48 protein-coding genes, 1 tRNA gene and 3 pseudogenes (2 of these 52 only partly in view) are annotated in these 55,678 nt (G+C 68.3%); 30 read left to right on the top strand and 22 right to left on the bottom strand.

Annotation, left to right across the window (positions count from 1 at the left end; genetic code table 11):
* From ACFPFG_RS13370 to modA, 7 genes are all read right to left on the bottom strand, one after another.
* A protein-coding gene (locus ACFPFG_RS13370) for a hypothetical protein (RefSeq protein ID WP_380106977.1) crosses the window boundary here: on the bottom strand, positions 1–418 show its start. The gene continues 1,871 nt to the left of window position 1, outside the view; only the first 418 of its 2,289 coding nucleotides appear in the window; its start codon is at positions 416–418; the stop codon falls past the left edge of the window.
* A gap of 203 nt (positions 419–621) precedes the next feature.
* Positions 622–1,950 (bottom strand): tRNA (N6-isopentenyl adenosine(37)-C2)-methylthiotransferase MiaB, encoded by a 1,329-nt coding sequence (gene miaB / locus ACFPFG_RS13365; protein WP_183018407.1) that lies wholly within the window; start codon positions 1,948–1,950, stop codon positions 622–624.
* A gap of 153 nt (positions 1,951–2,103) precedes the next feature.
* Positions 2,104–2,502 (bottom strand): hypothetical protein, encoded by a 399-nt coding sequence (locus tag ACFPFG_RS13360; protein WP_183018408.1) that lies wholly within the window; start codon positions 2,500–2,502, stop codon positions 2,104–2,106.
* Between the two features lie 73 nt (positions 2,503–2,575).
* Entirely contained in the window at positions 2,576–3,502 is a 927-nt protein-coding gene (gene fdhD / locus ACFPFG_RS13355; RefSeq protein ID WP_380106974.1) for a formate dehydrogenase accessory sulfurtransferase FdhD, read from the bottom strand.
* A 52-nt stretch (positions 3,503–3,554) separates the two neighbouring features.
* Positions 3,555–4,685 (bottom strand): molybdenum ABC transporter ATP-binding protein, encoded by a 1,131-nt coding sequence (gene modC, locus ACFPFG_RS13350; protein WP_380106972.1) that lies wholly within the window; start codon positions 4,683–4,685, stop codon positions 3,555–3,557.
* Positions 4,682–5,362, bottom strand: a complete 681-nt coding sequence (gene modB / locus ACFPFG_RS13345) for a molybdate ABC transporter permease subunit (protein ID WP_013804076.1) — start codon at positions 5,360–5,362, stop codon at positions 4,682–4,684. Before modB ends, modC begins: the two co-directional genes overlap by 4 nt.
* A gap of 151 nt (positions 5,363–5,513) precedes the next feature.
* Positions 5,514–6,275, bottom strand: a complete 762-nt coding sequence (gene modA, locus ACFPFG_RS13340; RefSeq protein WP_197957341.1) for a molybdate ABC transporter substrate-binding protein — start codon at positions 6,273–6,275, stop codon at positions 5,514–5,516.
* Between the two features lie 103 nt (positions 6,276–6,378).
* On the opposite strand from modA, the gene ACFPFG_RS13335 reads away from it, so the two are divergent.
* The 3 genes from ACFPFG_RS13335 to ACFPFG_RS13325 all read left to right on the top strand — a co-directional run bounded on the left by ACFPFG_RS13335 (position 6,379) and on the right by ACFPFG_RS13325 (position 8,175).
* Complete coding sequence (locus ACFPFG_RS13335; RefSeq protein ID WP_197957340.1) at positions 6,379–7,206, top strand: TOBE domain-containing protein; 828 nt, start codon at positions 6,379–6,381, stop codon at positions 7,204–7,206.
* 181 nt (positions 7,207–7,387) lie between these two features.
* Positions 7,388–7,663, top strand: a complete 276-nt coding sequence (locus ACFPFG_RS13330) for a hypothetical protein (RefSeq protein WP_197957339.1) — start codon at positions 7,388–7,390, stop codon at positions 7,661–7,663.
* Between the two features lie 101 nt (positions 7,664–7,764).
* Positions 7,765–8,175 (top strand): hypothetical protein, encoded by a 411-nt coding sequence (locus ACFPFG_RS13325; RefSeq protein WP_183018413.1) that lies wholly within the window; start codon positions 7,765–7,767, stop codon positions 8,173–8,175.
* Between the two features lie 94 nt (positions 8,176–8,269).
* Here ACFPFG_RS13325 and ACFPFG_RS13320 read toward each other — a convergent pair whose 3' ends face one another.
* Positions 8,270–9,427, bottom strand: coding sequence for an MFS transporter (locus ACFPFG_RS13320; RefSeq protein WP_259649132.1), 1,158 nt, complete (start codon positions 9,425–9,427; stop codon positions 8,270–8,272).
* Between the two features lie 727 nt (positions 9,428–10,154).
* Here ACFPFG_RS13320 and ACFPFG_RS13315 point away from each other — a divergent pair.
* From ACFPFG_RS13315 to ACFPFG_RS13300, 4 genes are all read left to right on the top strand, one after another.
* Positions 10,155–11,351 carry an imelysin family protein gene (locus ACFPFG_RS13315; protein WP_183018414.1) on the top strand — a complete coding sequence of 399 codons (1,197 nt, stop codon included), beginning with the start codon at positions 10,155–10,157 and terminating at the stop codon, positions 11,349–11,351.
* 104 nt (positions 11,352–11,455) lie between these two features.
* Entirely contained in the window at positions 11,456–12,967 is a 1,512-nt protein-coding gene (locus tag ACFPFG_RS13310; RefSeq protein ID WP_374621319.1) for a di-heme oxidoreductase family protein, read from the top strand.
* The gene (locus ACFPFG_RS13305) at positions 12,967–14,043 is read left to right on the top strand and encodes an imelysin family protein (RefSeq protein WP_380106967.1); all 1,077 of its coding nucleotides are present in this window, start codon (positions 12,967–12,969) and stop codon (positions 14,041–14,043) included. The genes ACFPFG_RS13310 and ACFPFG_RS13305 overlap by 1 nt, the downstream gene beginning before the upstream one ends.
* Positions 14,027–15,229: a DUF1513 domain-containing protein gene (locus ACFPFG_RS13300; RefSeq protein WP_197957335.1), complete on the top strand. Its 1,203-nt coding sequence runs from the start codon at positions 14,027–14,029 to the stop codon at positions 15,227–15,229. Before ACFPFG_RS13305 ends, ACFPFG_RS13300 begins: the two co-directional genes overlap by 17 nt.
* Before the next feature lie 94 nt (positions 15,230–15,323).
* Here ACFPFG_RS13300 and ACFPFG_RS13295 read toward each other — a convergent pair.
* The 5 genes from ACFPFG_RS13295 to ACFPFG_RS13275 form a co-directional block, all read right to left on the bottom strand.
* Positions 15,324–15,400, bottom strand: a tRNA-Met gene (locus tag ACFPFG_RS13295).
* Positions 15,401–15,529: 129 nt separating this feature from the next.
* Positions 15,530–16,309 carry an enoyl-CoA hydratase gene (locus tag ACFPFG_RS13290; RefSeq protein WP_183018418.1) on the bottom strand — a complete coding sequence of 260 codons (780 nt, stop codon included), beginning with the start codon at positions 16,307–16,309 and terminating at the stop codon, positions 15,530–15,532.
* A 74-nt stretch (positions 16,310–16,383) separates the two neighbouring features.
* The gene (locus tag ACFPFG_RS13285; protein WP_380106964.1) at positions 16,384–18,309 is read right to left on the bottom strand and encodes a M61 family metallopeptidase; all 1,926 of its coding nucleotides are present in this window, start codon (positions 18,307–18,309) and stop codon (positions 16,384–16,386) included.
* Positions 18,310–18,439: 130 nt separating this feature from the next.
* Positions 18,440–19,156 carry a DsbC family protein gene (locus ACFPFG_RS13280; protein ID WP_034390564.1) on the bottom strand — a complete coding sequence of 239 codons (717 nt, stop codon included), beginning with the start codon at positions 19,154–19,156 and terminating at the stop codon, positions 18,440–18,442.
* A 146-nt stretch (positions 19,157–19,302) separates the two neighbouring features.
* Complete coding sequence (locus tag ACFPFG_RS13275; RefSeq protein WP_172642969.1) at positions 19,303–20,448, bottom strand: FAD-dependent monooxygenase; 1,146 nt, start codon at positions 20,446–20,448, stop codon at positions 19,303–19,305.
* Between the two features lie 174 nt (positions 20,449–20,622).
* Between ACFPFG_RS13275 and ACFPFG_RS13270 the strand changes: the two genes are divergently transcribed.
* The 8 genes and pseudogenes from ACFPFG_RS13270 to ACFPFG_RS13235 all read left to right on the top strand — a co-directional run bounded on the left by ACFPFG_RS13270 (position 20,623) and on the right by ACFPFG_RS13235 (position 29,143).
* Positions 20,623–21,489: an MOSC domain-containing protein gene (locus ACFPFG_RS13270; RefSeq protein WP_183018420.1), complete on the top strand. Its 867-nt coding sequence runs from the start codon at positions 20,623–20,625 to the stop codon at positions 21,487–21,489.
* A 69-nt stretch (positions 21,490–21,558) separates the two neighbouring features.
* Complete coding sequence (gene ychF / locus ACFPFG_RS13265) at positions 21,559–22,653, top strand: redox-regulated ATPase YchF (protein WP_183018421.1); 1,095 nt, start codon at positions 21,559–21,561, stop codon at positions 22,651–22,653.
* Positions 22,654–22,810: 157 nt separating this feature from the next.
* On the top strand, positions 22,811–23,353 hold the full coding sequence (locus tag ACFPFG_RS13260; protein WP_380106960.1) for a CbrC family protein: 543 nt from the start codon (positions 22,811–22,813) through the stop codon (positions 23,351–23,353).
* A 5-nt stretch (positions 23,354–23,358) separates the two neighbouring features.
* Positions 23,359–24,237, top strand: a complete 879-nt coding sequence (locus ACFPFG_RS13255) for an SMI1/KNR4 family protein (protein WP_380106958.1) — start codon at positions 23,359–23,361, stop codon at positions 24,235–24,237.
* Positions 24,238–24,669: 432 nt separating this feature from the next.
* Positions 24,670–25,819, top strand: a pseudogene (locus tag ACFPFG_RS13250) (PDDEXK nuclease domain-containing protein).
* 198 nt (positions 25,820–26,017) lie between these two features.
* The gene (locus tag ACFPFG_RS13245) at positions 26,018–26,968 is read left to right on the top strand and encodes an NUDIX hydrolase (protein WP_197957324.1); all 951 of its coding nucleotides are present in this window, start codon (positions 26,018–26,020) and stop codon (positions 26,966–26,968) included.
* A 124-nt stretch (positions 26,969–27,092) separates the two neighbouring features.
* A complete protein-coding gene (nadC, locus tag ACFPFG_RS13240; protein WP_012203471.1) occupies positions 27,093–27,974 on the top strand; it encodes a carboxylating nicotinate-nucleotide diphosphorylase in 882 nt (293 codons plus the stop codon).
* A gap of 164 nt (positions 27,975–28,138) precedes the next feature.
* Positions 28,139–29,143, top strand: coding sequence for a tripartite tricarboxylate transporter substrate-binding protein (locus ACFPFG_RS13235; protein WP_380106956.1), 1,005 nt, complete (start codon positions 28,139–28,141; stop codon positions 29,141–29,143).
* 38 nt (positions 29,144–29,181) lie between these two features.
* Here the strand turns inward: ACFPFG_RS13235 and ACFPFG_RS13230 are convergent, their stop codons facing one another.
* Complete coding sequence (locus ACFPFG_RS13230) at positions 29,182–29,964, bottom strand: 3-hydroxybutyrate dehydrogenase (RefSeq protein WP_012203473.1); 783 nt, start codon at positions 29,962–29,964, stop codon at positions 29,182–29,184.
* Between the two features lie 178 nt (positions 29,965–30,142).
* Positions 30,143–31,072, bottom strand: coding sequence for a LysR family transcriptional regulator (locus ACFPFG_RS13225; protein ID WP_183019070.1), 930 nt, complete (start codon positions 31,070–31,072; stop codon positions 30,143–30,145).
* A 130-nt stretch (positions 31,073–31,202) separates the two neighbouring features.
* Between ACFPFG_RS13225 and mdlC the strand changes: the two genes are divergently transcribed.
* From mdlC to ACFPFG_RS13185, 8 genes and pseudogenes are all read left to right on the top strand, one after another.
* Complete coding sequence (gene mdlC, locus ACFPFG_RS13220) at positions 31,203–32,849, top strand: benzoylformate decarboxylase (RefSeq protein ID WP_380106953.1); 1,647 nt, start codon at positions 31,203–31,205, stop codon at positions 32,847–32,849.
* A 28-nt stretch (positions 32,850–32,877) separates the two neighbouring features.
* A pseudogene (locus ACFPFG_RS13215) lies at positions 32,878–33,039 on the top strand (2-dehydropantoate 2-reductase N-terminal domain-containing protein); the annotation flags it as partial.
* Positions 33,040–33,231: 192 nt separating this feature from the next.
* Entirely contained in the window at positions 33,232–34,230 is a 999-nt protein-coding gene (locus ACFPFG_RS13210; protein ID WP_380106951.1) for a Bug family tripartite tricarboxylate transporter substrate binding protein, read from the top strand.
* Positions 34,231–34,662: 432 nt separating this feature from the next.
* Positions 34,663–35,862, top strand: a complete 1,200-nt coding sequence (locus ACFPFG_RS13205; protein WP_380106949.1) for an efflux RND transporter periplasmic adaptor subunit — start codon at positions 34,663–34,665, stop codon at positions 35,860–35,862.
* Positions 35,859–39,032: an efflux RND transporter permease subunit gene (locus tag ACFPFG_RS13200; RefSeq protein ID WP_380106947.1), complete on the top strand. Its 3,174-nt coding sequence runs from the start codon at positions 35,859–35,861 to the stop codon at positions 39,030–39,032. The genes ACFPFG_RS13205 and ACFPFG_RS13200 overlap by 4 nt, the downstream gene beginning before the upstream one ends.
* 11 nt (positions 39,033–39,043) lie before the next feature.
* The gene (locus ACFPFG_RS13195) at positions 39,044–40,423 is read left to right on the top strand and encodes a TolC family protein (RefSeq protein ID WP_380106945.1); all 1,380 of its coding nucleotides are present in this window, start codon (positions 39,044–39,046) and stop codon (positions 40,421–40,423) included.
* A 203-nt stretch (positions 40,424–40,626) separates the two neighbouring features.
* A complete protein-coding gene (locus ACFPFG_RS13190; protein WP_096915262.1) occupies positions 40,627–41,727 on the top strand; it encodes a sensor histidine kinase in 1,101 nt (366 codons plus the stop codon).
* Positions 41,720–42,358, top strand: coding sequence for a response regulator transcription factor (locus ACFPFG_RS13185; protein WP_380106943.1), 639 nt, complete (start codon positions 41,720–41,722; stop codon positions 42,356–42,358). Before ACFPFG_RS13190 ends, ACFPFG_RS13185 begins: the two co-directional genes overlap by 8 nt.
* Positions 42,359–42,408: 50 nt before the next feature.
* Here the strand turns inward: ACFPFG_RS13185 and ACFPFG_RS13180 are convergent, their stop codons facing one another.
* The 5 genes and pseudogenes from ACFPFG_RS13180 to ACFPFG_RS13160 all read right to left on the bottom strand — a co-directional run bounded on the left by ACFPFG_RS13180 (position 42,409) and on the right by ACFPFG_RS13160 (position 47,785).
* Positions 42,409–44,094, bottom strand: a complete 1,686-nt coding sequence (locus ACFPFG_RS13180; protein ID WP_380106941.1) for an MFS transporter — start codon at positions 44,092–44,094, stop codon at positions 42,409–42,411.
* 11 nt (positions 44,095–44,105) lie between these two features.
* Positions 44,106–46,004: an amidohydrolase gene (locus ACFPFG_RS13175; RefSeq protein ID WP_197957462.1), complete on the bottom strand. Its 1,899-nt coding sequence runs from the start codon at positions 46,002–46,004 to the stop codon at positions 44,106–44,108.
* A 205-nt stretch (positions 46,005–46,209) separates the two neighbouring features.
* Positions 46,210–46,299, bottom strand: a pseudogene (locus ACFPFG_RS13170) (XapX domain-containing protein); the annotation flags it as partial.
* A 15-nt stretch (positions 46,300–46,314) separates the two neighbouring features.
* Positions 46,315–47,013, bottom strand: a complete 699-nt coding sequence (locus tag ACFPFG_RS13165; protein WP_380106939.1) for a hydrolase — start codon at positions 47,011–47,013, stop codon at positions 46,315–46,317.
* Between the two features lie 67 nt (positions 47,014–47,080).
* The gene (locus tag ACFPFG_RS13160) at positions 47,081–47,785 is read right to left on the bottom strand and encodes a pirin family protein (RefSeq protein WP_012203489.1); all 705 of its coding nucleotides are present in this window, start codon (positions 47,783–47,785) and stop codon (positions 47,081–47,083) included.
* 102 nt (positions 47,786–47,887) lie between these two features.
* On the opposite strand from ACFPFG_RS13160, the gene ACFPFG_RS13155 reads away from it, so the two are divergent.
* A complete protein-coding gene (locus tag ACFPFG_RS13155) occupies positions 47,888–48,811 on the top strand; it encodes a LysR family transcriptional regulator (protein ID WP_183019080.1) in 924 nt (307 codons plus the stop codon).
* Positions 48,812–48,850: 39 nt separating this feature from the next.
* On the opposite strand, the gene ACFPFG_RS13150 is transcribed toward ACFPFG_RS13155, so the two are convergent.
* Positions 48,851–49,375, bottom strand: coding sequence for a YqaA family protein (locus tag ACFPFG_RS13150; protein ID WP_013804040.1), 525 nt, complete (start codon positions 49,373–49,375; stop codon positions 48,851–48,853).
* 369 nt (positions 49,376–49,744) lie between these two features.
* On the opposite strand from ACFPFG_RS13150, the gene ACFPFG_RS13145 reads away from it, so the two are divergent.
* The 6 genes from ACFPFG_RS13145 (at position 49,745) to ACFPFG_RS13120 (ending at position 54,549) form a co-directional block, all read left to right on the top strand.
* On the top strand, positions 49,745–50,365 hold the full coding sequence (locus ACFPFG_RS13145) for a hypothetical protein (RefSeq protein WP_380106936.1): 621 nt from the start codon (positions 49,745–49,747) through the stop codon (positions 50,363–50,365).
* 143 nt (positions 50,366–50,508) lie between these two features.
* Positions 50,509–51,579, top strand: a complete 1,071-nt coding sequence (gene dusB / locus ACFPFG_RS13140; RefSeq protein ID WP_183019083.1) for a tRNA dihydrouridine synthase DusB — start codon at positions 50,509–50,511, stop codon at positions 51,577–51,579.
* A complete protein-coding gene (locus tag ACFPFG_RS13135; protein ID WP_016447943.1) occupies positions 51,576–51,809 on the top strand; it encodes a Fis family transcriptional regulator in 234 nt (77 codons plus the stop codon). The genes dusB and ACFPFG_RS13135 overlap by 4 nt, the downstream gene beginning before the upstream one ends.
* Positions 51,810–51,854: 45 nt before the next feature.
* Positions 51,855–53,453: a bifunctional phosphoribosylaminoimidazolecarboxamide formyltransferase/IMP cyclohydrolase gene (gene purH / locus ACFPFG_RS13130; protein WP_197957316.1), complete on the top strand. Its 1,599-nt coding sequence runs from the start codon at positions 51,855–51,857 to the stop codon at positions 53,451–53,453.
* A complete protein-coding gene (locus tag ACFPFG_RS13125; protein WP_197957315.1) occupies positions 53,453–53,947 on the top strand; it encodes a c-type cytochrome in 495 nt (164 codons plus the stop codon). The genes purH and ACFPFG_RS13125 overlap by 1 nt, the downstream gene beginning before the upstream one ends.
* A 2-nt stretch (positions 53,948–53,949) precedes the next feature.
* Positions 53,950–54,549, top strand: coding sequence for a DNA-3-methyladenine glycosylase I (locus ACFPFG_RS13120; RefSeq protein ID WP_183019086.1), 600 nt, complete (start codon positions 53,950–53,952; stop codon positions 54,547–54,549).
* 50 nt (positions 54,550–54,599) lie between these two features.
* Here ACFPFG_RS13120 and hemL read toward each other — a convergent pair whose 3' ends face one another.
* Positions 54,600–55,678, bottom strand: the 3' portion of a protein-coding gene (hemL, locus tag ACFPFG_RS13115; RefSeq protein ID WP_013804032.1) for a glutamate-1-semialdehyde 2,1-aminomutase. Its footprint extends 220 nt past the window's final position; only the last 1,079 of its 1,299 coding nucleotides appear in the window; the start codon falls outside the window, past its right edge; its stop codon occupies positions 54,600–54,602.

Genomic DNA, 55,678 nt, shown 5'->3' with positions numbered 1-55,678 from the left:
CATGCGGCAGCCGGCCCATGAGATCGGCAGCGGGCGCGAGCAGGGCCACGCCGCCTTCACGGTCAAAGCGCAGCCGGCTCTGGATGTCGCTGAGCGCCAGGCTGGCCGTGGCCAGCAGGTGGTGGTCGCCCTGCAAGGGCTGCAGCGTGGCAGCGCGGTGTTCGCGCAGCAGGGCGTTGGCGGTTTCGGGCCGTTCCAGGTCCAGCCACAGATCGTGCAGACGCTCCAGCTCGCTCACTGTGGCCGGGGCGAAACGCTGCTGCGAGAGCAACTCCATGACGGCCGCCTGGCGTTCGGCCGGGGCGATGGGACTGGCATCCTCCTCCTGCTGCAGCAGTTCGTGCGCCTGGTCCATGAAGGCATGCAGGGCTTCGCCCTCAAGGACGGCCTGGGAGGTGGCGGGCTGGGAGGTGTTCATGGAATCGATAGCAAGCAAGCGAAGCTGGAAAAGCCATGCAGGCCGACGGACCTCAGGGCGGCGACCCCGCGATGCTAGCGGTCCAGCCGGCACCATGCCAGAGTGGCCGGGCTGTTTTCACGTCCTGTTACATGCAAAAAAGCCCGGCATTGCCGGGCTTTGGTGACGCAGGAGGTCGCTGGGCCGCCGGGGCCGGGTTGCGGTCAGTGGCGCACCACGACTTCGCCGCGCAGCGTGAAGGTGCGGGCCTCGGTGACCTTCACATCGATCATCTGGCCGATCAGGCGTTCGTTGCCCGGGAAGTTGACCACGCGGTTGCACTCGGTGCGGCCCATGAGTTCGCTGCCATCGCGCTTGGACAGGCCTTCCACCAGCAGGCGCTGCACCGTGCCCACGCGCTCGTCGCTGATGTCCTTGATGTTGTTGTTGATCACGGCCTGCAGCTCCTGCAGGCGGCGCAGCTTGACCTCGTGCGGCGTGTCGTCGTGCAGGTTGGCGGCCGGCGTGCCGGGGCGCGGGCTGAAGATGAAGCTGAAGCTGTTGTCGAAGCGCACGTCGTGGATGAGCTTCATCATCTTCTGGAAGTCTTCCTCGGTCTCGCCGGGGAAGCCCACGATGAAGTCGCTGCTCATGGCCATCTCGGGCCGGATGGCGCGCAGCTTGCGGATGGTGCTCTTGTATTCCATGGCCGTGTAGCCGCGCTTCATGGCCATGAGGATCCTGTCGCTGCCGTGCTGCACGGGCAGGTGCAGGTGGCTGACCAGCTTGGGCAGCCTGGCGTAGGCCTCGATCAGGCGCGGCGTGAACTCGTTGGGATGGCTGGTGGTGTAGCGGATGCGTTCGATGCCGGGGATCTCGGACACGTACTCCAGCAGCAGGGCAAAGTCGGCGATCTCGGCCGTGTCTCCCATCTTGCCCAGGTAGGCGTTGACGTTCTGGCCCAGCAGCGTGACTTCCTTCACGCCCTGGTCGGCCAGGCCGGCGACCTCGATCAGCACGTCCTCGAACGGGCGGCTGACTTCCTCGCCGCGCGTATAGGGCACGACGCAGTAGCTGCAGTACTTGGAGCAGCCTTCCATGATGGAGACGAAGGCCGAGGAGCCTTCCACGCGCGCGGGCGGCAGGTGGTCGAATTTCTCGATCTCGGGAAAGCTGATATCGACCTGGGGCTTGTGCCTGGCGGCGCGTGCATTGAGCAGCTCGGGCAGGCGGTGCAGGGTCTGCGGGCCGAAGACCACGTCCACATAGGGCGCGCGCTTGATGATTTCCTCGCCCTCCTGGCTGGCCACGCAGCCGCCCACGCCGATGAGCACGCCGCGTTCCTTCAGGTGCTTGTAGCGGCCCAGGTCGCTGAACACCTTCTCCTGCGCCTTCTCGCGCACCGAGCAGGTGTTGAACAGGATCAGGTCGGCCTGCTCCGGGTCGTCGGTGGACTCGTAGCCCTGGGCCGCGCCCAGCACATCGGCCATCTTGTCCGAGTCGTACTCGTTCATCTGGCAGCCGAAGGTTTTGATAAAGACTTTCTTGGACATGGTGGGGTTCCGTCAGGCAGCCACCGCACTGCAAGCAGTGGTCTGCGAAAAATGAAGAGGGCCGGGCCAGGGCGCAAGCAACGCTCCAGGCGCCGGCAGTGCGGCCTGCAAGGCGCAGGCCGGGTGCGTCGGATGCCTGCCGTGCGCTCGGCCTCAGTTGAGGATGCGCTGCAGCATCGACTTGGGCTTGTAGTGCTTGTCGGCCTCGGCCTTGGTCAGGATCCAGGCCTGGTGCAGCCACTGCGTCTGCGGCTCGATCACATAGCCCACCACGAGCTTGCTGCCCTGGTAGTTGATGGCCTGCACCAGCGTGCGTTCAGGGCTGAACAGGCGAAAGCCCGGACTGGTGCGAATGGTCTTGCCGTCGATCTCCACCTCGGGGAACTGGGTCACGACCAGCTCGCCGAACTGGGCCTGCGGCGGGAAATTGCGCGTCTCGTTGGACGGCAGGCCCTGCGCGGCCACGCCCAGGCTGGCGCAGGCCAGGCCGGCGAGCAGGGCGCCGGCACACAGGCGGCGGACGGGAGAGAAATGGGGCTTGCAGCGGTTCATGGTGTACATCCAGGGGCTGAACCCGCGATTCTACGAACTTGCCGCTGCGCGGGCACGGCACTCGGGCATTGGGTCAGGCGCGGCCCGGCGCATACAGCACCGCCTTGGGTGGCCGGCACAGGCCCCAGAAGCGCAGGCCGGTCAGCTCGGCCATCTGCACGCCCATGGCCGTCGGTGCGGAGATGGTGGCCAGGGCGGCGATGCCCACCTTGGCGCATTTGCGCACCAGCTCATGACTGCCGCGGCTGGAGAGCACGACAAAGCCGGCCTCGCCCAGGCGGCCTGTGCGGGAGAGACGGCCGACCAGCTTGTCCAGCGCGTTGTGGCGGCCCACGTCTTCGAGCACATCCGTCAGTTGCCCGTCCAGCCCTGCCCAGCCTGCGGCATGCACGGCGCCGGCTTCGGCGTTGAGCCGTTGCAATGGCGGCAGTGCCGCGATGGCTGCGCAGACGGTGGCGGCATCGACGCGGGCGATCCAGTCATGCGCGGGCAGCGGGTCGAAGGACAGGTCCAGCGCCGCGAAGCTGTCCACGCCGCAGACACCGCAGCCCGTGCGCCCGCTCATGCTGCGGCGCCGGTCCTTGAGGCGGGCGAAGCAGCGCGAGGCCACGTCCAGCTGCACCTCGATGCCGTCCATGCCGGCCGGAAGGCCTGCGGCTTCGGCGGCCACGGCGCGCACTTCGATGCCGTAGCAGTCGGCAGCGCTGTCCAGAATGCCTTCGGTGAGCGCAAAGCCCAGCGCAAAGTCTTCCAGGTCCGAGGGCGTGCCCATCATCACGGCATGGGAGATGCCGTTGAACACCAGGGCGATGGGGACTTCGCTGGCAAGCACCTGCGGTTCGGCCTGGATGCTGACCGCACCCCCGTGCTCGATCCGGTGACGCGCCACCGCATGCGTGCGCAGCGCGGCAATGGCAGGCGGGGCCGCGCATGCAGCATCTGCTGCGCCGGGGTCTGGGACGGGGACGGGTGCGGGGGCGTGTTCGGTGGTGGCGTTCATGGCGTGGGCCGCGCAGGCGGCTTCCGCATGATATCGGCGCCGCCGCGCGTGCTCAGTCCAGCAATGCCATGCCCTTGATCTGGGCGAAGACATGCATGCCCGGCGCAATGCCCAGCTGCTGCGCGGAGTGCCGGGTGATGCGCGCCAGCAGGCGGGACGGGCCCAGCTGCAGCGAGACCATGACCTGGCCCGGGCCGTCCTCGCGCAGCTCCTGCACGGTGGCAGGGAGGATGTTGAGGATGCTGCTGTCTTGCGGGTGCTGCAGGCTCAGGCTCACATCGCGTGCCTGCACGCGCAACTGCACGGTTTCGCCGACGGGGCGCGGGGAGGCCATGACAAGACGCAGGCGCCCGCCATCGAAGGACAGCGTGCTCAGGTGTGCATCGGGATCGTGCTGCTGGACCTGTGCGCTGACCATGGCCGCTGCCGTGTCGCCCATGCTCAGGGGCAGGTCCAGCCGTGCCAGCAGCTCGCTGGTGGCGCCGGCGGCGACCAGGCCACCAGCCTTGAGCAGCACCAGGTGCTGGGCCAGGCGCGCGACCTCGTCGATGGAGTGGCTGACGTAGACCACGGGAATGTCGAGTTCGCGGCGCAGCTGGTCCAGGTAGGGCAGGACCTCGGCCTTGCGCTGGGCGTCCAGCGCGGCCAGGGGCTCGTCCATCAGCAGCACGCGGGGGCTGGTGGCCAGCGCCCGCGCAATGGCCACGCGCTGGCGCTCGCCGCCCGACAGGGTGGAGGGCATGCGGTCCATCAGATGGCCTATGCCCAGCAGGGACACGGCCTGGTCCTGGGACACCTTGCGCCGTGCGGCCGGCGTGCGCCGCATGCCGTAGTCGATGTTGCGCCGCACGGTCAGGTGCGGGAACAGGCTGGCTTCCTGGAACACATAGCCCAGCGCACGGCGGTGCGTGGGCAGCCATTGGCTGGCCGCATCGTCCTGCCAGACCTCGCCGTTGACGGCGACGCGGCCGCGCGCGCGCTCCAGTCCCGCCAGGGCGCGCAGGCAGGTGGTCTTGCCGCAGCCCGAGGGGCCGAACAGGGCGGTGACGCCGCGCCCGGGCAACTGCAGCTGCACGTCAAGGCGGAAGTCGGCACGTTCCAGCGCCAGGTTCGCGATGATTTCCGAGGAGGGATGGGTGTGCGCGGCGCCGGACATCAGGGAGGCAGAGAAGGCGGTCATCATGCGCGGCGCTCCTCACGCGGCTGCAACAGGTGCAGGGCCAGAAGAACCAGGAAGGAGAACACCACCATGCCACCCGCCAGCCAGTGGGCGTGGGCGTACTCCATGGCTTCCACATGGTCGTAGATCTGTACCGAGACCACGCGCGTGACGCCGGGAATATTGCCGCCCAGCATCAGCACCACGCCGAACTCGCCCACGGTGTGCGCAAAGGTCAGCACGGCCGCCGTGATGAAGCCCGGCCGCGCCAGCGGCAGCGCCACGGTGAAGAAGCGGTCCAGCGGCCCCGCGCCCAGGCTGGCCGCAGCCTCCATGGGCCGCGTGCCCAGGGATTCGAAGGCGCGCTGCAGCGGCTGCACCGTGAACGGCATGGAATAGACCAGCGAACCGATGACCAGGCCCGGAAAAGTGAAGGGCAGGGTGCTCAGCCCCAGCGCCTGCGTCAGCTGCCCCACGGGGCCGTTGGGGCCCATGGTCACCAGCAGGTAAAAACCGATCACCGTGGGCGGAAGCACCAGGGGCAGCGCCACCACGGCGCCAATCGGGCCGCGCCAGCGCGAGCGCGTATGCGCCAGCCACCAGGCCAGCGGCGTGCACAGCGTCAGCAGCAGCACCGTGGTCACGCTGGCAAGTTTCAGCGTCAGCCGTATGGCGGCGTAGTCGTCGGCGGTAAGAATCATGCGGGAAGAATTCAGTGGTTCGCAGCGCTGTTGGATCTCACTCAACGCACGAAACCGGTGCGGCCCGGCTCAGCGACGCTGAGCACGGGCCCGTTCCGGCCGACCCCTCCCCAGGAGAGAGGGAAGGCGCGCAAGCGCGCCTCAACAGGTGTCAGAAGCTATAGCCGTAGGAGCGGATGATGGCACGGGCCTTGTCGGCGCGCAGGTACTTCATCAGCTCGGTGGCGGCTTCGTTGTCCTTGCCGTTGTTGAGCACGATGGCGTCCTGGCGGATGGGCTCGTGCATGGAGCCGGGCACCTGCCAGGCCGAGCCTTCGCGCAGCTTGCCGTTTTCCATCACCTGCGACAGGGCCACAAAGCCCAGCTGGGCATTGCCCGTGGCCGCGAACTGGTAGGTCTGGGCGATGTTCTCGCCCATGACGATGCGCGGCTGCACCTGGGCCGTGATGCCCAGCTTGTTCAGCACCTCCATGGCTGCGGTACCGTAGGGCGCCAGCTTCGGGTTGGCCACGGCGATGTGCTTGTAGTCGCCGGTCTTGAGCACCTCGCCCTTGTCGTCCACATAGCCGGCCTTGGGGCTCCACAGCACCAGCTGGCCGATGGCGTAGGTGAAGCGTGAATCGGGCAGGCCGCGGCCTTCCTTGGCGATCTTCTCGGGCGTGGTGTCGTCGGCGGCCAGCAGGATCTGGAAGGGCGCGCCGTTGACGATCTGCGCATAGAACTTGCCCGTGGCGCCGAAGGACAGCAGGGCCTTGTGGCCGGTGTCCTTCTCGAACTCGGCGGCGATCTTCTGCATGGGCGCCGTGAAGTTGGCGGCGACGGCCACCGACACTTCGGCGGCCTGCACGGCGGCCCAGCCGAACAGGGCAAGGGCGGCGAAGGCGGTGGCACGCAGGGGCTGGTTCACGTTCATGGGTCTCTCGCTATTCCGTTGGTGAATAGCGCAGTGTAACGACCTGAAAATGCGCATGCAGGGTGCAGGCGTTTTGCTTGGCGGGAAATAACGCTTGGCGGGCATGATGCTGCGCATGACTGCCGCAACCCCCGCTTCTCCCTCAGACCTGGTGCCCGCGCTGGGCCATGACCTGGCCGACCGGCGCATCGCCATCCTGCGGCATATCGCGGCAGGGCATTCGATTTCCCAGGCCGCGCGCGAGGCGGGTGTCAGCTACAAGGCGGCCTGGCAGGCGCTGGATGTGCTGACCAATCTGGCGGGCCGTGCCCTGGTGGAGCGCTCGGTAGGCGGCGCCGGCGGTGGTGGCGCGCGCATCACCGAGGCCGGGCAGTCCCTGCTGGCCATGGCCGATGCGCTGGAGCAGGCGCGCGCGCAGGTGCTGCAGCGCTTTGGGGGGCCCGCCGGCGTTTCTTCGGCGGCTCCCGGGCTGGGGCTGGGCCTGCGCACCAGCATGCGCAATCTGTGGCCTTGCCGGGTTGGTGCCCTGCAGGCGCAGGGCGCCCAGGTCCGCGTCTGGCTGCTGCCCGATGGCGGCGGGGATGCATCAGGCATTGCCGCACGCATCACGGAAGAAAGCGCCCAGTTGCTGGGCCTGGCGCCGGGCCTGCCCGTGATGGCGCTGTGCAAGGCCGCAGCCGTGCAGGTGCTGCCTTCGGCGCCACGCTCCGATGTGCATGCCCAGGCCAATGCCTGGCCCGCCCAGGTGCAGCGCGTGGCCCGGGGAGACAGGGCGGGGCCGCGTGAAGTGGTGGCCCAACTGCCCTGGGGCGGTAGCGGCGTGGGCTACGCGGCCGAGCCGGCCGAGGGCGAGTCCTGGACCTTGCGCGCAGGGCGCAAGGTCTGGCTGACGGTGTCGGAGTCCGCCGTGGTGCTGGCCGTGGCCGATTGAGCTGATGGAGCGTTGAAGGAGTCGCAGCGGGTTGCGCATGCGCGGCAGTGGCTGCAGATTCGGACGGGTCCGATGGCGCATTCAGGGCGTTATACGAAGAATTGTGCCGCTGTGAAACCTGCGCGCTCTGGCGGCGCGGGCTTTTCTGGCGACCGAATCATCGAACCCTCCCTGGCCCTCCATGAGCATCCTGAAATTCCGCAGGCAAGAGAAAGTGGCGCTCTACACCGCCTTGCTGTGTTCCTCCATTGCGGCATTCATCTTCTTCGCGTCCGAAGGTGTTGCCGACAGTTTTCAGCAGCGGCTGGATGCGCTGGCCATCTGCGCCGTCATCGGTGCGCTGGTGACCTGGTTCAATCACTGGTGGTTCCGGGTCTGGGGCTGGCATCTGGTGCCTGTGACCCTGCTGCTGTTTTATGCCGGGACGCTGGCCGCAGGCTGGCTGCTTGGCGGATGACGATGGTGGTGAAGGCGGCGATGGGGGAACCTGCCGCCACGCTTTGCATCGAAGATCCTTTTCCACTGCCTCATCAGGCCATCCACGGCCTTGCCTCTGCCATGAAGACCACCCTGTCCGCCGCCCTGATCTGCCTGCTCCTGTCCACTGCGGCCATGGCCCGTCCGCTGGACCCGGCGCCGCTGGACGCCTCGCAGTTCAACCTGGGACTGGTCGGGTTCGCAGGCGAGATCTCGCCTGCGGAGCGGCACCTGGAGGCCATGCTCAGGCGGCCCGAGGCCAATGCCGTCCTGCTGTCGGTGATCGACGACCCGCGCCGATCTCCCGTGGCCAAGCTCTATGCGCTGTGCGGGCTCAAGCGCATGGGCAGCGGAGGCTACGAGGCTGCGCTGGTCAAGCTGCGCGGCTTTGAGGGCCAGGTCTCCGTGAAGCTGGGAGACCAGATGTTCCATGAAGACGTCCGCGAGGCGGCAGAGCGCATCGAAAACCTGGAGTGCAGCGAAGGCGGTTGAGCCTGGGCACGCCGGTTGCCGGACAGAAAAAGAGCTGCCATCGGCAGCTCTTTGCATTGTGGGACATCGTTCTGAGCCGGAGGATCTGAGCCGCTCAGGACAGCTCGCGTCCCTTGAGTTCGGGGATCAGGAAGGCCGTGGCCAGCATGTCCAGCACATAGATGGCCGCCAGCAGGGCGATGGCCACCTGGAACGAATAGCTCATGGCCAGCGCACCGATCACCACCGGGCCCAGTCCGCCCACGGCGCGGCCGATGTTGAACAGCACGTTCTGCGCGGTGGCGCGCGCCTCGGTGGGGTAGGCCTCGCTCATCACGGCGCCGTAGCCGCCCATCATGCCGTTGACGAACAGGCCCATGAGGGCGCCTGCCCAGAGCATGGCCGTGGGATCGGACAGCTGCGAATAGAGCACGACCATGATGACCGAGCCCAGCTGGAAGATCAGGAAGCTGGGCTTGCGGCCGATGCGGTCGGCCAGCTGGCCGAAGACCCAGATGCCGACCATCATGCCCACCACGGTCACGGCAGTCCATATCGAGGACTTGGTCAGGCTGAAGCCCAGTTGCTTGGACAGGAAGCTGGGCATCCAGATCATGATGCCGTAGTAGCCGAAGTTCTGGACCGAGGTCAGCACGATCACGCCCAGGCTGACCTTGGCCGTGGCGCGGTCCTTCACCAGCAGCTTCAGGCTTTGCAGCACCGGCACGCGGGCCGAGGGCGTGGCGGACTGCTGGCGCTTCACGAAGACTTCGGGCTCGTGCAGCTTGTTGCGGATCACCCAGGCCACCACGGCCGGTATCACGCCCACCAGGAACATGCCGCGCCAGCCGATGAGGGGCAGCAGCAGCGGCGTCAGCAGCGCCGCACCCAGCACGCCCATTTGCCAGCCCAGGGCCACGTAGGACGAGACGCGGGCGCGGTGGCGTGCAGGCCAGGCCTCGGCGGCCAGCGCCATGCCGATGCCGAACTCGCCGCCCAGGCCGATGCCCGCAATCGTGCGGTAGGCCAGCAGGTCCCAGTAGCCCTGTGCGAAGGCGCACAGGCCCGTGAAGACCGCGAACAGCATGATGGTCCAGGTCAGCACGCGGATGCGCCCGTAGCGGTCGCTGAGCAGGCCGAAGAAGATGCCGCCGAACACGGCACCGATCAGCGTCCAGGTCACCAGCGAGCCGGCCTGGCCCGGCGTGAGGTGCAGGTCGGCCGAGATGGCCGACAGCATGAAGCCCAGGATCAGCAGGTCGAAGCCGTCCATGGCATAGCCGACGGCCGAGCCGGCCAGGGCCTTCCAGCTGTAGCCGTTGACCTGGCTGGCGTGGGTGCCGGCATGCGTGTCTGTGCTGGCGCCGGCAGCATTGGCTGCGAGCGCCCCGGAGGAAGTGGTGGTCACGTGAAAATCCTTGAAAGCCAGGACGGCGCGCGCTCTCGCTGGGGTACGGCACAACGCAAAGCGCCTGCGCTGCCGGCTGGGCCGGCGTGCGGGCACGCTGCGCGTGTGCGGCATCCTGGAGTGGCGATGGGCACGGGAATCCTGGTGGGAAAACAAGCTGGGCGGCCGGCATGCCGGAGCATGGCAGGGGCTGCGCGAAAGGCTGAGCGCAAGGCGCAGCGCCAAAAAGACCGCTTCTGCAAAAAGCGAAAGCCCTGAAGTCGGCTGGGCGATCAGGGCTTGGAGGCCGTGGGCAGGCCCTGCGAGGAGAGGGCGGCCCATGCGAGCGGGCGCAATGGTAAGGCAAGTCGCCAGCCAAGGCAAGCTGCGGGGCTTATGCCAGGGAGCCGGGTCTTTGGCCGGGGCGACAAGGGTGCCCCGTGCTAGGCTGGCGCCCGCTGCGGCCATTGCGCCGCCGGCGCGCCCTGTTTCTGCCCGGGTCCGTCTATGACCTTGCTGCGCAGTGCGGCGATATCTCGCAGGTTTTGCCAATAAAAACAATTCTCATTACATTTTGGCATTCCGAGTTCTCCAACCTCCGATTCTTTCTGCCATGCATCCCATCCTGATTGCAGCCGCCCTGGCCCTGGGCGCGGCCGCCCCGATGAGCCAGGCCGCAGCCGCCGGCACCGTTCAACAGCCTGTGAAGAAGAGCCTCTCCGTTGCGGAGGTGGTCAAGCACTACGGCACCCTGGTGCACGCCAACTACTCGGACTCCATCAGCTCCGCCAAGACCATGCAGAAAGCCATTGCGGCCTTTCTGGCGGCGCCCAGCGAGCAGGGCCTGAACCAGGCACGCAAGGCCTGGCTGGATGCACGGGAGTACTACGGCCAGACCGAGGCCTTCCGCTTCTACGCCGGCCCCATCGACAACGATGAAGGCCCCGAAGGCCAGATCAACGCCTGGCCCATGGACGAGTCCTATGTGGACTATGTGGAAGGCAATCCCGACGCCGGCATCATCAACAACCGCAAGGAAGCCATCACCAAGAAGCGCCTGGCCGAGCTCAACGAGCATGACGGCGAGGAGAACGTTTCCACCGGCTGGCACGCCATCGAGTTCATGCTCTGGGGCCAGGACCTGGACGACAAGGGGCCGGGCGCGCGTCCGTACACCGACTTTGTCGATGGCAAGAAGTCCAATGCCGACCGCCGCCGCGAGTACCTGAAGGTGGTGACCGCGCTGCTGATCGAGGACCTGCAATCCGTGGCCGACCAGTGGAAGCCCGGCTCGCCCAAGAACTTCCGCGCCCAGTTCGAGAAAAAGCCCGACGACGCGCTGCGCCGCATCTTCGTGGGCCTGGGTTCGCTGTCGCGCGGCGAGCTGGCCGGCGAGCGCCTGGAAGTGGCCCTGGCCAGCCGCGACCAGGAAGACGAGCACTCCTGCTTCTCGGACAACACGCACCGCGATGCGGTGACCAATGCCCAGGGCATCCTCAACGTCTGGCAGGGCAGCTACAAGCGCCTGGATGGCAGCGAGCTGCAAGGCCCTGGCATCAAGGACTGGGTGGCCTCCAAGGACAGCGCGCTGGCCGACAGGACCACGCGCCAGATCATGCAGTCGGTGCAGGCGGCCCAGGCCATTCCCGCGCCGTTCGACCAGGCCATCCAGGGCGCGCGCGACTCGGCCTCGCGCGCCAAGATCCAGGCCACCATCGACAGCCTGGTCCAGCAGAGCAAGGACCTGGTGGAGGCGGCCAACGCCGTCGGCATCACCCAGCTCAACCTGGTGGACCCCAAGGCCAACTAAAAGAACATCCACGCCAGCGTCCATCCATTCCTGCGCCCATGTGCCAAGGCCGCCGCCCCCGAAAGGGTTCGGCGGCCCTGGCTTTTCCAGGGACGTCCCCACCCATGAATCTCTCCCCCTCGCTGCTGGTCGCTGCCTCCCTGGTCCTGCTGGGCTGCTCGGCCCAACAGCAGGACCCGGTGGCTGCCGCTCCAGCGCGCGCGCCAGCACCGCAGCCTGCTCCCGATCCAGCTCCCGATCCAGCCCTTTTGTTCGCGGCACCCGGCGAGCCCCTGCCCCCCGGCGGCCAGACCACGGTCCACGCCACGGGCCGCAACGCCTTCTCGCTGCCTGCCGCCAACCTGGAGGATGCCGAGCGCACACGCTTCGTCATCGGCAACTCCTTCTTCAAGCGCAACTGGGTGCAGGCCCCGGCCTCCACCACGGCGCGCGATGGCCTGGGCCCGCATTTCCTGGCACGCTCCTGCGGCGGCTGCCATGTGCAGGACGGCCGAGCCCAGCCGCCCGACTTCCACAACCCGCTCAAGCCCCAGCCCTTTGCGGGCCTGCTCATGCGGCTGTCCATTCCGGGCGAAGGCCCGCATGGCAGCCCGGTGCCGGACCCGGTCTATGGCGACCAGTTCAACACCGAAGGCGTGCTGGGAGTCAAGGGCGAGGGCCAGTTGCGCATCCGCTATGAACAGGTGCATGGCCGCTTTGCCGACGGCACGGCCTACACGCTGGAAAAGCCCGTCTACGAGCTGGCCGCGCTCAACTACGGCCCCCTGGCTGCCAACCTGATGACCAGCCCGCGCATTGCGCCCCAGGTCATCGGCCTGGGCCTGCTGGAGCACATCCCGGAGTCCGAGATCCTGGCCAACGCTGCCGCCCAGGCAGCCCTGGGCGGCCCCATCAAGGGCCAGCCCAACTATGTCTGGGATGCCTACGGCGAACGCATGATGCTGGGCCGCTTCGGCTGGAAGGCCAACGTGGCCTCCATTGCCCACCAGACGGCTTCGGCCTTCCTGGGCGATATCGGCATCACATCGAAGCGTTTCCCGCACCAGACCTGCACGCCCGCACAAAAGGATTGCCTGGCCGCGCCCAGCGGCAATGGCGCCGAGGGCGTGGAGATCGAGGACCGCGTGCTGGACGACGTGATCTTCTACCAGGCCACGCTGGCGCCGCCTGCACGGCGCAACGCCGGCGACCCGGCCGTGCGCCGTGGCGAGGCACTGTTCCACCAGGCCCAGTGCGCGCAGTGCCACCGGCCCTCGTACAAGACCGGCGGGGAGCTGTTCCCCGCGCTGTCGCCGGCACTCAGCAGCAAGGGGTTGTCGGGCCAGACCATTGCGCCCTATACCGACCTGCTGCTGCACGACATGGGCGATGCGCTGGCCGATGGCCGGCCCGACTTCAAGGCCTCAGGCCGCCAATGGCGCACGCCGCCGCTGTGGGGCATAGGCCTGCTGCCCGATGTCAACAACCACCAGCGCCTGCTGCACGACGGCCGTGCGCGCGGCGTGCTGGAAGCCATCCTCTGGCACGGCGGCGAGGCCGAAGCCGCGCGCGAACAGGTGCGCCAGTTCAGCGCCGAAGACCGTGAAGCCCTGGTCAAATTTGTGGAGTCCCTCTGATGCAAGACATGCGCATGACCCCTCGCCAAATCCTTTGTGCCGCCGCGCTGGCGCTGCTGGCCGCCGCCCCGGTCCATGCCCAGGAAGTGGATGCCAACATGGCCATTCCCTTCTACAACACGGCCCACGCCGTGCAGGGGCTGTACGGCCAATGGTTCTCGCCCCAGGCCAAGGCCGCGCAGGCATCCGCCCAGGCGCTGAACCAGGCGCTGCGCGCGCACTGCGCGGCACCTGCGGGATCGGCTGCCGCCACGCTGCAGACGGCGCGCCAGGCCTATGTGCAATCGTCGCGGCAGTGGAGCAGCCTCTCGGCCGTGGCCCTGGGGCCGCTGGTGGAGCGCCGCTCGGCACGCCTGGTGGACTTCCGCCCCATGCGTCCGGCCCTGCTCAAGAAGGCCATACAGTCGGCCCCCGCCGATCTGGCCGCCATGGAGCGCATCGGCGCACCCGCCAAAGGCTATCCCGCGCTCGAGAACCTGCTGTGGACCCAGCCCGTGGAGCCGCAGACGCCGGCCTGCGCCTATGCCACCCTGGTGGCCGAGGAAATCGGCGCCGAGATGGGCATCCTCAGCAACGGCTTTGCCAAGCTCGCAGCCCAGGATTGGTCCGAGGATGGCGATGCCACCACCGAAGCCATGGCCGAGTTCATCAACCAGTGGGTCGGCGGCCTGGAGCGCCTGCGCTGGGCGGACATGGAAAAGCCTTTGCGCAGTGCAGGCAGCAAGCCCCCCGCCTGGGAGCACCTGGCCAGCGGCAGCACCGTTGAGATCTGGCGTGCGCACTGGCAGGGCCTGCGCACGCTGGCCGTTAGCGTGGACCGCAAGGTGCCCCAGCCCGGCGTGGACATCGTGCCCATCGAGTCCTACCTGCGCGGCCGTGGCCTCAATCCGCTGGCCGACCGCTGGCTCAAGGCCGTCAACGAGGCCGATGCCGGCATGCGCGCCCTGACCGGGCCGAGCGCCAAGGCCGTCGATGCCGCCACCAAGCCGCTGTCGCGCCTCAAGCGCCTCATGGAAGGCGAGGTGGCGCCAGCTCTTGAAGTCAACATCGGGTTCTCGGATGCCGACGGGGATTGAGCAGGCGCTGAATCGCCGCCGCTGGCTGCAGGGCATGGGGCTGCTGGCTGCCATGCCATTGGCAACCTCCCATGCGGCCAGGCCGTCCGGACCGGCACGGTCGCTGGCTGCAGCCTGGATGCAGGGTGATCAGATGCGTGTCGGCATCGTGCAGGCCAGTGCGCAGGTGGACAGGCCGCTGCAGGTGCTGCAGGCCCTGGATGTGCCCACGCGCGCCCATGGCATGGCCGCGCTGCGCGACGGCTCCGTGGTCTTCGCCAGCCGCCGCCCCGGTGACTGGCTGGTGCGCCTGAAGCCGGGACAGGCCGCCGAGGATGCGCAGTGGCAGTGGATCGAGCCCGACCGCTTCTTCAACGGCCATGTCATCGAAAGCGCCGATGGCCGCCATCTCTACACCACCGAGACCGACCTGGAAGATGCCCAGGGCCTGATCGGCGTGCGCGATGCCATCACCTTGGAGAAGATCGCCGAATGGCGCACGGGCGGCATGGACCCGCACCAGCTGCTGCTGGACGCCGACGGCACGCTGATGGTCGCCAACGGCGGCATTCCGACGCAGTCCGAAACCGGCCGGCGCAAGCTGCAGCTGGACCACATGGATTCGTCCATCGCGCGGCTGTTGCCGGCCGAAGGCGGCGCCCGTGCCGGCCTGTGGAAGCTGGACGACAGCCGCCTGAGCCTGCGCCACCTGGCCTGGGGCCCGCAGGTCGCCCACGCGCCCGCGCGCCGATGGCTGGGCATTGCGCTGCAGGCCGAGCACCGCGACCCCGAAGCGCGCGCCGCCGCCCCCGTGCTGGCCCTGTTCGATGGCCACCGCTTGCATGCCGTGCCCCTGCCCGAAGGGCGCGAGCCCCTGGCCGGCTATGGCGGCGATATCGGTTGCGACGGCCAGCTCTTTGCCGTCAGCTGCCCGCGCGTGAACACCGTCACCTGGTGGCAGGTGCCCGACAGCGGCCAGGCCAGCGGACGCTGGCTGCGCGGCGATGCCATGCCGGGCGTGTACTGCGTGGCCAATGCAAGTGCCTCGCTGGATGCCAAGGGCCGGCCCCTGCCTGCCGAGCCCGCGCTGTGGATGGGCGGCGCACGCCTGGCCCAATTGCGCCAGCGCGGCCAGGTGCTGCGCACGGTGGCGGTTCCCGGCATGGCGCTGGACAACCACTGGATTGCGTTGGAGCGCGGCAGCTAGCAGCCGGAGGCGGCGCCGCAAGCGGCGCGCTCTGGCGGAGTGCAGCGCCAACGCAAAAAGGGTCTACGTTTGCACGTAGACCCTTTGCTTTGTTTGGTGGCGCTTCACGGATTCGAACCGCGGACCTGTGGATTATGATTCCATCGCTCTAACCGACTGAGCTAAAGCGCCGTAAGACCTAAATTATATGCAGAATTTTTGGCCGATCCGGCAAGTTGTGCAAATTTCTCGAAATTTCTTTGCGAGAGGCTTGCTGCGCCTTGCCGGAAGACGCGCATTGTAGCGCGACTTTCAGCCCGTTCAGAGATGCTTGAAGTTTGCGGGACGCTTGTTGACGAAGGCGTCCATGCCTTCCTTCTGGTCCTGCGTGGCGAACAGCGCGTGGAACAGGCGGCGCTCGAACATGACGCCGTCGGCCAGCGAGCCCTCGAAGGCGCGGTTCACCGATTCCTTGGCCGCCATGACGGCGATCTGCGAGAAGCCGCTGATGATGATGGCGGCGCCCAGGGCCTCGTCCATGAGCTTGTCGAAGGGAACGACACGGCTGACCAGGCCGGCGCGTTCGGCTTCGGTGGCGTCCATCATGCGGGCCGTGAGGGCCATGTCCATGGCCTTTGACTTGCCCACGGCGCGCGGCAGGCGCTGCGTGCCGCCGGCACCCGGGATCACGCCCAGCTTGATTTCCGGCTGGCCGAACTTCGCGTTGTCGGCGGCGATGATGAAGTCGCACATCATGGCCAGCTCGCAGCCGCCGCCCAGGGCGAAGCCGCTGACGGCGGCGATCACGGGCTTGCGGATGGAGCGGATGGCTTCCCAGTTGCGCGTGATGTAGTCGCCCTTGTAGGCATCGGCAAAGCTGTACTTGGCCATGGCGCCGATGTCGGCGCCAGCCGCGAAGGCTTTCTCGCTGCCGGTGATGATCATGCAGCCGATGGACTCGTCCGCATCGAAGGCCTGCAGGGCCTGGCCCAGTTCGTTCATGAGCTGGTCATTGAGCGCGTTGAGCTGCTTGGGGCGGTTGAGGGTGATGATGCCGACCTTGTCGGCTTCGACGCGAACTTCAATCATTTCGTAGGCCAAGGGAGTCTCCTGCTGGGGTTGTCGTCGTGATCCTCAAGAATAACCGGCTGGCGGCGTGGGACGGCATGCGCGGTTCAGGGCGTGGCAGGCGTCTGCGCGCTGCCCGTGTGCCCGGCCAGCCAGCGTCCAGCGGTCTCCTCGTCCGTGATTTCCAGTCCCAGATTACTGGGGGCGGGCGCCGCCAGGGTGCCGGATGTGGCAGCTTTTGCACCGCCGTTGTCCGTTTTCTCCACCACGGCGGCGGCCTCGGACAGCAGGCCCGAGCCCCAGGGCAGGGTGAAGGCCAGGATCTGCCGGTCGCGGGCCACCCAGGCGACGATGTCCAGGGCCGTGCCTGCGTACAGCGCCACATCGTCCAGCCGGGTGATGCGCCAGCGCGCGGGCTGTGAATCCTCGGCGCCGGTGGGCAGCTCGATGGCCAGCCATTCGTCGCCCGCCATGAAGCCTGCGCGCTCGGCCAGGCTGCCGCGCAGCACGGTCTTGATGGTGATGCCCTGGCTTTCCAGCACGCGCAGGCCCAGGCGCTGGGCAGTCTGCGCCGGTTCGGCCTTGGCCTGCACGCCGTGCGCGGCCAGCAGTTCGGCCAGCGGCAGGTCGTCGGTGCCGTGCACCCATTGCGTGATCTCGGGCGCGAAGCTGCGCCCGCCCAGGTCCTGCAGCACGGCCAGCACGTCGGCCTCGCGCATGGGGCCGCCCTGGCAGCGCTGCCACAGCGCGCGCATCACGTCGTCCAGCGTGCTGCGGCCTTCGCGGCGCAGCTGCAGGTCCAGGGCCAGTGCGACCAGGCAGCCCTTGGTGTAGTAGCTGACGGTCTGGTTGGGCGTGTTCTCGTCCTGGCGGTAGTACTTGACCCAGGCGTCATAGCTGGCCTGGGCCACGGACTGCAGGCGCCGGCCCGGCGTCTGCAGCACCTGGTTGATGGTGCGCGTGATGAGCTTGAGGTACTGGGCGTTGTCGATCAGGCCGGCGCGGCGCAGCAGCAGGTCGTCGTAGTAGCTGGTGAAGCCTTCGAAGAACCACAGCAGCTCGGTGTAGTTCTCCTGCCCGTAGTCGTAGCGCGCGAATTCGGCCGGGCGCAGGCGCTTGACGTTCCAGGTGTGGAAGTACTCGTGGCTGATCAAGCCGAGCAAGGTGGTATAGCCCTCGGCGGCCTTGCGCTCGCCCACGCGCTGCAGGTCGCGCCGGCCGCAGATCAGGGCCGTGGAATTGCGGTGCTCCAGGCCCCCATAGCCGTCATCGACCACGTTGAGCATGAACACGTAGCGCTGCATGGGCGCGGGCGTGGCCTGCTCTCCCTCGCCGTGCCAGAAGGCCAGCACGGTCTCGCAGATCCTGCGTGCATCGGCAATCAGGCGCGCGCCGTCGAAGCTGGGTGCGGCGCCCGCGACGACGAAGCTGTGCGGCACGCCCGCGGCCACGAAGTCGCCGCGCCAGAAGTTGCCCATCTCCACCGGGCAGTCCACCAGTTCGTCGTAGTGGGCGGCGCGGTACAGGCCCCAGCCGCGCGCATCGGTGTCCACGGCGTCCAGGCCGGTCGCCACCTGCCACGATGCCGTGGCATCCGACGCGAGCAGCTGCAGCGTGTGCGGCGTATCTTCCTGGCCGTGCACGCGCAGGCACAGGCTGGTGCCGTTGAAAAAGCCGCGGCGGCGGTCCAGCCAGGCCGTGCGCACGGAGCTGTCATAGGCGCAGAACTGGTAGTGGAGCACCAGGGGAGCGCCGGCTGCGCAATCGGCCTGCCAGAGGTTCTTTCCCTGCTGGGTCAGCGCGACGGGGCAGCCGTCCTGCTCGGCAGACAGGCCCTGGAGGTTCTTGGAGAACTCCCGCACCAGATAGCTGCCGGGAATCCAGACCGGCAGCGACAGGGTCTGGCCGGCGGCCGGGCGGGCGATGTGCAGTTGGACGCTGAACAGGTGCGCGTCCACATCAAGCGCCTGCACGCGGTAGTGGATGTCCGCTGCGGCAGTGGCAGCGGCGGTGGCGGCGAGGGGAGAGGTCATTCGGGCTCCTGCAGGTGTGGCCTGGAGGCTGCCCGGGCCCGCTGCGGCGGGCTGGAGCCGGGAAGCTCCGGCCGAGGGGGATCAGGTGGGCGGGCCCGGCATCCATGGCGCCGGGCCCGCCCGGTGGCGGTCAGCGCGCGGCTGCGGCTGCGGCCAGGTTCTTCTCGACTTCCTGGGCGCTGATGGCGCCAGGCACGCGGGTGTTGTTGGTGAAGATGACGGTGGGCGTGCCCGTGATCTTGTACTTGCGGCCAAAGGCCAGGTTGCGCTGCACGGCCGAGGTGTCGCACTGGGCGGCGGCCGGCACCTTGTCGCGCAGCATGTGGTCGGCCCATGCACCGGCCTGGTCCTTGGCGCACCAGATGTTGCGCGACTTCTCGGCCGAGTCGGGGCTCAGGATGGGGTACAGGAACAGGTAGATGGTGACGTTGTCCACGGTCTGCAGGTCGCGCTCGAAGCGCTTGCAGTAGCCGCAGTTGGGGTCTTCGAACACGGCCATCTTGCGCTCGCCCTTGCCGTGGACGATGGTCACGGCGTCCTTGAGCGGCAGCTGCTTGAAGTCCACCGCCGTCAGCTGGTTCATGCGGTCTTCGGTGAGATTGCGGCGTGCCTTGGTGTCGATCAGCTCGCCCTGGATCAGGTAGTTGCCCTTGGCGTCCGTATAGAACAGGTCCGTGCCGATGCGCACTTCGAACAGGCCGGACATGGGCGTGGGGCGGATTTCGTCGATCTTTTCCAGCTGGGGAATGCGCTCGGTCAGCGTCTTGCGCAGGTTGGCGTCCTGGGCATGGACACCGAGGCTCCAGGTCAGGCTGGCGGCCGTCAGCAGGCAGGCGAAGAGTTTCATGGCAATGCGGTGGGTGGGCGGGGCCGCGTTCAGGCCGGCCGCGCCGTGGTTGAGGGGGATTGCGCGGCGCGGGGCGCCACGGAGCAGGGGTACGAGTCGCAAAACGGCAAAGGGTTCAACGGCACGGGATCGGCTTGGCTCCAGGCTCAGGCGCCGCTGCGCGGGTCCAGGCCCATGGCCTGGCGCGCCATCCAGTCCTTGAGCGGGCCGAAGCGCTCGAAGCCCTTCATGCCCCAGTTGCGCAGCATCTGCACCGGAACCTCGGAGCGGCTGAACAGCTGCTGCAGCCCGTCCATGGCCAGGCCCATGGGCGCCAGCGCGGCCTTGCGCTCGCGTTCATAGCGGCGCAGCAGGCGCAGGTCGCCGGTGCTGCGCCAGTAGCCGCGCTCCTGCAGCACGCGTGCCAGCGCCTGCACATCGCCCAGGCCCAGGTTCAGGCCCTGGCCTGCCAGCGGATGCACGTTGTGGGCGGCATCGCCCACCAGCACCCAGCTGCGGGCCGAGCGCGCATCGCCGTCGGGCATGGAGCCGCACCAGTGGTCGGCCACGGCCTGCTGCAGCGGCCAGGCCATCCGCGGTGCGCTCAGCTCCAGCCGCCCCAGCGCGCCCTGGCTGATGGCCTCCAGTCGCGCGGTGAAATCCTGTGTGTCGGCGGCCAGCCAGCCGTCGGCCAGCTCGCGGGCGATGGACCAGACCACGGCCACGCTGTGGCCTTGCGGGCCGTCCAATGGCAGCAGGGCCAGGATGCCTTCGGGCGTGAACCACTGTCGCGCCACCTGTCCGTGCGGCAGCTCGCAGTGCAGCCGGGTGGCGATGGCGTGCTGTGCATAGGGCGTGACGGCGAAGTCCACACCGAACTCGCTGCGCGTGCGGCTGGCGCGGCCCTCGCAGATGGCCGTCAGCGGCGCCGCCACGGGCTGGTCCACCACCTCGACCATGGGCTGGTAGCGCACGGCCTCGGCCAGGCGCTGCTCCAGCGCGGGCACATCGACGATCCAGGTCAGGGCCTCGACATCCTGGCTGGCTGCGTCGAACAGCACATGGCCGTCCAGGTCGCCAAAGACCTCCATTTGCGTCACGGGCGTGGCGTGCTGGTCATCGGGCCAGCAACGCAGGCTGTCCAGCAGGCCGCGTGCGCTGGCATTGAGCGCGTAGGCGCGCACATCGGGTGCGTTGCCGGTCGGCGCGGCCACCACCAGGGCCACGCGCAGCCGTTCCCGGGCCAGCAGGAGAGCCAGGGTCCGGCCTGCAATGCCGGCCCCGCGTATACATACATCAAAGGTTTGCGCCATGGCCGGCATTGTAGGAGTCCGGGCCATGCAGGGGATTCCAACTGGCGCAAACTCCGGCTTTGGCGTGATCTGCCGCAGCCTGCGTCGCCATCTGGCATATTGCCGCCCATCGCGTGGAGCCATTCGTGCCATGGATGGCATACACACTCCAGATTTCCCAAAAAGAGCTATCCGATGTTTGACCAAGAAAGAGACGTGCAGGGCCGCATTGCCCAGTTGTGGGTATATCCCGTCAAATCCTGCGCGGGTATCGCGCTGCAAAGCAGCGGCGTCGGCGCCACCGGCCTGGCCTGGGACCGCCACTGGATGGTGGTCGATGCGCAGGGCGAATTCCTGACCCAGCGCGACCATCCGAGCATGGCCTGGATACGCCCTGAGCTGGAGGCCGGGCACCTGGTGCTGCACTTTCCCCAGCAGCCGCCGCTGCGCATCGCGCTGCAGGCCACGGGGCCGGAGCGCCGGGCGCGCGTCTGGTCGGACTGGGTGCAGGCCTGGGACATGGGCCCCGAGGCCGCCCGCTGGCTGACGCAGGCCCTGGGCACGGACTGCTCCCTGGTGCGCTTCGACCCGGCGGCGCCGCGCCGCACCAGCGAGCGCTGGACCGGGGGCGAGGCCGCACCTGTGCACTTCGCGGACGGCTATCCGCTGCTGGTACTGAGCCAGGCCGCCATCGAAGAACTCAACCAGCGCCTGCAGACGGCCGGCCACGCCCCGGTGGACGCACGGCGCTTTCGCCCCAACATCGTGATCGAAGGGCTGGAGGCCCATGACGAGGACCGGGTCGACGGGTTCGACGTGCTCGATGCCCAGGGCCTGCGGCTGCGCATGGCCAAGCCCTGCACACGCTGCCCCATTCCCGACATCGACCCCGTCACGGCCGTGCAGGGCACCGCCGTGGGTGACGCCATCCGTACCTACCGCCAGGACGACCGTGTCGATGGCGCCATCACCTTCGGCATGAATGCCGTGCTGGAAGGCCTGCACGACGGGGCCGAACTGGTCGTTGGCCAGTCCGTGGCCGGCGACTGGCAGTTCGCCTGAAACGACAGGAAATGCCCGGTTGACTAAAATACGGGGTTTGTCCCCAGAATCCCTGTAGAAAGCCCTGCCATGAGCCTCAAATGCGGCATCGTGGGCCTGCCCAATGTGGGCAAGTCCACTCTCTTCAACGCGCTGACGAAGGCCGGCATCGCCGCCGAGAACTATCCCTTCTGCACCATCGAGCCGAACACCGGCGTGGTGGAAGTGCCCGATCCGCGCCTGCAGAAGCTGGCCGACATCATCACGCCCGAGCGCATCGTCCCGGCCATCGTCGAATTCGTGGACATCGCGGGCCTGGTGGCCGGCGCCTCCAAGGGTGAAGGCCTGGGCAACCAGTTCCTGGCCCACATCCGCGAGACTGACGCCATCGTCAACGTGGTGCGCTGCTTCGAAGACCCGAACGTCATCCACGTGGCCAACAAGGTGGACCCCATCGCCGACATCGAGGTCATCCAGACCGAGCTGTGCCTGGCCGACCTGGCCACCGTCGAGAAGGCGCTGAACCGCTACAGCAAGGCCGCCAAGTCGGGCAACGACAAGGAAGCCGCCAAGGTGGTTGCGCTGCTGACCCCCATCCAGGCTGCCCTGGACCAGGGCAAGCCCGCACGCACGGTGCCCGTCTCCAAGGAAGACGCGCCCCTGCTCAAGCAGTTCTGCCTGATCACCGCCAAGCCCGCCATGTTCGTGGGCAACGTCAGCGAAGACGGCTTCGAGAACAACCCGCTGCTCGACAGCCTCAAGGCCTATGCCGAGGCACAAGGCGCTCCCGTCGTGGCCATCTGCGCCAAGATCGAGGCCGAAATGTCCGAGATGAGCGACGAGGACCGCGACATGTTCCTGCAGGAACTGGGCCTGGAAGAACCGGGCCTGAACCGCCTGATCCGCGCCGGCTTCGGCCTGCTGGGCCTGCAGACCTACTTCACGGCCGGCGTCAAGGAAGTGCGCGCCTGGACCATCAAGGTCGGCGACACCGCCCCCCAGGCCGCCGGCGTCATCCACGGCGACTTCGAGCGCGGCTTCATCCGCGCCCAGACCATCGCCTTCGACGACTTCATCGCCTTCAAGGGCGAGCAAGGCGCCAAGGACGCGGGCAAGATGCGCGCCGAAGGCAAGGAATATGTCGTCAAGGATGGCGATGTGATGAACTTCCTGTTCAACGTGTGAGGCGGCACATGCTGCAGCGGGGCTGCTAGAGCAGCTCCCGCGCTTCTCGGAAAAACCGCGCTTTGCGCGGTTTTTTCATGCCTGGATCGATTCGGTCCCGCGCACCGAACGTCCATGGACAATGGCGCCTTTCCATTGGGGAAAGAGAGACCTTGAAATGGACCGCCCGCATTTCAGATTCCATCCCGGCGCCTACGAAACCGTCTTGGAGCAGGAAGAGGGTGTGTGTTCCTGCTGCGGACAAAACCGCAGCCTCAAGTACGAAGGCCCTTTCTACAGCGAGCAGAGCCCGGACTACCTGTGTCCCTGGTGCATTGCGAACGGGCAGGCCTGCGAAAAATACGCGGGCGAGTGTGTGGGATACACCGATATCGAAGGCGTGTCGCCTGATCCGGCCGACCCCGAGCCCACCATCGCCAGGGAACTGCTGCTGGAGATCGCGCAGCGCACGCCCGGCTACAGGGCCTGGCAGCAGCCCGTGTGGCTCACGCACTGCAACGCACCCTGTGTCTTCCTGGGTCACGCCGACAGGCAGGCCGTCGAGCCTTTCCTCGCTGAAGTCCTGCCCGACATCGAAGGCAGCTACAGGAACGATGCGCAGTGGATGCTGGAGCGCATGTCCACGGACGGCATGATTTCCGGCTGCCTTTTCCGGTGCGTGCATTGCGGCAGGCATCGGCTGCATATGCACGTGGGATGAACCCAATGACCACCTACGCCAACCTCTCCACCCAGACCGGCATTGCGCTGCCGCCGTTGTTGAGCGACCTTTTGGCATCGGGAAAGACCGTCTACGGTCCGGATTGGGCGGATACCTGGCGCCAGCGCTGCCTGCAGGACCCGCCCTTGTTCATGAGTTGGCAGGACTTTGAATGGATAGACGCCGAAGCCAGCCGGGAAATCATCGAGGGCTGGCTTCATCCTGGCGCACAGAACGGCCGGAGCTTTCTGCCATTCGCCCAGTCGGGCGCCGGCGATGCCTGGTGCCTGACGCCGCTGGACACGCATGGCGTGGGCGTGGCGCTGGTGTTGCACGATGACGAGGCCAGCAGTGTTTCGCACGCCTGCTTCGATGACTTTGTCTGCGCGGGATTTCTGCAGGCCTTTGCGGACCTGAGCGATCAGCTGGATGACTTCTCGCAGCCGGAGGCCTTGCAACTGTTGCGGGCCGATGTCGCACAGACCACGCGCTTCATGACGCAGGAGTTGGGTGGCTATCTGCAGGATTTTTGTCGGCGTCCCTTGGAGATCAGGCCTTGGCGCGATGGGCCCCGGGCGCGGGTTCGCCAGGTGGCTTCATTGATTTCACAGGATGAACTGGCGGCCGAACTGGACCGGCTGCCCGCCGTGGACCTTTCCTTTCCCGTCGTGGCGCGCTGGGAGGTGCGTTCGGTGGAGGAGGGAGACGCGCGGCATGGCCCTGCGCCAGAGCCCGCAAAGATCGACTGGCGCACCCTTGCCGCCGATCCCCTGCAGAAGATGGCGGCCATCAGGGCCTGCCAGAGCGAGCATGGCTGCAGCCTGGGACAGGCCAAGGCCATGGTGGACCAGTACATCGGCGGCAGTGAGAACGCGCACGCCTGACCGGGGGCAGACCGGCGCCTTCAACCCACCATAGTCATCCATCCCGCCAACCGACCGCCTCCACCCTCCAGTTCCGCAGCCCCTCCCATCCGTGCCGAACTCTTCTTCGGGAATGCAAGGCAGACGTCCCGCGCGGTGCCCGGACATTGAGCCTCCGATCGTGCTGGATCGCTCTGCAGAGGCCCAGGCTGTTTCGGAGCGAGCGCCGTAAGATGGCCCGTCGTCACCCCGGCAGGGTGAAAAGACAGGCCCGAGCAAGGTAACGCCAGCAAGAAAGGAATCACGTCCTATGGATAAGCAGGCGCTTGGCGAACGCGATATCTGTACCAAGCTCATCACGCAGGCTATGGAAAAGGCTGGATGTGACGCCCGGACCGAGGTGCGCGAAGAATTCCCTCCGGACGCACTCAGGGCCACCAGCGGGGGCGAAGTATGACTACCCACCTGCCCGCCGACTATCCGGCGCTGCTGGCCGATATCAAGCAGCGTGTCCGCCATGCCCAGACGCGGGCCATGCTGGCGGTCAATGCCGAATTGATCCGCCTGTATTGGGATATCGGGGCACTGATCGACCAGCGCCAGAAACGGGAAGGTTGGGGTGCCGCAGTCATCCCTCGGCTGGCCAAGGATCTGCACAACGAACTGCCGGAGGAAAAAGGTTTTTCCGAGCGCAACATCAAGCGAATGCTGGCTTTTTATCGCGAGTATCCCTCTCTGGCTGCCACAGCCGGGAGCACAGAGAAAGTGCCACAGGCCGTGGCACAACTTGCCCCCAGCGAAAAAGTGCCACAGGCTGTGGCACAAAGCCGCCAGACACCGGGGGTGGCGGCAGATGGCGCACAGGTGTTTGCTGCTGATGTTCTGCTGTCCCTGCCGTGGGGCCACCATGCCGAGCTGATCGCCAAGGTCAAGGAGCCGGGCGCACGCCATTGGTACATGTGCGCAGCCATCGAAAACGGATGGAGCCGAAGTGTCCTGCTGATGCAGATCGAAACAGCCGCGCACCTGCGACAAGGCAGAGCTGCCAGCAACTTCGCCTTGCGCCTGCCTCCGCCGGATTCCGATCTGGTACAGCAAACGCTCAAGGACCCTTACCTGTTCGACTTCCTGACGCTGGAATCAGCGTTTCCATGAGCGTGAGTTGGAAACCGGTCTGATCACCCATCTGGAAAAATTTCTCCTGGAGCTGGGCCAGGGCTTCGCCTTTGTGGGGCGCCAATATCACCTGGACCTTGCCGGAGACGATTTCTACATAGACCTGCTGTTCTACCATCTCAAGCTGCGTTGTTACGTGGTCATCGACCTCAAGCGGGGCGATTTCAAGCCTGAATACGCGGGCAAGATGAACTTCTACTGCAACGTTGTGGACGACAGGTTGCGACACGCAACCGACCAACCCACCATCGGTTTGATCCTGTGCCAGAAACCCAATCACGTGCTGGCCGAGTATGCGCTGCGCGGCGTGGACAAGCCCATCGGCGTTTCCGGTTTCGAGCTCACCCGTGCCTTGCCGGAAACCCTGCAAAGCAGCCTGCCCAGCATCGAACAGATCGAGCGCGAGCTGGGCGGCGGGCATGAATGAGCACACCGTCGAACTGCTGGAAAAGTACCTGCGACAGCTCGAACGCCGCGGGTAGTCATGCGATAGAAAAACACGCCAGCGCTCAACAGGTTGAATTTGACCGTCTGATGGCCCGTGGCGGTCTGCTGTGCCGGGCTCGAAGCTGCCCCTGCAACCCACCATAATCACCCATCCCGCCAACCGACCGCCCCCACCTTCGTGCCCCACCCCACCAGTCCCGCAGCCTCTCCCATCCATGCCGAACTCGTTGCCGTGCTGGCGGCCGTGACCCAGGGCACGCCGCGCGTGCTGACCACGGCGGACGGGCAGTTGCTGCCGGCGGGGCCGTTCGAGGTGGGGCACCGTTCGCTGCAGGCCGGCCTGCGCGCCTGGGTGGAGGAGCAGACCCATCACCCGCTGGGCTACATGGAGCAGCTCTACACCTTTGCCGATGGCGATCGCACCGATGCCAGCGGGGCGCGCGTGATCTCGGTCAGCTACCTGGGGCTGACGCGCGAGTCTGCCGACCGCAGCGCGGGGCAGGCCGTCTGGCAGGACTGGTACCGCTACTTTCCCTGGGAAGACTGGCGCACCGGCGAGCCGGCCCTGCTGCGCTCCCACATCGCTCCGCGCCTGCATGCCTGGATGGCCGAGGCGCGCGGCGCCCAGCGTGCGCTGCGGCGCCAGCGCGCGGACATCGCCTTCGGCCTGGACGGCGGGCCCTGGAACGAGGACATGGTGCTGCAGCGCTACGAGCTGCTGTACGAGGCCGGACTGGTGCAGGAGGCGGCCCACCGCGTCCATGGCGCGGCCGCCATGCTGCCCGGCGAGGCCATGCACCACGACCACCGCCGCATCCTGGCCACGGGCATGGCGCGGCTGCGCGCCAAGATCAAGTACCGGCCCGTGGTGTTCGAGCTGATGCCGCCCGAGTTCACGCTGCTGCAGCTGCAGCAGACGGTGGAGGCCCTGGCCGGGCGCGGGCTGCACAAGCAGAACTTCCGCCGCCTGATCGAGCAGCAGGATCTGGTCGAGGAGACCGGCCAGCTTACGGTGGGTTCGGCAGGCCGGCCGGCCAAGCTGTTCCGCTTTCGCAGCGATGTGCTGCTGGAGCGGGCCATCTCGGGCAGCAAGCTGCCCCTGGCCAAGGGCATCGACGGTTCCCCCTGATCCCCGCGGCCTCTGGCCGGTTGTGACAATCGCTTGACAGCACTTATGCTCGTATCTAGCATAAGTTCCTCGCTCAAGCCCGCAAGGCCGCGCGCCACATTTTTTTGACCTATATATACTCAAAATGAGCATTAATACTGCCAATGCCCTCAGTGCCCGCCTGCCGGTACCGCCGCTGCCCGACCTGATGCTGGAGCCGCTGGTGCGCTCGGCCCTGCTGGAGGACCTGGGCCGCGCGGGCGACCTGACCACGGATGCCATCGTCCCTGCCGACGCACAGGCCGAACTGCGCCTGGTGGCGCGACAGGAGGGCGTGCTGGCCGGGCTGGACATGGCGCGGCTGGCGTTCCGTGCGCTGGATGCGCAGTCGCGCTTCGAGCCGGTGCTGCGCGATGGCAGCGAACTGGCGCCCGGCCAGGAGATCGCGCGCATCCACGGCAGCGCGCGCGCCATCCTCACGGCCGAGCGCGTGGCGCTCAACTACCTGTGCCACCTGAGCGGCGTGGCCACGGCCACGGCATCGATCGCGCGGGCCATCGCCGACACGGGCGCACGCGTGACCTGCACGCGCAAGACCATGCCGGGCCTGCGCGCGCTGCAGAAGTACGCGGTGCGCGTGGGCGGCGGCAGCAACCACCGCTTCGGCCTGGACGATGCCGTGCTGATCAAGGACAACCACATCGCGCTGGCAGGCGGCGTGGCCGAGGCCCTGGCCCGGGCGCGCGCGGGCGTGGGCCACATGGTGCAGATCCAGCTGGAGGTGGACACGCTGGAGCAGCTGGAGGTGGCGCTGTCGCTGGGCGTGGAGGTGGTGCTGCTGGACAACATGGACCTGGATACGCTGCGCACGGCCGTCTCCATGGCACGCGGCCGCGCCGTGACCGAAGCCTCGGGCCGCATCACGCCCGAGACGGCGCGCGCCGTGGCCGAGACCGGCGTGGACCAGATCGCCGTGGGCTGGATCACGCACAGCGCCCGGGTTCTCGACATCGGCCTCGACACCTGAAATGAGGCACCCCCTGAGCCGCTGCGCGGCTTCCCCCGTGTGCACGGCGCCCTCTCTCGCTGCGCGGGAGGGGAACGACACCCTGGCTGCGGGGCAGCCCTTGCTCGGTGTCCCTGAGTTGGGCTGCGCCGTTTTTTTGCACCTAGCCCAGTGGAGCAGTTGCCATGTTTTTTGAAGGGCGTACCTTGAAGCGACGGAGACTCTGGACGCTGGCGGCCTGTGCGCTGCTGGCGGGCGCATCGGGGCTGTGGCTGGCGGCGCCGGGCAAGGCCGGCACGCGCCTGGAGCGGCCCATCACCATCGTCGTGACCTTTCCGCCGGGCGGCGGCACGGACCTGCTGGCGCGGCGCCTGGGCGAGCAGCTGCAGCAGCGCCTGGGCCAGCCCGTGGTGGTGGAGAACCGTCCCGGCGCCAGCGGCAACATCGGCGCCCATGCCGTGGCCCAGGCCGCAGCGGACGGCAGCACCTTGCTGATGGCCAACAGCTCGTTCGCCATCAACCCCGGTGTCTACGAACGCCTGGATTTCGACCCGCGCAAGGACTTCACGGCAGTGTTCAACGCAGGCTCCATCGCCTCGGTGCTGGTCGTGCCGGCGGACAGCGCGCTGCAGACGCTGGAGGAGGCGCTGGCCCAGGCCCGCCAGGAACGGCCGCTGCTGTTCGCTTCCTGCGGCAACGGCACGCCCCAGCACCTGGCCGGCGAGATGCTGGCCAGGGAGGCGACGCGCTTTGTGCAGCATGTGCCCTACAAGGGCTGCGGCCCGGCCATCACGGCCGTGGCGGCAGGCCAGGTGGCGGCGGGCATGGTCACGGCCAGCAGTGCTGCGGCCATGATCGCTGCAGGCCGCGTGCGCGCCCTGGCCGTCACGGCGCCGCAGCGACTGCCGCAGCTGGCCGGCGTTCCCACGGTGGCCGAGCGCGGCCTGCCGGGCTTTGCGGTGGAGCAGTGGCATGGCCTGCTGGCACCTGCCGCCACGCCCCGGGCCACGGTGCAGGCATTGCATGACACGCTGGAGCAGGCGCTGGCCGATCCCGCCGTCAGCGCCGGCTTGCGCGACCAGGGCTACACCCTGGCGAGGCAGACACCGGGCCAATTCCAGGCGCTGATCGCGGCCGACATCGACCGCTATGCCGCCGTGACCCGGGCGCTGGGCCTGAAGGCCGATTGAGGGGCCAGAGAAGGTCCAGAGAAGGGCCGATTGGCGACTTACTGCATGAACCAGCCGTGGCTGACCACCAGCGACTGGCCGGTCAGCGCATTGCTGGGGAAGCCCGCGAAGAGCAGGGCCACGCGGGCCACGTCCTCGGTGGTGGTGAACTCGCCGTCCACGGTTTCCTTGAGCATCACGTTCTTGATGACCTCGTCCTCGCTGATGCCCAGCGTGCGGGCCTGCTCGGGAATCTGCTTGTCCACCAGCGGCGTGCGCACGAAGCCCGGGCAGATCACATTGGCGCGCACGCCGTGCTTGGCGCCTTCCTTGGCCACGGTCTTGGCCAGCCCGATCAGGCCGTGCTTGGCCGTGACATAGGGCGCCTTGAGCAGCGAGGCTTCCTTGGAGTGCACCGATCCCATGTAGATCACGCTGCCGCCGCGGCCCTGCGCATACATGTGCTTGAGGCAGGCGCGCGTGGTGAGGAAGGCGCCGTCCAGGTGGATGGCCAGCATCTTCTTCCAGTCGGCGAAGCTGAATTCCTCCACCGGATGCACGATCTGTATCCCGGCATTGCTGACCAGGATGTCGATGCCGCCGAAAGCCCGGGCGGCCTCCTCGACCGAGGCGTTGACCTGGGCCTCGTCGGTCACGTCCACGGCCACGCCCATGGCCTGCGCTCCCGTGGCGCGCAGCTCGGCCGCCGTGGCGTCGGCTGCCTCCTTGTTGAGGTCGGCAATGACGATGCGCGCGCCCTCGCTGGCGAACAGCGTGGCGATCTCCTTGCCGATGCCGCTGGCCGAGCCGGTGATGAAGGCGACCTTGTCCTTGAGTTGCATGGTGAGTCTTTCCTGGAGAGTGGATGAAACAGGCCGGTGTCCATCTTCGGCGCGGCCGGCCGCGTGCCCTTGTCGGCGCAGGGACCAGTCTGGCGCCGGTTTCTTAGACGAAACTGAGTCGGCAGGCCCGGCTCCCCAGTGTTGGCAGCCCGCAAGTCATGGCCGTGACGGCCGGCCCTCAGGGCGCGGCGGCCTCGCGGTGCCGGGGCTGCTGGAACAGCTCGCAGACCAGCTCGCGCAGCCAGCGCTTGGCCGGTTCCTGCTCAAAGCGCCAGCTCCAGTGCAGCGACACGTCGAAGCGGTGATCGGGCAGATCGGCATCGCGCACCGCGTAGCCATCGCGCTCGACGAAGCCGGCCGCGATCTCGGCCGGCATGATCACCGCCAGGTCGGTCTTGCCCACGATGGAGGGCACGGCCATAAAGTGCGCGGCCGACAGGCGTATGCGCTCATCGAGCCGCAGCGCCTGCAGGATGCGCAGCGTCTGCGAATGCGAGCGCACGGCCACGAAATCCAGCTGGCGCAGCGTGTCCAGCGCCAGCGGCGCGCCTTCGGGCACCTGCGCCAGCGCGGGGTGGCCGCCGCGCAGCAGCACGCCGTAGTGGTCGGACAGCAGCACGGTCTGCCGGGTCCGCGTGGCGCCAGGCAGAAAGCCGATGGCGATGTCCAGCGTGCCCCGGTCCAGCGCATCGGCAATGCCGTCCAGCGGCATGGGCAGGGTCTCCAGCTGCACATGGGGTGCGCGCTGGTGCAGGGTCTGCATCAACGGTGGAAGAAAGCGCGCCTCGCCGATATCGCTCATGTGAATGCGAAAGCGCTGGCGCGCCTGCAGCGGCTCGAAGCTCTGGGCCTCGGACATGGCGACTTCGAGCACCTCCAGCGCCTGGCGCACGGCCAGCGCCAGGCGCTCGGCACGCGGCGTGGGGCGCACGCCTGCGTGCACGCGCTCGAACAGCGGATTGCCCAGCAGCAGGCGCAGCCGCGTCACGGCCTGGCTGGCGGCGGGCTGGGACATGCCCAATTCCTCGGCCGCGCGGCTGACGCTGCAGTGGCGGTACACGGCGTCGAAGACGCGCAGCAGATTGAGGTCCAGGTTCTTGATATCCATTTGGCGAATATCTCTTAGATGATTTATTCAATTGCTGGAAATCATAAGCGCCTGCACCATGGGCACCGACTTCCATGGCCACTGCGCGGCAGGCACCGGGCGGGCGGCCCATTCCCCAGGAGACCCCATCTTGCAAGCACCCACCCCACCGCGCAGCCAGCCCGCCGAGGCATCCTCTTCCACCGCGACCTGCACCGCGACCTGCACGGTGCGCCATGCCGTGATCGCCATGCTGCGCGAGCTGGGCATGACGCGCATCTTCGGCAACCCGGGCTCGACCGAACTGCCGCTGTTCCGCGACTACCCCGAAGACTTCTCCTATGTGCTGGGCCTGCAGGAAACCGTGGTCGTGGGCATGGCCGACGGCCATGCCCAGGCCACGCGCAATGCCAGCTTCGTGAACCTGCACTCGGCCGCGGGCGTGGGCCATGCCATGGCCAACATCTTCACGGCCTTCAAGAACCGCACGCCCATGGTGATCACGGCGGGCCAGCAGGCGCGCTCGCTGCTGCAGTTCGATCCCTTCCTGCACTCCAGCCAGGCCGCCGAGCTGCCCAAGCCCTATGTGAAGTGGAGCTGCGAGCCCGCGCGCGCCGAAGACGTGCCCCAGGCGCTGGCGCGCGCCTACTACATCGCCATGCAGGAGCCGCGCGGCCCGGTGCTGGTCTCCATTCCCGCCGATGACTGGGACAAGCCGGCCGAGCCCGTCACGCTGCGCCATGTGGGCTTCGAGACGCGGCCCGATCCGCGCACGCTGGACCTCATCGGCCAGGCGCTGGACGCCGCGCGTGCCCCGGCCCTGGTCGTGGGCGCGGCCGTGGACCGGGCCCAGGGCTGGGATGCCGTGGTCGCGCTGGCCGAGCGCCACCAGGCCCGCGTCTTCGTGGCCCCCATGAGCGGGCGCTGCAGCTTCCCCGAGGACCATCCGCTGTTCGCCGGCTTCCTGCCCGCCATGCGCGAGCGCATCGTGCAGCTGCTGTCCGGCCATGACGTGGTCTTCGCCGTGGGCGCAGCCGCCTTCACCTACCACGTGGAAGGCGAGGGCCCGCATATCCCCGAGGGCACGGCGCTCTACCAGTTGATCGAGGACCCGGCCATTGCCGCCTGGGCCCCCGTGGGCACGGCCGCCGTGGGCAATGTGCGCATGGGTGTGGAGGAGCTGCTGCAGCGCCCCGCGCCCGCACCGCGCCAGGCGCCCGCACCCCGGCCCGCAGCGCCCGTGCCGGCCGCGCCCGCCGCAGGCGAGCGCATGTCGGTGGCTTTTGCCATGCACACGCTGGCCCAGGTGCGCGACCGCCACAGCATCGTGGTGGAAGAGGCGCCCAGCTCGCGCTCCACCATCCAGACCTACCTGCCCATCTTCCACTCGGGCACCTTCTACACCATGTGCAGCGGCGGCCTGGGCCACAGCATGCCGGCCGCCGTGGGCGTGGCGCTGGCGCAGCCCGAGGCCAAGGTGGTCGCCGTCATCGGCGACGGCTCGGCCATGTATGCCATCCAAGCCCTCTGGAGTGCAGCCCAGCTGCGCCTGCCCATCAGCTTCGTGATCCTCAAGAACCGCCGCTATGCGGCACTGCAGGACTTCGCCCATGTCTTCGGCTACCGCGAGGGCGAGAAGGTCGAGGGCACGGAACTGCCCGACATCGACTTCGTGGCGCTGGCGCGTGGCCAGGGCTGCGACGGCGTGCATGTGGAGAAGGCGGGCGAGCTGGCCGATGTGCTGGCCCGCGCGTTGGCCCATCCCCGGCCCATCGTGGTCGAGGTCGAAGTCGCCTGAGGCGAAGCCCCCTGCAGGAGACACGGCAATGGAGAACACAAGAAGCATAGGCATCCTCGGTGCGGGAGCCATGGGCACCTTGTTCGCTGCGCGATTGGCCCGCGTCGGCCTGGACGTGACCCTGGTCGATGTGAACGACGAGCTGCTGCAGGCCCTGCGCCGCGATGGCGCGCGCTGCCACACCGATGAGGCGCTGTCGCAGGAGCCGCTGCCCGGCACGCCTGCGCAGATGCGTGACTACTGGCGCAGCGAAAGCCGGAGCTGGGGCCAGGTCATCGAGTCGGCGGGCATACGGCTGGATTGATCTTTGCGCCGTTGCGCCGCTGCTGCTTCAGGCGCCCTCACCGTTATCAAGAACTCATAACCCAAGGAGACATAGCTCATGCACAAGACAACCCCCTTCAGCCGCTGGCGCCGCCTGGGCCTGCTGGCCCTGCTGGGCGCGACGGCCTCGGTCCCTGCGCTGGCGCAGAAGGCCGGCGACAAATGGCCCGAGCGTCCCGTGCGCCTGGTCGTGAACTTCGCGCCCGGCGGCGCGGCCGATGTGCTGGCGCGCGCCATCACGCCCACCATGTCCCAGGTGCTGGGCCAGTCGGTGGTGGTGGACAACAAGCCCGGCGCGGGCGGCAACATCGGCATCAGCGAAACCGTGCGCGCGCCCAAGGATGGCTACACGCTGCTGCTCAGCTCGGGCGGGGCCATCACCATCAACCCGATGATCTACAGCAAGCTGGCCTTCAATCCCGAAAAGGATTTGACGCCCGTGGCTGCCGTGGCGCGCGTGCATGTGTTCCTGGAGACCAATCCCGCCGTGCCCGCCACCAACGTGGCCGAGTTCATCAAGCACCTGAAGGCCAACCCCGGCAAGCTGTCCTACGGCTCGCCGGGCCAGGGCAGCTCGCCGCACCTGGCCGGCGAGATGTTCAAGCGCATGGCCGGCGTCGATGCCGTGCACGCCCCCTACAAGGGCGCGGGCCCGGCGCTCAGCGACGTGCTCAGCGGGCAGCTGCAGTTCTGGTTCGACCCGGGCCCGGGCCTCAAGCAGGTGGAGGCAGGCAAGCTGCGCCTGCTGGCCATCGGCAGCCCGCACCGCTCGCCGCAGTACCCCAACGTGCCCACGCTGGCCGAAAGCGGCCTGCCGGGCTTTGACGCCGACACGCTGTTCGGCATCTACGCGCCCACGGGCACGCCCGAATCGGTGATCGATGCCGTCCGCACTGCCGTGGCCAAGGCGCTGGAGCAAAAGAACGTCAACGACGTCATCCTCACCCTGGGCGCCACGCCCGCGCCGCTGAGCCGCAAGGCCTTCATCGACCACCACGCCACCGAGCGCGAGCGCTTTGGTGAGCTGGTGAAAGCCATCGGCCTGAAAGTGGACTGAGCTTTCCCGCAGGCCATCGCCCGCAAGCCGCCCGCCCCGCGCTGGCGGCTTTTTGCTTTCCGGGCGGGGCCGGGCCGGGCCGAGGGGGGCCTTGTGCCGGCCATCTTCTATACGAAGGTATATCCCGCATCCACCAATGAACAGGCCAGCCTTCCCAACAAAGGCTGGCCGCAGGCACTTTCGCCTTTGATAATTCCGGGCACATATTGCGCTGCAGCAAACAGGGCTCCCGGCCTGCACGGGGACTGCGCCACCCACAAGCAAAGGAGTACCCCATGGACCCCGATCCCGATCCTGCCAGGCGCTGCCGCGCCGCCCCTTTCCGTCTTTCCCTTCTTTCATTTCTTGATCTGCCCGGACCCGGGCGGAGGCCTGTGATCGCCTGAAGGGGCGAGAGGTCTGCACGGGTCCATGGCACCCGGAGACCTCAGGATGACCCGCTTTCTCGCTTCTGAACGACCAGGCCGACCCCATGGCCTGCACCAGCGCCATCCCTTGCTGGCGGCTGCATGGCCTGTGGGCGGGCTGCTGATCAGCGTGGCCATGGCCGCCTGCAACGGGCCGGCCGAAACCCAGGCTGCAGCGGCAACCCCCGCCACCACCGCCCCGCAGCCGGCTCCCGTGCGCCGCGAAGGCAACCTCATCGTGGTGCCCGAAGGCTCGCCGCTACGCGAGCGCCTGCAGGTGGCCGAGATCGCGCTGCAGCCGCTGCAGACCCGCCTGTCGGCCCCCGCCACCATCGAGGCCGAGCCTGAAAAGCTGGTCCGCATCACGCCGCCCGTGGCGGGCCGCCTGGTGCGCCTGCACCACCAGCTGGGCGATGCGGTGAAGGCCGGCGATGCGCTGATCACCATGGACTCCTCCGAGATCTCCAGCGTGCGTGCCGAGCACGCCAAGTCCCAGGCCGCGCTGCTGCACGCGCGCCAGGAATTCGACCGCCAGAAGCTGCTGTTCGATGCCGAGATCGCCGCGCGCAAGGACTACGAGGCCGCGCAGCAGTCGCTGGCCGCCGCGGGGGCCGATGCGCGCGCCGCCTCCGATCATCTGTCCCAGCTGGGTGCGTCCGTGCAGGAAGGCTCGCGCGGCAGCTACGTGGTCAAGTCGCCCATCAGCGGGCGCGTGGTGGAGATGGCGGGCTCGCAGGGCGGCTACTGGAACGATGTGAATGCCTCCGTCATGACCGTGGCCGACCTGCGCAAGGTCTGGCTCAGCGCCAGCGTCAGCGAGCGCGACCTGGCCCATGTGGACGTGGGCCAGCAGGCCCACATCGCGCTGGCCGCCTATCCCGACCTGCAACTGCAGGGCCGCGTGCAGTACGTGGGCGAGCTGGTGGACACCGCCACGCGCAGCGTCAAGGTGCGCGTGGCCGTGGACAACCCCGAAGGGCGGCTGCGCCCCGGCATGTTTGCGCGCGTGGGCTTCGACGCCCCGGCGCGCCAGGCCGTGATGGTGCCGGCCGCGGCCCTGCTGCAGGGCCAGGTCAGCACGCGCGTCTTCGTGGACAAGGGCGGCTGGCGCTTCGAGCCGCGCGACGTGCAGGTCGGCGCGCAGCAGGACGGCCAGGCCGAGATCCTCTCGGGCCTGGCGGCCGGCGAGCGCGTGGTGGTCAACGGGGGAGTGCTGCTGCAATGATCGAGCGCATCGTCAACATCGGCTTTTCGCGCCGCGGCGTGGTCTGGCTGGTCTTTTGCTTCGCGGCCCTGTATGGCGTGTTCAGCTGGAAGCAGCTGCCGCTGGAGGCCTATCCCGACATTGCCGACGTGACCTCGCAGATCGTCACCCAGGTGCCGGGCCTTGCGGCCGAGGAGATCGAGCAGCAGATCACCATCCCGCTGGAGCGTGCCCTGCTTGCCACGCCCGGCATGCACGTGCTGCGCTCGCGCAGCCTGTTCGCGCTGTCCCTGATCACCGTGGTCTTCGAGGACGGCGTGGACGGCTACTGGGCGCGCCAGCGCCTGAAGGAGCGCATCGACGAGGTCACGCTGCCCTATGGTGCCCGCGCCGGGCTGGACCCCTACAGCTCGCCCACGGGCGAGGTCTACCGCTACACGCTGGAGAGCCCCGTGCGCAGCCTGCGCGAGCTGTCCGAGCTGCAGCAATGGGTGGTGATCCCGCGCCTGAAGAAGGCCCAGTCCGTGGTGGACGTGACCAACTTCGGGGGCCTGACCACGCAGTTCATGCTGGAGCTGGACCCGGCGCGGCTGCTGCAGTACGGGCTGGCGCTGTCCCAGGTGATCGAGGCCATCAATGCCAACAACGCCAGCGGCGGCGGCAGCGTCATCGACCGGGGCGATGTCTCCTATGTGGTGCGCGGCGTGGGCCTGCTGGGCTCGCTGGACGACATGGGCAACGTGGTCGTCAAGACCACGGACAGCGGCACGCCCGTGCTGGTCAAGGACCTGGGGCGGCTGACCTACGGCAACGTGGAGCGGCGCGGCATCCTGGGCAAGGACGGCAACTCCGACACCCTGCAGGGCATCGTGCTGCTGCTCAAGGGCTCCAACCCCTCGCAGGCGCTGGAGGGCATCCACGCCGCCGTGGAGGAGCTCAACGGCAAGCTGCTGCCGTCCGACGTGAAGGTCGTTCCCTACCTGGACCGCACCACGCTGATCGAGCGCACCACCCACACCGTGGGCAAGACCCTGGCCGAGGGCCTGATCGTCGTCACCCTGGTGCTGCTGGTCTTCCTGGGCAGCCCGCGCGCGGCGCTGATCGTGGCGCTGACCATTCCCATGGCGCTGCTGCTGGCCTTCATCTTCATGCACCACGCGAAGATTCCGGCCAACCTGCTGTCGCTGGGCGCCATCGACTTCGGCATCCTGGTGGACGGGGCCGTGGTCGTGGTCGAGAACATCCTGCGCCGCCGCGAGGCCGACCAGAACCGGCCGCTCACGCCCAGGGACGCCATCACGGCCACGCTGCAGGTGGCGCGGCCCATCTTCTTCGGCATGTGCGTGATCGCGGCCGCCTACCTGCCGCTGTTCGCCTTCGAGCGCATCGAGTACAAGCTGTTCTCGCCCATGGCCAGTGCCGTGGGCGCGGCCCTGGTGGGGGCGCTGGCCGTGGCCCTGCTGCTCACGCCGGCCCTGGCCTGGCTGGCCTTCCGCAGGCCGCGCAGGATCTTCCACAACCCCGTGCTGCACCGGCTGGGCGTGGGCTATGACCGCTTCCTGGGCGTGGCCGTGGGCCGCGTGCGCTGGCTGGCGGGGGCCGTGGCGGCCTCGCTGCTGGCGCTGGGCGTGCTGGCCGGCACCATGGGCCGCGACTTCCTGCCGTACCTGGACGAAGGCTCCATCTGGCTGCAGGTGCAGATGCCGCCCGGCATCACGCTGGACAAGGCGCGCGACATGGCCGACGCGCTGCGCAGCGCTGCGCAGGAGTTCCCCGAGGTCTCCTACATCGTCACCCAGACCGGGCGCAACGATGACGGCACGGATTACTGGACGCCCTCGCACATCGAGGCCAGCGTGGGCCTGCATCCCTATGGCGAATGGAAATCGGGCCTGACCAAGCAGCAGCTGATCGCCAAGATGGCCGCGCGCTTCGACCAGCTGCCCGGTTATTCCGTGGGCTTCATGCAGCCCATGATCGACGGCGTGCAGGACAAGCTGTCGGGCGCACACAGCGACCTCACGGTGAAGGTCTTCGGCCAGGATCTGGCCGAGGACCGGCGCGTGGCCGATGCGCTGGTGGCCGTGCTGGAGAAAGTGCCCGGCGCGGCCGATGTGGCCGTGGACGTGGAGCCGCCGCTGCCCAACCTGCGCATTGCGCTGGACCGCGCGGCGGCCGCGCGCTACGGCATCAATGCCTCCGAGGTGGCGCAGCTCATCTCCACCGGCGTGGGCGGGGCCTCCATCGGCCAGCTCTACGTGGGCGAGCGCAGCTACGACATGGCCGTGCGCTTCACGCCCGACACGCGCAGCAGCCCCGAGGCCATCGGCGCGCTGCGCCTGTCGGCGGCCAATGGCGCCCAGGTGCCGCTGGCCGACGTGGCGCGCATCACCACCACCGTGGGCCAGAGCGTCATCGTGCGCGAGGGCGGGGAGCGCCACATCCTCGTCAAGCTCAATGTGCGCGGCCGCGACCTGGCGGGCTTCCTCAAGGATGCGCACACCGCCATCGACCAGCACCTGGACTACGACCGCCAGAAGCTGCACATCGAGTGGGGCGGCCAGTTCGAGAACCTGCAGCGTGCCGAGGCGCGGCTGCTCATGATCCTGCCGCTGACGCTGGGCATCATGCTGGTGCTGCTGTTCGGCGAGTTCGGCAACCTGCGCCAGCCGTTGCTGGTGCTGGGCGTGGTGCCGCTGGCCATGATCGGCGGCTTTGCGGGCCTGCACCTGCGCGGCATGACGCTCAACGTCTCCAGCGCCGTGGGCTTCATCGCGCTGTTCGGCGTGGCCGTGCTCTCAGGCGTGCTCATGGTCTCGCAGATCAACCGGCTGCGCCGCGAGGACGGCCTGGGCCTGCGCGAAGCCGTGCTCGAAGGCGCCTCCAGCCGCATGCGCCCCGTGCTGATGACGGCCACCGTCGCCGCCTTCGGCCTCACGCCGGCCATGCTGGCCACGGGCCTGGGCAGCGACGTGCAGCGGCCCCTGGCCACCGTCGTCGTCTGCGGCCTGTTCAGCGCCACCTTGCTGACCCTGCTGCTGCTGCCCAACCTCTACTACGTGATCGAGGCCCGTGCCGCCCGCGCGGCCGAGCGCCGCCAGCGCCGCGCCGCTGAACGCGGTGAGAGCGGCGATCCGGATGCCGCCGAGGACGAGGGCGGGCATCGCACCGCAACGAGCCAACCCCATTGATGCGAGTCGCCATGCAAACGACCCTTTTCTTCCCCAGGCAGGCCCTGGCCCTGCTGCTGTGCCTTGGCGCCGCAGCCCAGGCGCAGACGGCGCCGTCCGCCGTGGCCGCTGCAGCAACGGCAACTGCAACCGTCACAGCAACTGCAACGGCAGCACCTGCCGGCCTGCGCTTTTCCGACTACCTCAACGCCGTGGAGCAGCACAGCCCCCTGCTGCGCTCGGAGGAGCAGGGCGTGGAATCCGCGAGTGCCGGCATCGGCATCGCCGGCATACGCCCCGACCCCAGCCTCACGCTGGGCGCCTCGCGCGAGCAGGTGCGCACCGGCCAGCCCCGGCCCACCACGCGCAACTACGAGATCAGCATGGAGCTGGAGACGGGCGGCAAGCGCGCCGCGCGCATGCAATCCGCACGCAGCCAGGTGCGCCTGTCCGAAGCGAGCCTGGAAGGCGTGCGCAGCCAGCTGTTCTCCGATGCCGCCCAGGACTACACCCAGGCCTGCCGCGACTCGCTGGCGCTGGAGCGCAAGCAGCAGACGCTGAAGGCGCTGGGCGACGTGGTGCAGGCCAACGAGCTGCGGCGCAAGGCCGGCGACATCGGCGGAGTGGAATGGCTGCAGTCGCGCGTGGAGCGCGACCGCTTCCAGGCCGAGGTGGTGCAGGCGCGCGCCGAGGCGCAGACCGCGCGGCTGGCGCTGTCCGTCCCGCTGGGGCGCCGCCTGTCCGAAGTCTTTGCCAGCGACACGCTGCAATGCGGCTTCATGGAATTGGCCGAAGACTCGGGGCTGGAGGATGCCGATGCCCTGGTCGCCCAGGCGCTGCAGTCGCGCGCCGAGGTGCGCATCGCCCAGGCGGCGCTGGAGCATGCGCGCGACAACGCGGGCCTGGCCCGGGCCAACCGCTGGGTCAATCCCACGCTGGCCGTGGGCATGGCCGCCGTGCCGTCCACGGCGGCCGGCACCGATGCCCAGGGCAATCCCTTCGATGGCGGCGGGCGCTCGCGCACGCTGTCGGTCTCGGTCAGCGTGCCGCTGCCGCTGTCGCGCCTGGACCGGGGCGATCTGGTGCAGGCCGAGGCGGCCGTGACCCAGGCCATGCTGGCCCTGCAGCAGGCCCAGAACCGGGCCGAGGCCGATGTGCGCGCCGCCCGCTTTCGCCTGAGCGCCGCGCGCGAGAACGTGCAGCGCTACCGCGACGGTGTGCTGCGCGATGCGCAGCGCGTGCTCGAGGGCATACGCCTGTCCTACCGGCATGGCGAGGCTTCGCTGCTGGAGCTGCTGTCCGCCCAGCGCTCGGCCGACGAGGCCTACCTGGGATCGCTGGAGGCCGAGACCGAGCTGGCCAAGGCCACCGTGGAGCTCCAACTGAGCGTGGGACGCCGGCCAGTGTTGTGAACCCCCTGAGCCGCTGCGCGGCTTCCCCCTCTCTCGCTTCGAGGGAGGGGGACGACACCTTCGGTGCGGGGCGTCCCTTCCTCGGTGTCCCTTGTTTTGGGTCGCGCCAGTATCGTACGGTTCGGGTATAGCTTGCATTCAGGTGCAGCGCCTTCTTGAATGAGAATTGGCAGCTGACAGTCCATTCCTTTTCCCTGCACGCCATGACCACCGCTCTGCGCCGCTTTCCCCATTGGCCCCGGGCCCTGATCCTGGCGGCCATGGGCGTCGCCATGGCCGCGATCTTCGCGCTGGACACGCTGACCGACTACGCCGTGGCGGCTGCCGTGTTCCATACGGCCATCATCCTGGTGGCGGTGCGCTGGTTCAGCCCGCGCGTGGTCATCGGCCTCACGGCGCTGTGCATCGTGCTGACCCTGGCCAGCTTTGCGCTCACGCCTGCCGGTGCCTATCGCACCGGACTGATCAACATGGTGATCAGCATCCTGGCCATCGCCATCACGGCCTATCTGGGCCTGAAGATGGTGGCGGCCCAGAACGCGGCCCATGAGGCGCGCACCCAGCTGATGCGCATCACCCAGACCACCAGCCTGGGGCAGTTGACGGCCTCCATCGCCCATGAGGTCAACCAGCCGCTGGCGGCCATCGTCACCAGCGGCAATGCCTGCCAGCGCTGGCTGGCCCAGGACCCGCCCAATCTGGCCAAGGCCGGCCAGGCGCTGGAGCGCATCCTGGGCGATGCGCAGCGCGCCAGCGATGTCATTGCCCGCATCCGCAGCATGGCGCGCGGCGAGGCGCCCAGCCGCCAGTCCTTCGACCTCAACGACGCCGTGCGCGAGATGGCGCGCCTGTCGGACGCCGAGCTGGACCGGCGCGGCGTGGCCCTGGACCTGCAACTGGCGCCTGCGCTGCAGCCGGCCTGGGCCGACCGCGTGCACATCCAGCAGGTGCTGGCCAACCTGCTGCTCAACGCCATGGATGCCATGCAGGGCACGCCCGCCGCGCAGCGGCGCATCACCGTCACCACCCAGGCCCTGGGCCAGCAACTGGTGCTGACCGTGGCCGATGCAGGCGAAGGCCTGTCGCCGCTGGCCCGCACCCACCTGTTCGATGCCTTCTGGACCACCAAGCCCGACGGCATGGGCCTGGGCCTGAACATCTGCCGCCACATGGCCGAGGCCAACGGCGGCCGCATCTGGGCCACGGACCGCGAGGACATGCGCGGCGGCACGGTCTTTCACATCACCATTGCCTGCGCCCCGGCCACGGGCGACAGGTCTTCCACGGGATTGCGCCATGGCTGAACCCCCCACGGCCGAAGCCGAGGCACTTGTCTACATCGTCGATGACGACGCCTCGGTGCGTGCCGCCATCGAGGACCTGCTGGCCTCGGTGGGCCTGTGCGTGCGCGCCTTCGGCGCCACGCGCGAGTTTCTGGACCACTGGCAGCGGCAGCCGCCCGCGGGGCCTGCATGCCTGGTGCTGGACATCCGCATGCCGGGCCAAAGCGGCATGGACTTCCGGCGCCAGATGCTGGAGATGGGCCTGAAGCTGCCCACCATCTTCATCACCGGCCATGGCGACATTCCCATGAGCGTGGAGGCCATGAAGACCGGCGCCATCGAGTTCCTGACCAAGCCCTTCCGCGACCAGGACCTGCTGGACGCCATCCAGCAGGGCATTGCCCTGGACCGCCAGCGCCGTGCGCTGGACGCCGGTGAGCAGGCGCTGCGCGCCTGCTGGCAATCGCTGTCGCCCGGCGAGCAGGACGTGGTCGTGGGCGTGGTGCGCGGCCTGCTGAACAAGCAGATCGCCGCCGACCTGGGCGTGAGCGAAATCACGGTGAAAGTGCGGCGTGGCCAGGCCATGCGCAAGATGCAGGTGCGCACGCTGGCCGACCTGGTGCGTGCGCTGGAGCGGCTGGATATCCGCTGAGGTGTCCGGGCAGGCCGGGCGCAGGTCAGGGCCAGGCCTGCCGCAACGCTTCAGTGGGCGTGGCCGTGCGCCGGTGCCTGCGCAGGCCCGCTTGCGGCACTGGCGGCACTGGCGGCATCCAGCGCCAGGAAGTGGTGGACCACGGGCCGCCCGGGGCCGATATGAAAGCGCAGCGCCTGGGCCTGCAGATCGGCATCGGCCCTGGACACGCGCTGGTGCTGGCGCAGATGCTCGGCCCAGGACTCCACCAGGAACCACTCGATCACCCGGCCCGGCTCGCCCGTGTGCTCGGCAATGCCCCAGGCATAGGCGCCGTCGCGCCGGCGTTCGCGTGCGACATGCTGCATGGCCTCGATGAAGGCTGGCAGGTCGTCGCGGCGCACCTGGTATTCCACCTGGATCATCACCGGGCCGCGGTCATGGGCCACGGGTTCGGCCAGCAGCGGCTCGGGCCAGTGGTTGGAGGCCTGCAGGTCCGCCTCGCCCGTGGGCAGCTTGATGCGGTGGAACACCAGCGAGATGGCCACCAGGCCCGCCGCGCCGATCAGCAGCGCCGTGGGAATGCCCACACCCTGCGCGAACAGCCCCCAGGCCAGGCTGCCGCCCGCCATGGCGCCGTTGAACACCATCAGGTAGATGGCCAGCCCGCGGCCGCGTACCCAGTTGGGCAGCACCGCCTGGGCCACGCCGTTGAGCGTGGTCAGCGCAATGATCCAGCCCAGGCCCAGCACCAGCATCAGCAGCACGGCGGCCCATTGCGGCGGCGCGGTGGACAGCGCGGCCATCACGGCGGCGCTGAGCACGGAGGACAGCAGCACCAGGCCATCGGCATCCAGCCTTTTGCGCAGGCGCGGCAGCAGCAGCGCGCCCAGGATGGCGCCTGCGCCCACGGCGCCCAGCATCACGCCGTAAAAGCCTGCCGAGCCGCCCAGCATGCGCCGCGCCACCAGCGGCAGCAGGGCCCAGACCGAGCTGGCGAACAGGAAGAACACGGCGGCGCGCAGCAGCACCACATGCAGCTCGCGGCTGGAGCGGGCATAGCGCAGGCCTGCGCGGAAGGCGCCGAAGAACTGCTCGTTCAGGGCCGAGGCCTCGGCCTTGGGGCGCTTCCACCAGACCAGCGCGGCGATCACGAACACGTAGCTGGCCACGTCCGCTCCATAGGCCGCCGCCGCGCCGAAGCTGGCCAGCAGCAGGCCGCCGGCCGCAGGGCCCAGGGCGCGTGCGATGTTGATGCCCAGCGAGTTCAGCGCCACGGCGTTCTTGAGGTCGCTGCGCGGCACCAGCTCGGGCACGATGGACTGCCAGGTCGGCCCCATCAGCGCCGCGCCTATGCCGCCCACGAAGGTCAGCGCCACCAGGTATTCCACGGTCAGCGTGTTGGTGCGGGCCAGCAGCAGCAGGCTGGCGCTGACGGCGGCCAGCAGGATCTGGATGCCGATCAGGAAGCGCCGCCGGTCCAGGATGTCGGACAGCACGCCGGCCGGAATCGCCAGCAGGAAGATGGGCAGCGTGGCCGCCGTCTGGATCAGCGCCACGGCGGCCGGACTGGCCGACAGCTCGGTCACCATCCAGGAGCTGGCCACATCGCGCATGAAGCTGCCGATATTGCCCAGCACCGTGGCGGCCCACAGCACGGCGAACACGGGCTGGCGCAGCGGCGCGAAGCTGCCGGAGGAACTGCCGGAGGAACTGCCGGAAACAGCCGGGGCAGACGGCTTGGAATCGATGGGCATGGCCTTGCTCCTCAGGCCATCCAGCAGGAGCAGCCCAGCGCGCCGAAGAAGCTCTTGGGGTCGGACGCCGGTACGTTCGAGGCCCATGCGTCGGCATGGCTGTGGCCGTGCATGCCGCAGCGGGTGCCGCAGCCGCAGGCCGCCGCCAGGCTGCGGTAGCGCGCGGGATTGAGCGAGTTCCTGCCCGCGCCCTCGGGCTCGCCCCAGGCGCCGTAGCCGCCAAAGCGCCGCACGGGCGACCAGTCGGGCATGGCCGGCGGCAGCGGGTTGTCGTCATGCTGCTGGAAGGGGCCTGCGCCATAGACCACGCGGCCGCCCACCACGGTGAGGTCGGAGGTGAGAAAGGAGATCTCGTCCTCGGGCACGGCGAAATAGTCCTTGCTGGGCACGATCATGTCGGCCAGCTGGCCTACCTGGATGCGGCCGCGCAGGCCTTCCTCGTTGGAGAACCAGGCCACGTTCTCGGTCCACATGCGCAGCGCGGTCTCGCGGTCCAGCAGGTTGCGCTGGGGGTACATCTGCAGGCCGCCCACGGTCTTGCCCGTCACCATCCACGACAGCGACACCCAGGGGTTGTAGGAGGCCACGCGCGTGGCGTCCGTGCCGGCCGAGGTCTTCACGCCGCGCTCCAGGATCTTCTTGACGGGCGGCGTGGCCTCGGTGGCGCGTGCGCCGTAGCGTTCGGTGAAATACTCGCCCTGGTAGGCCATGCGGTGCTGCACGGCCACGCCGCCGCCCAGCGCCGCAATGCGGTCGATGGACTTGTCCGAAATGGTCTCGGCATGGTCGAAGAACCAGTTCAGGCCGTCGATGGGCGTGTCGCGGTGCACCTTCTCGAACACATCGAGCGCGCGCGAGATGGTCTCGTCATAGGTGGCGTGCAGGCGCCACGGCCATTGGTTCTGTACCAGCACGCGCACCACCTCCTCCAGGTCGCCCTCCATGCTGGGCGGCATGTCGGGGCGCGGCTGGCGGAAGTCCTCGAAGTCGGCGGCCGAGTACACCAGCATCTCGCCCGCGCCGTTGTGGCGGAAATAGTCGTTGCCCTGCTTGTATTTCACGCTCTGCGTCCAGTTGAGGAAGTCGGCCTTCTCCTCCTTGGGCTTTTGCGTGAACAGGTTGTAGGCCAGGCGCACGGTGATCTGGTTGGCGTCGCTGAGCTTCTGGATCACGTCGTAGTCGTCGGGGTAGTTCTGGAAGCCCCCGCCCGCGTCGATGACGCCGGTCACGCCCAGGCGGTTGAGTTCGCGCATGAAGTGGCGCGTGGAGTTGACCTGGTAGTCCAGCGGCAGCTTGGGGCCCTTGGCCAGCGTGGCATAGAGGATGGTGGCGTTGGGCTTGGCCAGCAGCAGGCCGGTGGGGTTGCCCTTGGCATCGCGCGTGATCTCGCCGCCGGCGGGCTGGGGCGTGTCGCGGGTGTAGCCCACGGCGCGCAGGGCAGCCGCGTTGAGCAGGGCGCGGTCATACAGGTGCAGCAGGAAGACCGGCGTGTCGGGCGCGATGGCGTTGATCTCCTCGATGGTGGGCAGGCGCTTTTCCACGAACTGGTGCTCGGTGAAGCCGCCGACCACGCGCACCCACTGCGGCGCAGGCGTGATGGCCACCTGGCGCTTGAGCATGTCCAGCGCGTCGGCCAGCGAGCGCACGCCGTCCCAGCGCAGCTCCAGGTTGAAGTTCAGGCCGCCACGGATCACGTGCGTGTGGTTGTCGAACAGGCCGGGCAGCACGCTGCGGCGCTGCAGGTCGATACGGCGCGTGCCGCTGCCGGCCAGGGCCAGCACCTCGGCGTCCGTGCCCACGGCGATGAAACGGCCGTCCTTCACGGCCACGGCGGTGGCGGTGGGCTGGGCCTTGTTCAGGGTGGTGAAGCGGCCGTTGTGGAAGACGACTTCGGGCGTGGCATCGGACATGGAGGCTCCTTGGCGAGCGTCGGTGGTGCAACCCAGCAGTCCACCCATGGCGAGGGTGGCGGCGGAGCCCAGGACTTTTCTGCGCGTGGTCATGGTGCAGTTTTCTTGAAGGTTTGGGGAGAGGTCAGCCGTGCTGCCTATCGGCATCGGTGCTCTTGCGGCCGGGCAGCTGGCGCAGCACATGCCCGGTGGCCTGCGTCTTGCTTCAGGCGCTGCGCAGGTCCATGCGCTGCAGCAGGTGGCGGCCCACGGGCACGATCTGCTCGCCGGCCAGGATGCCCGGCAGGCACACCGGCGGCGGCGCTGGCGCTCAGGCCTTGGCGGGGTTGGGGCCCATGGTCTCGCCGTGCTGCACGCGCTCGGCCGCCTTGTGCACCATGGTGTAGGCATAGTCCACGCCCATGCCGTAGGCGCCGGAATGCTCGCGCACGATGTCCATCACCGCGTCGTAGGTCTCGCGGCGGGCCCAGTCGCGCTGCCATTCCAGCAGCACCTGCTGCCAGGTCACGGGCACCACGCCGGCCTGCACCATGCGGTCCATGGCGTAGTTGTGGGCGTCCAGCGACGTGCCGCCCGAGGCGTCGGCCACCATGTAGATCTCGTAGTCCGTGTCATGCAGGGCCGACAGGGCGAAGGTGGTGTTGCACACCTCGGTCCACAGGCCGGAGACCACGATCTTCTTGCGGCCCTGGGCGGCGTTCCTGGCCAGTGCGTCCCGCACGTTCTGGTCGTCCCAGGAATTCATGGAGCTGCGCTCCAGCAGTTGGTGCTCGGGGAACACGGCCAGCAGTTCGGGATAGGTGTGGCCGGAGAAGCTGCCCGTCTCCACCGTGGTGATGGTGGCGGGAATGCCGAAGGCCTTGGCTGCCTTGGCCAGGCCCACCACGTTGTTCTTGAGCACCTGGCGGTCGATGGACTGCACGCCGAAGGCCATCTGGGGCTGCTGGTCGATGAAGATGATCTGGCTGTTGGCGGGCGTCAGGACTTCGAGGTACTTGCGGTCGGTCATGGTGATCTCCTGGAGGGGTTGGACGGGGTACGGGAATGTTTTCTTTGGAAGAGGCGGGCAGGGCGCTTCAGCGCGCCGTGTCGACGAGCACCAGCTCGGTGTCGGCCAGGGCCGTCACACGGAAGCTGTCCACATCGCTGATGGCGGCGCCGTCGCGCTCCTGCAGCGTCACGCCGTCGATCTGCACCGAGCCGCTGGCCGGCACCAGGTAGCCCAGGCGGTCACGGCCGATGCGGTACTCCGTGCTCTCGCCGGCCTTCAGCGTGGCGCCCAGCACCCGGGCGGCGGTGCGGATGGGCAGGGCGTCCTCGTCACCGGGCAGGCCGCTGGCCAGGGCCACGAAGCTGCCCGAGCGCTCGCCCTTGGGGAAGGGCTTGGCACCCCAGGACGGGGGCTGCTGGCCGCGCTCGTCGGGCATGATCCAGATCTGGAAGATCCGCGTCGTGTCCTTTTCCTGGTTGTATTCCGAGTGGCGGATGCCGGTGCCCGCGCTCATCACCTGCACATCGCCCGCTTCGGTGCGGCCCTTGTTGCCCAGGCTGTCCTGGTGGGTGATGGCGCCTTCACGGACATAGGTGATGATTTCCATGTTGGCGTGGGCATGGGGCGGGAAGCCCGTGCCGGCGGCGATGGTGTCGTCGTTCCACACCCGCAGCGCGCCCCAGCCCATGCGGGCCGGATCGTGGTAGCCGGCGAAGGAAAAGTGGTGCTTGGCATCGAGCCAGCCGTGGTTGGCACCGCCAAGGGCCTGGAAGGGACGGCGTTCGATCATGGTGTTCTCCTGCTGCGTTGTGTGTTGCGATGGATGAACTTTATGTTTTGCCGATCAAGAAGAGAATAGAAAATATGCAAAGACATCTATTCCAAAACTTTCATGCCAAGACTTCCTGACCTCGAAGCCTGGGCCGTCTTCGCCAAGGTGGCCGAGACGGGCTCCTTCGCCAAGGCCGCCGCCGACCTGGGCGTCTCCCAGCCCACCATCTCCAAGGCCATCACGCGGCTGGAGACGCGGCTCAAGACCAGCTTGTTGCACCGCACCTCGCGGCGCATGTCGCTGACGGCCGGCGGCCAGGCCTCGCTGGAGCGCGCCGCGCGCATCCTGGCCGAGGGCGAGGCCGTGGAGGCCGAGATCAGCGAGCAGTCCAAAAGCCTGCGCGGCCCCATCCGCATTGCGGCGCCCATGTCGTTCGGCATCTCGCACCTGGCACCGGCCGTGCCCGCCTTCATGGCCGAGCACCCGGAAGTCACGCTGGACCTGCACTTCAGCGACGAACTGATCGACGTGGTGGCCCAGGGCTTCGACATCGCGCTGCGCATCTCCTCCCTGCCCGACTCCAGCCTGCTGGCGCGGCGCCTGTGCACGGTGCGCCTGCTGCTGGTGGGATCACCCGAATACTTCGAGCGCCACGGCCGCCCCTCCCATCCGCGCGATCTGGCGCAGCACCGGGCGCTGCGCTATGTGCACAGCCGCCTGGGCGAGGCCTGGCGCTTCGTGCATGCGCGCCGCGGCGAGTTCGCCCAGGTCGTTCCCACGGCCATGCGAGTGAACAATGCCGAGGGCCTGGCCCCGGCCCTGCGCGCCGGGCTGGGCCTGGCCCTGCAGCCCGAATTCCTGGCATGGGAAGATTTGCAATCGGGTGCGCTGCAGACCTGCATGGACGATTGGCAGGTGCCCTCCATCGCCTTGCACATCGTCACGCCGCCGGGGCGCGCCCGGCCGGCGCGCGTGCAGGCGCTGATCGATTTCCTGGCCGCGCACTTCGCGCTGGCGCCCTGGGCGCGCGAGCCGCAGGCGTAGATCGCAAAAGGGGAGGGCTTCGGTGGGAGGGCTTCGGCCTCAGCTGGCCCAGGAGGCCGGCAGCAACTGCAGCAGCACCACCGTCATCACCACATAGCGCAGGAACTTGCCGATGGCCATGTAGAACACGCAGGGCCAGAATGGCAGGCGCAGCCAGCCGGCCACGGCGCACAGCGGATCGCCCACCACGGGCAGCCAGCTCAGCAGGCAGGCCTTGGCGCCCAGGCGGCGCAGCCACACGCGGGCGCGGCGCTCGTGGCGGGACAGGGCGCGGGGCGGCTTGGCCCGCAGATCCTCGGGCAGTCCGGCGCGCCGCCGCTCGCGGGCCGCGCGCCAGGCCTTGTGCGCGCCCAGCCCCATCCACCAGCTGATGGCGCCGCCCAGCGTATTGCCGGCCGTGGCCACGAAGACCGTTTGCCAGAACAGATCGGGGTTGAGCTGCAGCAGGCCCACCACCGCGGGCTCGGAGCCCAGCGGCAGCAGCGTGGCCGAGATCAGGGCCACGATGAACACGGTGCTGAGGCCGAACTGCGGCAGCGCCAGCCAGCCCAGCAGTTGATGCATCCAGAATTCCATAGAGCGTGTTGTGCACTTTTAAGTACTCGCGTTGGCTCTGCGCGCTGGTGATCGCAAGGCGCAGTGCGCCGCCAAGGCTCATGCCTTGGCAAGCGCTGCAACGCCGCGAGCGCCTGCGCGCAGAGCCAACCCGAAGGGAAAGCCGGGAAAGGGGCCCGGCCCTTCGTTGCAGCCCGCTTGCGGTGTGGCAACCGCGGCGCGTGCTACGCCTCGTTCCGGGCCCCTTTCCCGGCTTTCGCGGGCACTTAAAAGTGCACAACACGCTCTGCTGCCAAGTGTAGGTCTGCGCTGGCTGACGCCTTGTCGGCCTGAAGCTATCGTGGAACCCGTTCCAGAACCACAAGCACAGGGGGCGTCATGCAGACAGGGCGGATTGCAGGATGGGCGGGATGGGCAGCATTGGGAATGGCAGCGGCCGGCCTGGCCGGCTGCGCCGCGTTGCAGCCATCGCCAGGCAAGGACACCACCGTGGTGGCACAGGCCGCTGCCCAGGCGCCGCCCGCCCAGGCCGCACCGCCCTCCGCCTGGGGCAAGGCGCTGCAGGCCAAGGGCTGCACCCTGCCGGACCCGGCCGTGGGCGACAGGCTGGAGCAGTTGCAGCGCGAGCTGGAGCCGCTGGGCCTGGAGCCGCGTCTGCAAGGCTGCGTGAGCCTGGCCGAGTCCGAGTCCGAGCCCGGCCCGGCCCTGGTGCTGGACGCCTGGGTGACCGACGGGCGCAAGGCCATGGCCGTGGTGCGCGGCCCGCTGGCCGACGGCGAGGCGCTGGACCTGGGACTGGAGGCTGGGCCGCAGACAGCTGGGCTGCAGGCAGCCGGGCCGCAGAAAGCCGGGCTGCAGAAGGTCGGCCTGCGCCCCATGCCCGACGACCAGGTCTCTCCCGACGTGCAATTCAACCGCCGCTGGTGGCAGGGCCGGCTTGGTGCCTACGGGCTGCAGGCCGTTCCGGGCCAGGTGCGCACCTTCGTTCCCACACCATGAAACCGCTGCGCTGTCTTGTTTTCGCCGCTTGGCCGTCTTGACGGCCCGGTTTTAGCCCTGCTGAAAATTTGGGCAGGTACAATCTTGGTCCTTTGTTGCCGCCCGTTTTGTGCTCGGCGCGCGCGTTTTCTCCGGCTTTCCCGATGTCCTCCCTTCCCCTGTCCATAGGCCCCCATGCCCTGGCCAACCGCCTGTTCGTCGCCCCCATGGCCGGGGTGACGGATCGGCCGTTCCGCCAGCTGTGCAAGGCCCTGGGCGCGGGCTACGCGGTCAGCGAGATGGTGACATCGCGCAAGGACCTGTGGAACAGCCTCAAGACCTCGCGCCGCGCCAACCATGAAGGCGAGCCCGGCCCCATCGCGGTGCAGATCGCGGGCACGGACGCCGAGATGATGGCCGAGGCCGCGCGCTACAACCTGGACCGTGGCGCCCAGATCATCGACATCAACATGGGCTGCCCGGCCAAGAAGGTCTGCAACAAATGGGCCGGCTCGGCCCTGATGCAGAACGAGGCCCTGGCCGTGGAGATTGCCCAGGCCGTGGTCGAGGCCTGCGCCCCGCACGGCGTGCCCGTCACGCTGAAGATGCGCACCGGCTGGTGCGACGCGCACAGGAACGCCGTGGTGCTGGCCCGCCGCTTCGAGGAGGTGGGCATACAGATGCTCACCGTGCACGGCCGCACGCGCGAGCAGGGTTACAAGGGCTTTGCCGAGTACGACACCATCGCTGCCGTCAAGGCGGCGGTGCGCGTGCCCGTGGTGGCCAATGGCGACATCACCAGCCCCGAGAAGGCGCGCGACGTGCTCGCCTACACGGGCGCCGATGCCGTGATGATCGGCCGCGCGGCCCAGGGCCGGCCCTGGATCTTCCGCGAGATCGCGCACTTCATGGCCACGGGCGAGCACATGGCCCCGCCGCTGGTGGCCGAGCTGCGCCGGCTGCTGCTGGACCACCTGCAGGACCACTACAGCCTGTACGGCGAGGGCACCGGCGTGCGCAGCGCGCGCAAGCACATCGCCTGGTACCTGCGCAGCCTGCCGGGCGGCGAGGCATTCAGACAACACATCAACACCATCGAGGACTGCGCGGTGCAATGGCAGGCCGTGGCCGACTATCTGGACGCCCTGGGCGCACGGATGGACCGGATACCGGCCGCCATCGATGCCGGCGCCACAAGCGCCGAATTCGGAGAGCCCGCAGGAATGACAGTATGAGCAACCAGAACATCGAACAATGCGTGCGTGAAAGCCTGGAGGGGTATTTCCGCGATCTCGACGGCGAAAAGCCCAATGGCATGTACGACATGCTGATCCACCTGGTCGAAAAGCCGCTGCTGGAAGTGGTGATGAGCCAGGCCGACAACAACCAGTCCCGCGCCGCCGACTGGCTGGGCCTGAACCGCAACACGCTGCGCAAGAAGCTGCTTGAGCACGACATGCTCTGAGCGGCACGAATTCCCCTTTTTTTCAAACTCCCTGCACCGACGCCCATGAACGCCCTGCTCTCCGTCTCTGACAAGACCGGTATTGTCGAATTCGCCCAAGGCCTGCACGCCCTGGGCATCAAGCTGCTGTCCACCGGCGGCACCGCCAAGCTGCTGGCCGAGGCTGGCCTGCCCGTGACCGAGGTGGCCGAAGTCACCCAGTTCCCCGAAATGCTGGACGGCCGCGTCAAGACCCTGCACCCCAAGGTCCACGGCGGCCTGCTGGCGCGCCGCGAGCTGCCGGCCCACATGGCGGCCCTCAAGGAGCACGGCATCGACACCATCGACCTGCTGGTGGTGAACCTCTACCCCTTCGAGGCCACCGTGGCCAAGGCCGGCTGCACGCTGGCCGACGCCATCGAGAACATCGACATCGGCGGCCCGGCCATGGTGCGCTCTGCCGCCAAGAACTGGGCCGACGTGGGCGTGATCACCGACGCCGGCCAGTACGAAGCCGTGCTGGGCGAACTCAAGGCCAGCGGAAAGCTGTCCGACAAGCTGCGCTTTGCGCTGTCCGTGGCCGCCTTCAACCGCATCGCCCAGTACGACGGCGCCATCAGCGACTACCTGTCCAGCGTGAAGTTCGAGGACGAGAAGCTGTCCGAAACCTACGTGCCCGAGCGCAGCGCCTTCCCCGGCCAGAGCAACGGCCACTTCACCAAGGTGCAGGACCTGCGCTACGGCGAAAACAGCCACCAGCAGGCCGCCCTGTACCGCGACCTGTATCCGGCTCCCGGCTCCCTGGTCACGGGCGAGCAGCTGCAGGGCAAGGAGCTGTCGTACAACAACATCGCCGACGCCGATGCCGCCTGGGAATGCGTCAAGAGCTTCGAGCAGCCTGCCTGCGTGATCGTCAAGCACGCCAACCCCTGCGGCGTGGCCGTGGGCAAGGACGCGCACGAAGCCTATGCCAAGGCCTTCCAGACCGATCCCACCAGCGCCTTCGGCGGCATCATCGCCTTCAACCGCACGGTGGACAAGGCGGCGGCCGAGGCCGTGGTCAAGCAGTTCGTCGAGGTGCTGATGGCCCCCGACTTCACGGCCGAGGCGCTGGAAATCTTCAAGCCCAAGGTCAATGTGCGCCTGATGAAGATCGCCCTGCCGGCCGGTGGAGAGCGCGCCTGGGACCAGGGCCGCAACGCCATGGACGCCAAGCGCGTCGGCTCGGGCCTGCTGCTGCAGACCGCCGACAACCATGAGCTGGCCCTGGCCGACCTCAAGGTCGTCACCGTCAAGCAGCCTACCCCCGAAGAACTGCAGGACCTGCTGTTCGCCTGGAAGGTCGCCAAGTACGTCAAGAGCAATGCCATCGTGTTCTGCAAGAACGGCATGACCATGGGCGTGGGCGCAGGCCAGATGAGCCGCCTGGACTCGGCACGCATCGCCTCCATCAAGGCCGAGGCCGCCAGGCTGAGCCTGCAGGGCACGGTCGTGGCCAGCGATGCCTTCTTCCCCTTCCGCGACGGCCTGGACGTGGTCGTTGACGCGGGTGCCACCTGCGTGGCCCAGCCCGGTGGCTCCATGCGCGACCAGGAAGTCATTGACGCCGCCAACGAGCGCGGCGTCGCCATGGTCTTCACCGGCGTGCGCCACTTCCGCCACTGATGGCCGGCCAACTGCCTCCCGACGCAGACGACGAGGGCGACGACGCCCCCCACCGGCCCCGCTGGCTGGGCTGGGCGCTCGTGGTCTTCATGCTGCTGGTGGCTCTGGGTGTCTTCAACATCGGCTGGCGCATCATGCGCGGGCCGGCTGTTGCGCCCGTTGCGGGCCTGCCGGCAGCTGCCGTGACGGCAGCTGCAGATCCAAATGCAGGCCCCCGGCTGCTTGCCGGCAAGGCCCTGGTCGAGGGCAATGACTGCCTGCGCTGCCACGGCATGGTGCGCCACTACGTGGGCCCGTCCTTCCAGCAGATCGCCGAGCGCTACCGGGCCCGCGAAGATGCCGCCGACTACCTGGCGCGCAAGATCCGCGAGGGCGGGGCCGGCGAATGGGGCCGCGCCATCATGCCGCGCCATCCGCACCTCGATACGGCGCAATCCCTGCAGATGGCGGCCTGGCTGCTGTCGCTCCCCTCTCCCGAGCCCGGGAAATCCTGAGCATGTCCCGCCTGTTCACCGCCCCCGACGGCCGGCCGCGCTGCCACTGGTGCGCCGCCACGGACAACTATCTGGCCTACCACGACCGTGAATGGGGCTTCCCCGTGGCCGACGACCGGCGCCTGTTCGAGAAACTCAGCCTCGAGGGCTTCCAGTCCGGCCTGAGCTGGCTGACCATCCTCAACAAGCGCGAGAACTTCCGCGCGGCCTTTGCGGGCTTCGACTTCCAACAGGTCGCGCGTTTCACCGAAGACGATGTGCTGCGGCTGCTGGGCGATGCGGGCATCGTGCGGCATCGCGGCAAGATCGAGGCCGTGATCAACAACGCGCAGCGGGCGCTGGAGATGGTGGAGGCGGAAGGCTCGCTGTCGGCCTTCTTCTGGCGCCATGCGCCGGAGCCCGTGCAGGGCGCGGGCCCCGTGTCCGAAACCGCAGAATCGCGCGCCCTGTCCAAGGAGCTGAAAAAGCGCGGCTGGAAGTTCGTGGGTCCGACCACCGTGTACTCGTTCATGCAGGCCATGGGCCTGGTCAACGACCATGCACAGGGCTGTGCCGTGCGCGACGAGGTCGAGCAGGCGCGCCAGGCTTTTCGTCGGCCCTGACGTGAAAAGAGCCCGCGAGGGCGGGCTCGATCGGCAGGTACGGGCCAGCGTCAGAGCGTCTTGAACACTTCGCGCGCGGCTTCGATGGTCTTGTCGATGTCCGCATCCGTGTGCGCGGCGCTCACGAAGCCGGCCTCGTACAGCGCGGGCGCGAAGTAGTGGCCGCGCTCCAGCATGCCGTGGAAGAAGCGGTTGAAGCGTGCGCCATCGGTCTTCATGACCTCGGTCCAGGTGCTGGGCAGCTCGGGAAGCAGGTAGAAGCCGAACAGGCCGCCCTGGTGGTCCACGCTGAAAGGCACGCCGGCGGCGTCGGCCTCGGCCTTGAAGCCGGCCATCAGGCGGCCGGTCTTCGCGTGCAGGGCGTCGTGGAAGCCCGGCTCGCTGATCAGCTCCAGCGTCTTGAGGCCGCAGGCCGTGGCGATGGGGTTGCCCGAGAGGGTTCCGGCCTGGTAGACCGGGCCCAGGGGCGAGAGCTTTTCCATGATCTCGCGGCGCGCGCCAAAGGCCGCCATGGGCATGCCGCCGCCGATGACCTTGCCCAGCACGGTGATGTCGGGCGCAAAGCCTTCGATCTGCTGGGCGTAAAGGCTCTGGGCGCTGCCCAGGGCCACGCGAAAGCCGGTCATCACCTCGTCATAGACCATGAGCGCGCCATGCTCGCGCGTGAGTTCGCGGATGCGGCGCGTGAAGGGCACGCTGGCGCGCACGAAGTTCATGTTGCCCGCAATGGGCTCCATGATCACGCAGGCGATCTGGTCGCCGAACTGGGCGAAGGCCTCTTCGAGCTGGCCCACGTCGTTGTATTCCAGCACCACCGTGTCCTTGACCACGTCCTGCGGCACGCCGGCCGAGGACGAGGCGCCAAAGGTCGCCAGGCCCGAGCCGGCCTTGACCAGCAGCGCGTCGGCATGGCCGTGGTAGCAGCCGTTGAACTTGATGATCTTGTTGCGGCCCGTGAAGCCGCGCGCCAGGCGCAGCGCGCTCATGCCGGCCTCGGTGCCCGAGCTGACCATGCGCACCATGTCCATGGAAGGCATGAGCGAGAGGATCTTCTCGGCCAGCACGACCTCGCGCTCCGTGGGCGCGCCGAAGGAGAAGCCTTCCAGCGCGGCGGCCTGCACGGCGGCCA

Origin of the sequence: Delftia deserti (assembly GCF_042653485.1) — a bacterium.
GTDB lineage: Bacteria > Pseudomonadota > Gammaproteobacteria > Burkholderiales > Burkholderiaceae_C > Comamonas > Comamonas acidovorans.
This window is presented reverse-complemented; position numbering and strand designations above follow the sequence as displayed.

What these genes read in the sequence shown, in the direction of transcription:
- miaB (WP_183018407.1), bottom strand. Translation starts at nt 1,950, where the DNA reads ATGTCCAAGAAAGTCTTTATCAAAACCTTCGGCTGCCAGATGAACGAG.
- ACFPFG_RS13360 (WP_183018408.1), bottom strand. Translation starts at nt 2,502, where the DNA reads ATGAACCGCTGCAAGCCCCATTTCTCTCCCGTCCGCCGCCTGTGTGCC.
- fdhD (WP_380106974.1), bottom strand. Translation starts at nt 3,502, where the DNA reads ATGAACGCCACCACCGAACACGCCCCCGCACCCGTCCCCGTCCCAGAC.
- modC (WP_380106972.1), bottom strand. Translation starts at nt 4,685, where the DNA reads ATGATGACCGCCTTCTCTGCCTCCCTGATGTCCGGCGCCGCGCACACC.
- modB (WP_013804076.1), bottom strand. Translation starts at nt 5,362, where the DNA reads ATGATTCTTACCGCCGACGACTACGCCGCCATACGGCTGACGCTGAAA.
- modA (WP_197957341.1), bottom strand. Translation starts at nt 6,275, where the DNA reads ATGAACGTGAACCAGCCCCTGCGTGCCACCGCCTTCGCCGCCCTTGCC.
- ACFPFG_RS13335 (WP_197957340.1), top strand. Translation starts at nt 6,379, where the DNA reads ATGATGCTGCGCATGACTGCCGCAACCCCCGCTTCTCCCTCAGACCTG.
- ACFPFG_RS13330 (WP_197957339.1), top strand. Translation starts at nt 7,388, where the DNA reads ATGAGCATCCTGAAATTCCGCAGGCAAGAGAAAGTGGCGCTCTACACC.
- ACFPFG_RS13325 (WP_183018413.1), top strand. Translation starts at nt 7,765, where the DNA reads ATGAAGACCACCCTGTCCGCCGCCCTGATCTGCCTGCTCCTGTCCACT.
- ACFPFG_RS13320 (WP_259649132.1), bottom strand. Translation starts at nt 9,427, where the DNA reads ATGGACGGCTTCGACCTGCTGATCCTGGGCTTCATGCTGTCGGCCATC.
- ACFPFG_RS13315 (WP_183018414.1), top strand. Translation starts at nt 10,155, where the DNA reads ATGCATCCCATCCTGATTGCAGCCGCCCTGGCCCTGGGCGCGGCCGCC.
- ACFPFG_RS13310 (WP_374621319.1), top strand. Translation starts at nt 11,456, where the DNA reads ATGAATCTCTCCCCCTCGCTGCTGGTCGCTGCCTCCCTGGTCCTGCTG.
- ACFPFG_RS13305 (WP_380106967.1), top strand. Translation starts at nt 12,967, where the DNA reads ATGCAAGACATGCGCATGACCCCTCGCCAAATCCTTTGTGCCGCCGCG.
- ACFPFG_RS13300 (WP_197957335.1), top strand. Translation starts at nt 14,027, where the DNA reads ATGCCGACGGGGATTGAGCAGGCGCTGAATCGCCGCCGCTGGCTGCAG.
- ACFPFG_RS13285 (WP_380106964.1), bottom strand. Translation starts at nt 18,309, where the DNA reads ATGACCTCTCCCCTCGCCGCCACCGCCGCTGCCACTGCCGCAGCGGAC.
- ACFPFG_RS13280 (WP_034390564.1), bottom strand. Translation starts at nt 19,156, where the DNA reads ATGAAACTCTTCGCCTGCCTGCTGACGGCCGCCAGCCTGACCTGGAGC.
- ACFPFG_RS13275 (WP_172642969.1), bottom strand. Translation starts at nt 20,448, where the DNA reads ATGGCGCAAACCTTTGATGTATGTATACGCGGGGCCGGCATTGCAGGC.
- ACFPFG_RS13270 (WP_183018420.1), top strand. Translation starts at nt 20,623, where the DNA reads ATGTTTGACCAAGAAAGAGACGTGCAGGGCCGCATTGCCCAGTTGTGG.
- ychF (WP_183018421.1), top strand. Translation starts at nt 21,559, where the DNA reads ATGAGCCTCAAATGCGGCATCGTGGGCCTGCCCAATGTGGGCAAGTCC.
- ACFPFG_RS13260 (WP_380106960.1), top strand. Translation starts at nt 22,811, where the DNA reads ATGGACCGCCCGCATTTCAGATTCCATCCCGGCGCCTACGAAACCGTC.
- ACFPFG_RS13255 (WP_380106958.1), top strand. Translation starts at nt 23,359, where the DNA reads ATGACCACCTACGCCAACCTCTCCACCCAGACCGGCATTGCGCTGCCG.
- nadC (WP_012203471.1), top strand. Translation starts at nt 27,093, where the DNA reads ATGAGCATTAATACTGCCAATGCCCTCAGTGCCCGCCTGCCGGTACCG.
- ACFPFG_RS13235 (WP_380106956.1), top strand. Translation starts at nt 28,139, where the DNA reads ATGTTTTTTGAAGGGCGTACCTTGAAGCGACGGAGACTCTGGACGCTG.
- ACFPFG_RS13230 (WP_012203473.1), bottom strand. Translation starts at nt 29,964, where the DNA reads ATGCAACTCAAGGACAAGGTCGCCTTCATCACCGGCTCGGCCAGCGGC.
- ACFPFG_RS13225 (WP_183019070.1), bottom strand. Translation starts at nt 31,072, where the DNA reads ATGGATATCAAGAACCTGGACCTCAATCTGCTGCGCGTCTTCGACGCC.
- ACFPFG_RS13210 (WP_380106951.1), top strand. Translation starts at nt 33,232, where the DNA reads ATGCACAAGACAACCCCCTTCAGCCGCTGGCGCCGCCTGGGCCTGCTG.
- ACFPFG_RS13205 (WP_380106949.1), top strand. Translation starts at nt 34,663, where the DNA reads ATGACCCGCTTTCTCGCTTCTGAACGACCAGGCCGACCCCATGGCCTG.
- ACFPFG_RS13200 (WP_380106947.1), top strand. Translation starts at nt 35,859, where the DNA reads ATGATCGAGCGCATCGTCAACATCGGCTTTTCGCGCCGCGGCGTGGTC.
- ACFPFG_RS13195 (WP_380106945.1), top strand. Translation starts at nt 39,044, where the DNA reads ATGCAAACGACCCTTTTCTTCCCCAGGCAGGCCCTGGCCCTGCTGCTG.
- ACFPFG_RS13190 (WP_096915262.1), top strand. Translation starts at nt 40,627, where the DNA reads ATGACCACCGCTCTGCGCCGCTTTCCCCATTGGCCCCGGGCCCTGATC.
- ACFPFG_RS13185 (WP_380106943.1), top strand. Translation starts at nt 41,720, where the DNA reads ATGGCTGAACCCCCCACGGCCGAAGCCGAGGCACTTGTCTACATCGTC.
- ACFPFG_RS13180 (WP_380106941.1), bottom strand. Translation starts at nt 44,094, where the DNA reads ATGCCCATCGATTCCAAGCCGTCTGCCCCGGCTGTTTCCGGCAGTTCC.
- ACFPFG_RS13175 (WP_197957462.1), bottom strand. Translation starts at nt 46,004, where the DNA reads ATGTCCGATGCCACGCCCGAAGTCGTCTTCCACAACGGCCGCTTCACC.
- ACFPFG_RS13165 (WP_380106939.1), bottom strand. Translation starts at nt 47,013, where the DNA reads ATGACCGACCGCAAGTACCTCGAAGTCCTGACGCCCGCCAACAGCCAG.
- ACFPFG_RS13160 (WP_012203489.1), bottom strand. Translation starts at nt 47,785, where the DNA reads ATGATCGAACGCCGTCCCTTCCAGGCCCTTGGCGGTGCCAACCACGGC.
- ACFPFG_RS13155 (WP_183019080.1), top strand. Translation starts at nt 47,888, where the DNA reads ATGCCAAGACTTCCTGACCTCGAAGCCTGGGCCGTCTTCGCCAAGGTG.
- ACFPFG_RS13150 (WP_013804040.1), bottom strand. Translation starts at nt 49,375, where the DNA reads ATGCATCAACTGCTGGGCTGGCTGGCGCTGCCGCAGTTCGGCCTCAGC.
- ACFPFG_RS13145 (WP_380106936.1), top strand. Translation starts at nt 49,745, where the DNA reads ATGCAGACAGGGCGGATTGCAGGATGGGCGGGATGGGCAGCATTGGGA.
- dusB (WP_183019083.1), top strand. Translation starts at nt 50,509, where the DNA reads ATGTCCTCCCTTCCCCTGTCCATAGGCCCCCATGCCCTGGCCAACCGC.
- ACFPFG_RS13135 (WP_016447943.1), top strand. Translation starts at nt 51,576, where the DNA reads ATGAGCAACCAGAACATCGAACAATGCGTGCGTGAAAGCCTGGAGGGG.
- purH (WP_197957316.1), top strand. Translation starts at nt 51,855, where the DNA reads ATGAACGCCCTGCTCTCCGTCTCTGACAAGACCGGTATTGTCGAATTC.
- ACFPFG_RS13125 (WP_197957315.1), top strand. Translation starts at nt 53,453, where the DNA reads ATGGCCGGCCAACTGCCTCCCGACGCAGACGACGAGGGCGACGACGCC.
- ACFPFG_RS13120 (WP_183019086.1), top strand. Translation starts at nt 53,950, where the DNA reads ATGTCCCGCCTGTTCACCGCCCCCGACGGCCGGCCGCGCTGCCACTGG.